Source organism: Alteromonas gracilis (genome assembly GCF_043642145.1).
GTDB classification, from domain to species: Bacteria; Pseudomonadota; Gammaproteobacteria; order Enterobacterales; family Alteromonadaceae; genus Alteromonas; species Alteromonas gracilis_B.
On sequence record NZ_JBHZRZ010000016.1, the window covers coordinates 1 to 57671 of the forward strand.

A 57671-nucleotide genomic window follows, 5' to 3' on the forward strand; every position below is an offset into this window, starting at 1 on the left:
AGTGCTCATCGGATTTTTACATCTATAAAAGATCGGTCAACCGATCGCTAAAATATTTCTTAACTGATCGGCATTAGCCTCTGGCCCCTTTTTTCATTACCTACTACTCGTATCTTTTGCCGATAATTTTCCTAGCAAGCAGCAAGCAGCAAGCATCCGTTGCTAGCTATGTTTTCCCAAAAAAAGTTGAACCCGAAAAGGAAGCCTAATCATCGTTTTGCCTTCTGTATGAACTAGCCTCAATAGCGTTGGCACATTGCAAACTCAAATGAGTAATGCTTAAGAACTCAGCGTCTTTTTTCGCTGCGTATATTAGAAATATCAGCAGTGAAAAAATTCTCCTTCGCAGTGTAGAAAGTTCCTTCTACTACTTTAGTAGTAGTTCTGTTTTTTTGTATCTTATTGTTTTTAATGAAAATCTCTTGGTGGTATGAAATCTGCTGCATGTATACGTAAGACCAAGCAAGCAAATGTTAATAAGGCTATTGCTAGGCAATGCTGCTGTTCTACGAAATCGAAGCATGGCGATCGCGAATTGAGCGCTACCTATGTGAGTTGGATGGTTTTCGTTAGCAGAATTAGCAGCCGTTCAAAATTGTTCAAGGAGTGAGAAATGAACTTTTTAAAGTGGGTGTATTCGGGTTTAGTGTTATCGGCGATTATAGTTATTGTGGGTGTAATCGGGCAGGGGAAGCTGTCTGTCAGCCAAGCTACGGCTGAAGATGCAGAGAGGCCAGTTCACGCCGACATCAGGCAAATTGAAAGCGCGTTTTCGTTAGTAGAGTTCGATTTGACTAAAAAGACGCACTTATTGAGGAAAACGCGTTTAGACTATTATATTACGCAAGCCAAACAAGCAGATTTAAGAGGCTGGGCGTTTAAGCGTGAAGAATATGTGGAACGTGCTGAGAATATTTTAGGCCATCATCTTACGCAGTACGCAAATGACGTTAATCAAGAAGCTAAAACTTACACAGCTCAGGCAATATAATCGTTTGTGGTTTGATAAAACGCCCCTTGTCTTGAAGGGGTTGTAAAGACACCGCTAAGGTCATTGAAACGTAATTGTTGAATATTGTCGCTTATCGCAGCGTTGGCAAGTTACAGATAAAAAAAAGCGAAGCATGTGCTTCGCTTTTTCTATCAATAAAGTTTTATTCGACGTCTACAATTTTCAGCGTATTTGTTGCGCCTACTTTTTCCATTTCATCGCCGTAAGTTAGTATGATGCTATCACCACTTCTCACTAAACCTTTCTCTTTAAGCGATGCAATTACATCGTATTTTAAGCGACCAGGTTCGCTTTTTGATGAGTCGAAATAAACCGGTTTAACACCGCGGCAAAGCGCCATAGTGTTTAGCGTCGATTCGTGACGAGACATCGCAATTATCGGCAGTGAAGTGGTAATGCGCGACATAAGTGTTGGCGTAGAGCCGCTCTCCGTTAAGCCCACAATTGCTTTAACGCTAGGCAAATGGTTGGCGGCGTAAACGGCTGAAAGGGCAATTGACTCGCTTGTTGATGCAAATTGCTCATCCATGCGGTGCTTTGAGATTTTAACGCTAGGATGCGTCTCTGCGCCTTCGCATACTCGTGCCATTGCGGCAACCGTTTCGATAGGGTAGTTACCAGCCGCCGTTTCAGCAGAAAGCATAACAGCGTCAGTGCCATCTAGCACCGCGTTCGCAACGTCCATTACTTCTGCGCGAGTTGGCATAGGGCTGTCTATCATCGATTCCATCATCTGCGTGGCGGTGATAACAACTTTGTTTAACTGGCGAGAGCGGGCAATCAGCTTCTTTTGAACGCCAACAAGTTCAGCATCACCAATTTCAACACCTAAGTCACCACGAGCAACCATTACCGCGTCTGAAGCACTGATGATATCAGTCATTGCTTCGTCGGTCGCAACCGTTTCAGCGCGCTCTACTTTTGCACAGATTTTAGCGTAGCAGCCTGCCGCTTCAGCAAGTTCTCTTGCGTAGTTTAAGTCTGCGCCACTGCGAGGAAACGAAACCGCTAAATAGTCAACGCCAATTTTAGCGGCTGTTTTGATGTCTTCTTTGTCTTTATCGGTAAGCGCGTCAGCAGAAAGACCACCGCCTTGACGGTTGATACCTTTGTTATTAGACAGCTTACCACCAACAGTAACTTCGGTAATAACTTTACGGCCTTCAACGCCAGTCACCTTTAACTGAATTCGACCGTCGTCAAGCAGTAGAATATCACCTGCAGAGACATCATCAGGTAACGCTTTATAGTCGATACCTACTTGATTAACGTCACCTTCGTCACGCCCGAGTTCAGCGTCAAGAATGAACGTTGCACCTATGTCTAAACGAACTGAGCCTTCTGAAAAACGAGCAACACGAATTTTAGGACCCTGAAGATCGCCTAAAATGGCTACATATTTACCTAAGTTCTTCGCTGCCTGACGAACGCGTTTAGCGCGCTCGATATGATCTTCAGCTTGTCCGTGTGAAAAATTCATGCGTACCGTATTGGCGCCAGCGGCAATTAGCGCTTGTATTTTTTCAAGTGAGTCGGTTGAAGGTCCAAGGGTGGCAAGAATTTTCGTTCTTCTGGTCATGTTATTCCGTCGCTGTTTCTAAGTTAGAAAAGACAAAGAGTGGTAGGCAACGCGTTTAAACGGTCTACCTGTAATCGCTTTACGTAATTTTATTACAGAATAATAGTTGAATTTGACAAAAATGTGAATGAAAGAAACAAAAACGCCTAACTGGCTCGACCAGTTAGGTAGTTTCGCTGATTTATTGAGCCATAATTATTACGGCCAGAAGCTCTGCAAGATCAATAGTCAATTAAATTGACTATTCCCCACGCTTTTCATAACGAGAGCCGCGCAAGGTGTCCTTAACGCGCTTTAAATTCTCTCTAAACTTGTTTCCTCGGCGAAGGGTAAAACCCGTTGCAAGCACGTCAATAAGCGTAAGCTGGGCAATTCGAGAGGCCATTGGCATATACATGTCTGTATCTTCTGGCACTTCCAAAGAAAGTACATAGCTACATTCTTGTGCTAACGGGCTGTCTGCTGAGGTAATTCCGACTACCGTTGCGTCATTCATACGAGCTATTTGCGCAATTTCAACAAGGCTTTTTGTGCGTCCAGTGTGGCTGATAAGCACCACAACGTCGCCATCAGAGCAGTTCATACAGCTCATTCGCTGCATGAGGATATCTTCGAAGTAGACCACAGGTACATTAAAACGAAAGAATTTGTTTAGTGCGTCGTGTGCAACAGATGCTGAAGCGCCAAGACCAAAGAAAGAAATTTTCTGTGCTTGTGTAAGTAAATCAACAACGCGATTAACAACGTTAACATCTACTGACTGGCGTGCCACTTCTAATGACGCCATGGTTGACTCAAATATTTTGTTAGTATATTCGTCGGGGCTATCGTTCTCATCAACATGGCGATTAACGTAAGGGGTGCCATTAGCTAAGCTTTGCGCAAGGTGAAGTTTAAAGTCTGGGAACCCCTTCGTGTCGAGTCGTCGACAAAAACGATTCACAGTAGGCTCACTCACATCCGACATCTTAGCGAGGGTTGCTATACTCGAATGAATGGCTGTTTGTGGGTTAGCTAAAATTACTTCAGCTACCTTCTTCTCAGATTTACTGAATGCCGCTTGGTTTTGTGTGATTTTTTCTAAAATGTTCATACAGATATAGCAATTGGTTAGCACAAATTATTGTAAGGTACGCGTGTAATAGTACTCAATGTGACGACTGTGACAAGAAAAATGTAATTTTTTGACAATTTTTGTTGTTTCAAACAGGTTAAAAGTGAGTAAACTGAAAGAAACTGCAAAGATTCAGAACCTAGAGTTGGTTCAAGTTGTAATTTTACTACATTTAGTGTTAACTATACGGTAAAAATAGTCGTTGGTGTTGTAAACAATTGTATAACACACCGCGAACACATACATTTAAAAGGTCGACGAATATGGTATTGGATAATTCCTACGAACCCTGTGATTTTGTACTTTTTGGTACACTGGGAGATCTTTCACGACGCAAGTTGTTGCCTTCCTTATACCAGCTTGAAAAAGCAAACTTGATGCATCCAGACACCACCATCGTAGGTGTTGCGCGTCAAGAAATGGAATTAGAGGCTTACATTGAAGAAGTTCACGCTAATCTCATCAAGTTTGGTGAAAAGAACTTGTGTGAAGCAACTTGGGAAAGAATGAAAGCGCGATTGCATTATGCATGCGTAGACATGAAAGACGTTGAAAGTTATTGCGTATTAGACGACCACGTTGACCCAACCAGAACAATGGTGTGCTATTTAGCTACACCGCCAGCTATTTACGGCGATATCTGTCGTGGGCTGCACAGCTGTAAAATCATCGATTCAAGCGTACGCGTTGTACTTGAAAAGCCAATTGGTCATGACCTAGCTTCTTCTAAAGTTATCAACGAACAAGTTGCTGAATACTTCGACGAAAAGCAAATTTACCGCATTGACCACTACTTAGGTAAAGAAACCGTACTTAACCTAGTGTCGCTGCGTTTTGCCAACTCTATTTTCGCCACAAACTGGGATCACAATTGTATCGACCACGTTCAGATCTCTGTGGCTGAATCTGTAGGTATTGAAGGTCGTTGGGGTTACTTTGACGACGCAGGCCAAATGCGTGACATGGTACAAAACCATTTGCTTCAAATTTTAAGCTTGGTTGCGATGGAGCCTCCGACAACCCTTGACGCTGACAGTATTCGTGACGAGAAACTTAAGGTGCTTAAGGCGCTTCGTCCTATTAATTCGTTTAACATCAACGAAAGCACAGTTCGTGGTCAGTATACCTCAGGTTTTGTAAAAGGTGAGGAAGTACCAGGCTACCTTGAAGAAGAAGGGGCCAATACTCAGAGTAAAACTGAAACCTTTGTTGCAATTAAAGCGGAAATTGACAACTGGCGTTGGGCGGGTGTGCCATTTTATCTACGCACGGGCAAGCGCATGCCTACCAAGGTGAGCGAAGTTGTTATTTACTTTAAACGTCAGCCGCACAACTTATTCGGCGACAGCTTTAAAAACCTTCCGCCAAATAAATTGGTTATTCGATTACAGCCTGATGAAGGTGTTGAAATCACTGTTATGAACAAAGTGCCTGGATTAACCAGCTCTGGTTCAATGGACCTGCAAAAGTCTAAGCTTAATTTGAGTTTCTCTGAAGCATTTGCTGACGAGCGTATTCCTGATGCCTACGAAAAGCTGCTTCTTGAAGTGATGCTAGGTAATCAGGCGCTATTCGTACGCCGTGATGAAATTGAACAAGCCTGGACATGGGTTGATTCGATTCTAGAAGCGTGGAAGCAATCAAGCGAGCCACCAGAGCCATATCAGGCTGGTACTTGGGGCCCAGTTGATTCAATTGGCCTTCTAGCGCGTGAAAGCCGTAGCTGGTACGAAAGCAAAACAGGGAAGAAGAAATAATATGGCGTTAACAACACTATCATTTGAAACACCTGATGCACTGACCGATGCGTTCGCGAAAGACTTGGTAAGCATTTTAAAAACAGGTATTAAAACTCGTGGACGTGCGTCGCTTGTTGTGAGTGGCGGTCGTACGCCTCTTGCGCTTTTCAAACAACTGAGCGAGACCGACCTTGAGTGGGATAAGGTTGACATCACTCTGGCTGACGAGCGTTGGGTTAACGAAGATCATGAAGCAAGCAATACCAGCCTAGTAAAAAATAATTTAATTCAAAATAAAGCCGCTGCAGCGCGTTTCATCGAACTGAAAAACGATGCTGATGATGCAAGCGAAGGCGTAAGTGCCGCTGAATCCAATTTAGCAAGTATGTCTCAGCCTTTCGATGCATTAATTCTTGGAATGGGGGAAGACGGTCACACTGCGTCGCTATTCCCTTGTTCTGAGCAAGTACATGACGGCTTAGATATGAGCAGCGGCAGGACCTGCATTGCTGTTCAACCTACAACAGCACCTCATCAACGTATTTCATTAACGTTACCTGCGTTACTTAATAGCCGTCATGTTTTCTTACACTTAACTGGTGAAAAGAAAAAGCAAGTGCTGTTAGACGCTATTGAAAATGCCACCGAAGCGCAAAAGCCCATCACCGCCGTAGTTAACCGTGCGTCAGTTACCTTGATGTGGGCGCCATAGGAGACAAACATGAATCCAATAATTGCTGAAGTTACGCAACGAATTATCGAGCGTAGTAAAGAAACGCGTAAAGCGTATTTAGAAAAAATTGAAAACGCTAGACGTCAAGGGCCTCACCGAGGCGCGTTATCATGCGGCAACCTTGCCCATGGTTTTGCAGCGTGTGGCACCAGCGAAAAATCTGACTTACGCTCTATGACGAAAGCCAATGTGGCGATTGTTTCTGCGTATAACGATATGCTTTCGGCTCACCAACCTTACGAGACTTACCCTGCAATCATCAAAGAAGCAGTTAAAGAAGTAGGTAGTGTTGCACAATTCGCAGGCGGTGTGCCTGCCATGTGTGATGGTGTTACGCAAGGCCAGTCAGGAATGGACTTGAGCCTAATGAGCCGTGACAACATTGCTCAAGGTGCTGCCATTGCGCTTTCACACAACATGTTTGATAGTGCATTGATGCTAGGTATTTGTGACAAAATTGTGCCTGGGCTGCTTTTAGGCTCACTGACTTTTGGTCACTTACCAACGGTATTTGTTCCAGCTGGTCCAATGCCTTCGGGTCTTCCAAACAAAGAAAAAGCACGCGTTCGTCAAGAATTTGCTGAGGGCAAAGTAGGGCGTGACGCACTGCTTGAAGCCGAATCACAGTCTTACCACTCTGCGGGTACCTGTACTTTCTACGGCACGGCAAACTCTAATCAGCTAGTGGTTGAAATGATGGGCTTGCACTTGCCGGGCTCTTCATTTGTTAACCCAGGTACGCCACTGCGTGATGCGCTAACCAAAGCCGCTGCTGTTCAAGCTACGCGCTTGACCGACCTTGGTGATAATTACACGCCAATTGGTCACATCGTGGACGCAAAGGCGATTGTTAACGGTCTTGTGGGTCTTCTTGCGACAGGTGGTTCAACTAACCATACCATGCACCTTATCGCAGTAGCACGTGCTGCAGGTTATATCGTGAACTGGGATGACTTCTCAGATCTTTCAAGTGCCACTCCGCTAATGACACGTATTTACCCGAACGGTTCTGCAGACATAAACCACTTTGTTGCTGCTGGCGGTATGTCACTGCTGATCAAGCAGTTGCTTGATGCGGGCCTATTACACAATGACGTTAAAACGATTTGTGGTGAAGGTCTAGACTTCTACACGAAAGAGCCTACGTTAAAAGACGGTGAGTTGGAATGGCGTGACGGCCCAACTGAGTCACTAGATAAAGAAGTACTCGCCTCAATTGACGCACCATTTAAGCCAGACGGTGGCCTGAGTGTACTGCAAGGTAATTTAGGCCGTGGTGTTCTTAAGACGTCAGCGCTTCGTACTCCGCACTGCAGCATTAAAGCGCCAGCGATTGTGTTTGAAGACCAGTTTGAATTGGATGAAGCGTTTAGATCTGGCAAGTTAGATAAAGACTGTATTGTAGTGGTACGCTTCCAAGGACCATCGGCCATAGGCATGCCAGAGTTGCACCGCTTAACGCCTCCGCTAGGCGTGCTTCAAGATCGTGGCTTCAAAGTTGCGCTTGTGACTGATGGCCGTATGTCTGGTGCATCAGGTAAAGTGCCTGCTGCTATCCACGTGACTCCAGAAGCGTATAAGGGCGGTCTACTTGCTAAAGTGCAAGAGGGCGACATTATCGAGCTAAACTCACAAACTGGCGCGCTAACGCTGCATGTTGATGAAGAAACCCTTGCTGCACGTGAAGCGGCCCCAGCCAATCTGGCGAAGCACCATGTAGGTATGGGACGCGAAATGTTTGCAGGTATTCGTGCAATTCTAACGGGCGCAGAAGAAGGTGCATGCTCGCTGTTTTATAAGCAGGAGCAATCATAATGAGCCAGAAGTTTGTGGCTGATGTCGGCGGAACGAACATTCGTGTTGCGAGAGTGACCGAGTCTGGTGTAGCCGACATCAAAAAATATATGTGCAACGACTTTGCCAGTATCGATCTTGCAATTGAACAATATTTCACAGACATGCCGCAGTACGATTTCACACAAGGTTGCATTGCAATTGCGTGTCCAGTACTTGGCGACCAAGTAGAAATGACAAATCACAGCTGGGCGTTTTCGCAAAACGCGTTACGCTCGCAGCTTAAGCTTGATGCCTTATATGTCATAAACGACTTTACCGCGGTTGCGCATTCTTTGCCCGTGTTGGGAGAAGAGCAAGTTGTGCAGATTGGTGAAGGTACTGCAAAACCTAACGGCAACATCGCTGTTTTCGGCCCGGGTACAGGTTTAGGTGTTGAGCACATCACCATGACTTCTGCTGGATGGCAAACACTAGACGGCGAAGGTGGTCATGTTGACTTTGCACCGGTTGATGAAACCGATGTAGTAGTGTGGCGCCATTTGCAAGCAACGCTTGGGCGCGCCTCTGCGGAGGAGGTAATGTCAGGCCGAGGTTTGTACAACATCTATACCGCATTAGCGACTCATGCCGCAGCGCCGATTGTCTTCAAAGAGCCTGCTCAAATTACTGAAGCAGCATTAAACGGCACATGTAAAATTGCAGAAGCAACGCTAACCCAATTCTGTCGTATCATGGGAAGCTTCGCTGGTAACCTAGCACTTAACATGGCGACTACGGGCGGCATCTTCATTGGTGGTGGTATTGCAAACCGTTTCCCTGAGTTCATTCAAAACAGCGACTTTAGAGCGCGTTTTGAAGCAAAAGGGCAAATGAAGCACTACGTGAAAGACATTCCCACCTATCTCATTGCAGAGCCTGATCATGGACTATTGGGTGCAGCTGCATATCTGAATCAAAATACAGCGAGCTAAATTATGACAACAAAATGGAAATATTCACCAGAGGAAATTTTTGCGGCTGGTCCAGTTGTACCTGTACTAGTTATTAACGATGTAGAAAAAGCCGTTCCTCTGGCAAAAGCGCTGATGGAAGGTGGTATCAAAGTTTTAGAAGTGACTTTGCGTACTGAAGCGGCCATTGACGTGATTAAGCGAATTGCACAAGAAGTCCCTGATTCTTTGATTGGCGCTGGAACGGTGACCAATGCTCAGCAGCTTAAAGCGGTAGTGGAAGCCGGCGCTAAGTTTGCAATAAGCCCAGGTATGACAGCTGACTTGCTAAAAGCAGGCATGGAAGCAGACATTCCGCTTATTCCTGGTATTTCTTCTACGTCAGACTTGATGAAGGGTAAAGACGCGGGTTATACCCATATGAAATTCTTCCCTGCTGAAGCATCGGGTGGCGTCAAAGCAATTAAGTCTATCAGCGGACCTTTTCCTGACGTAACTTTCTGCCCAACAGGCGGTATTGGCCCTAACAACTACAATGATTATCTAGCGCTTAAAAATGTTAAGTGCGTAGGTGGTTCTTGGTTAGCACCTGACGATGCTATTGAATCTGGTGATTGGGCGCGTATTACTCAGCTTGCGAAAGAAGCGGTTGCAGGCGCTAAGCAATAATTCGTGCATAGTGCTATTAAATAAAAAACCTGCCAATTGGCAGGTTTTTTTTCATTACATTAAATACCAATGTCGGCGGATATAAAATATTTACTTATCTATATTTCGCTTTTTGGAAACTGCACCATTAACAAAGTACACATGGCCAGCAGACGAATTTCGATAAGCTTATCTCGGTAATATGGTTTGTTTAAGCGTGTGGCTCTCGCCAGGCGCTAGCGTTTTGCCCTGAGTCAGTGATGTTTCTACGCAAAGCATATGCTTGTATCCGAATGCGTCCATATCTGAAATAGATGCCGCGCCTTGCCACGGATTCCATACGACTAACGAGTCATTGCCTTCTGACAGCACTTCTGTAAATGGATCGCCATCAACCTCAATTTCAGTCGCTTTGATAGGTGCAAGATGAATGCGGTCAGTTTCACCTGTAATGGTGTATGGGTTAGGCGTTGCTTTTAAAGCCCAATGATCCAGCTTGTCTTTATAATCGCCTTCAATGCCGTTTAGCAGTGTTTTTTGAATATGGTTCACGTGGAAATAACTGTGTAGCGCACAGTTAAAATCGAATGAGGTAACGCCGCTATTTTCTGTAATGAGTGACACTTCCATTGTTTCACCCACGTTAATTTGCATGGTTACCTTACAGTCGTTTTCAAACCCTTCTGCGCGCGTAAAACTTGGTGAGAGCTCGATGGTTGTACCTTTGTCAGTGTCTTTTGAGTGCACAAGCTTCCAAACCTGTGTCCGTAAAAAACCATGTGCAGGTAGGGCGCCTTTATCACGGCCGTGATCATCGCTAAACCAAGGCCAGCACACCGGGATCCCTCCGCGAATTGGGCGTTCGCCATTTAGATACGCATGCGGGCTCACCCAAAGTCGCTCTTTATCATCGCTTTTGGGAATGTAAGATAAGACATGACCGCCGAACAGGCTGATACGTGCAGACGCAAGTGAATTGCTGACGTCTAAAAACGTGAGTCCATTCGACTCGCTAACGGTAACTGAACTAACAGGTGGCATGAACCCTCCTTGGACTGAAAAGAAAAAGCAAGCGACAGGAAAATCATTGTCGCAGAGACATCGATTTACTAAAAGATAAGACCACACATAACAAAAAAGGTGCAAACATAGTGTTCGCACCTTTAGATTAACTCAACTTTAACGCAATTAGTTTAACTATTTGCGTAAATCTTTGTTAATTACTTTGTAATGTGAGCAACAAGGTCAAGAACCTTGTTTGAATAACCCCACTCGTTATCGTACCAAGATACAAGCTTAACGAATGTGTCAGTTAGTGCGATACCCGCAGTTGCGTCAAATACTGATGTACGCGCATCACCAACAAAGTCGTTAGATACTACGGCATCTTCTGTATAACCCATAATACCTTTAAGTTCGCCTTCTGATGCTTCTTTCATTGCGGCACAGATTTCATCGTAGCTCGCAGGATTCGCAAGGTTAACAGTAAGGTCAACCACTGAAACGTTTGGCGTAGGTACGCGGAATGCCATACCTGTTAACTTACCGTTAAGCTCAGGAATTACTTTACCTACCGCCTTCGCTGCGCCTGTAGATGATGGAATGATGTTTTGACCTGCGCCACGACCACCGCGCCAGTCTTTCATCGAAGGACCGTCGACTGTTTTCTGTGTAGCAGTAGTTGCGTGAACGGTTGTCATAAGACCATCCACAATGCCAAATTTATCATTTAGCACTTTTGCAAGCGGAGCAAGACAGTTAGTTGTACAAGACGCATTTGAAACAATAGCCTCGCCAGCGTAGCTGTCGTGGTTAACGCCCATTACGAACATTGGCGTGTCGTCTTTAGATGGCGCAGACATAACAACCTTCTTCGCGCCCGCTTCAATGTGCTTAGCCGCTGTCTCTTTAGTTAGGAATAGACCTGTTGATTCCACAACTACGTCTACTTCTACTTCATCCCACTTAAGTGCTGCTGGGTCTCTTTCTGATGTAATACGGATAGTTTTGCCGTTTACAACTAGGCTATTGTTATCTACTGTAACTTCACCGTCGAATAAACCGTGAGTCGAGTCGTATTTCAATAGATAAGCAATGTAGTCCGTGTCTAGTAAGTCGTTTATTGCAACAACTTCGATGTCGTTGCGTTCTGCAGCTGCGCGCATTACTAGGCGTCCAATACGGCCAAAACCATTGATACCGATGCGAATTGTCATAACGTACCCCGATTATTTAAATAAAATGAAAATAAATTACGTAAAGTATGGATCAAAATGCCATAATTAGCAAAATAAAAAGGTAAAGTGTTGCAAAATTACGAACAAGTGCTATTGCAATCGTATTCAGATTTCACCAAGCCTTCGTTTCTAGAATAATGTTAAAAAATTGTTTGTAGACGCTCTTAGCACTTTACAGCCTCTGCGTCTTTCACCGAATAACAGGAATGACACACAATGACACAACAACTTCTGCAACAACTGGTTGAAATGCGAGGTATTGAGACCCGATACGTCGACGCATGGGGAAAGCCAGCAACCATCGCAGAATCAAGTAAAGCAAAATTGCTTAATACACTTGGCTATGACACTAGTACTGATGAAAAAATTCAGTCTCAGATAACACAAGATATCAAGTCGGTGTGGTTGTCGCCGTTAAATCCGGTACAAGTTGTTCGCAATACGCAAGAAATAAATCTAGCGGTACGTTTACCCATCGAGCTTGTAAACGATGACCACACGCTAACGGTTACCTGTGAAAATGGTGACATCCTAACGCATGAATTCACGCCAGTTGACCAAGAAATGACAACTATGGCGCACATTGATGACGTTGAGTTTCATGAATACGTTGTGACGTTACCTTTAGATTTACCGCTTGGTTATCATAATGTCGCGTTAAGTGCAGACAATGATGAATTTGCACGCTCTCGTTTAATTGTGGCGCCGCAGGCGTGCTACACACCAACTGAGATTAAAGAAGGTAAAAAGATTTGGGGCCTAAGTGTTCAGCTTTATTGTGTGCGCAGCGAAAAGAACTGGGGTATTGGGGATTTTTCTGACCTAGCGCTACTTATTGAAAAAGCTGCAGGTGTAGGTGCCGACTTCATCGGACTAAACCCTATTCATGCACTTTATCCTGCAAACCCTAATGCGTGTTCGCCATACGGACCAAGTTCACGTCGTTGGTTAAATTATTTGTACATTGATGTAACTGCTATTGACGGTTACGACGACGAGTCAGTGCAATCAGTGGTTCAAAGTGACGAATTTAAAGCAGCACTTGAACATGCGCGCAACGTTGAGCATGTTGACTACGAAGCGGTAGCTCACGTGAAACTTGCTGCACTTAAAGCGGTGTTCGACGTATATGACGCTAAGCACCTTCGCAAGAACACTAAGCAAAACAAAGCATTCAAGGCGTTTGTTGAAGCGGGTGGTGAAAGCTTAGATATGCTGGCAGTGTACGATGCGTTGCAATCACATCTTAAAGCTGAAGGCAAAGACAGCTGGGGCTGGCCTGTATTCCCTAAAGAGTACAAGGACTACCACAACCCTGCAGTTGCTAAATTCAAAAAAGCAAACGAGCAAGAAGTTAAGTTTTACTTATTCCTACAGTGGATTGCGGCACAACAGCTTGAGCGTGCTAGCAACAAAGCAACAGATGCAGGTATGACAATTGGCCTTTATCGCGATTTAGCGGTAGGTGTCAGTGAAGGTAGTGCTGAGATTTGGGGCAACAAAGATCTGTATTGTACTGGTGCAAGCGTGGGCGCGCCGCCTGATATTTTAGGCCCGCTTGGTCAGAATTGGGGGCTACCTCCTATGGACCCTCGTAAGCTTTACGAGCAAGGCTATCAGCCAATCATCGATTTGTTCGCTTCAAACATGGCATCTTCTGGCTCACTGCGCATTGACCATGTGATGGCGCTATTGCGTTTGTGGTGGGTAGTGAAAGGTGATAATGCGAAAGATGGCGGCTACGTTTATTATCCGGTTGATGATTTGCTAGGCATTTTGGCACTGGAAAGTCACCGTAACCAAAGCCTAGTTATTGGAGAGGACCTTGGTACTGTTCCAGAAGAAATTCGTAGTAAGCTAGCTGAAAACGGGGTGTACTCATATCGCGTATTTTTCTTTGAGCAAGCAGAAGACGGTGGTTTCTTCTCACCAAGCCATTACCCGGTTCAGTCAATGTCTACATTGACCACGCACGACATGCCAACGCTAATTGGTTACTGGCATTGCCTAGACCTTGAGTTAGGTAAAGAAATAGGTCTTTATCCAACGGAAGAAATTCTTCAGACTCTTTATGCTGACCGTCACGAAAACAAACAGGCCATTCTTGATACGCTGCATGGTCATGGCTCAGTAAGTGACAACGTAGGTCACGATGTTAATTACACTGGAATGAATCGCGAACTGAACAACGGTATGCAAGTGCACATGGCTGGCGGTTCGAGTGCGTTGCTAAGCCTTCAGTTAGAAGATTGGTTAGAAATGGATAAGCCAGTGAATATTCCAGGCACTTTTGACGAGTATCCAAACTGGCGTAGAAAACTGACTGAGAATATCGAGTCGATGTTTGAAAGAAATGATATAAATGAGTTAGCGTCTAAACTTACTCAAGCACGAAAGCAAGCAAGCCAAGGCTAATTCGTCGTAATCATAGATTGGTAATGCACAGTTGCTTAGGCAACTTTAAAGAGTAAGATAAAGTGCCACGATGGTACTTATGATAGAGCTTGATTCAGGTGAACACCGTCAAGCTCTCAATTCAACCCGCTATCATGCGGGTTTTTACTAGGAGTAGCGAATGCAATTAGCGCAGCAGTTTGAACAGGTAGTTTGTTCTCAACCGTTTTCCCATCTAGGTGTCATCAACAGTGAACGAGGAGCGATACTTCGAGTATGGCGACCGAACGCCAGCGAGATAACGATTAAATGGGAAAATTCTGCGCTAACTGATTTAGTTATCACGTCCAAAGACAATGGCGGGCTGTTTGAAGCGCCACTTCCCAAAAATTACAAAGGCGATGTATACCGTGTTGTTGTGAACGGTTCGTCAGACAGCAAAGGCACTATTGACCCTTACCAATTCCACGAGCAGGCTTACTATGCCGTGCATTATATCGATAGCGCGCCAGAGAATTTGTACAAGCAAGCGGGCGCACAACTAGTTGATGTGACGACTGCGCAAGGTAATGCGCTAAGTGGAGTTAGGTTTTGTGTATTTGCTCCCAATGCGAGCACCGTCTCGTTAATTGGCGATTTTAATCAGTGGGACGGTCGCGCTCATCCAATGGAAAAAACTTCAATGGGGTATTGGGTACTGTTTGTACCTGAGTTAAGCGAAGGCGAGCGCTATAAATATCACGTAAAAGACGCACACGGCCACGATTTACCACACAAAGCTGACCCGCTGGGTTTTAGTGCGGAGCAATATCCTTCGCATGCCTCAAAAATTTATAACCACAATAGTTATCAGTGGAATGACAGCGAATGGATGGAAAAGCGTAAAGGGGATAAGTACCATAACCCCATGAGCATATATGAAGTACATCTAGGCTCTTGGAAGCGCCCAGGACTTGAGACAGAAGCGCGTTACCTTACTTATCAAGAACTGGCCGACGACCTAATTAGCTATGTGAGCGAAATGGGATATACCCATGTTGAATTATTGCCTATTTCTGAGTTTCCTTTTGACGGTTCATGGGGATACCAGCCAGTTGGCATGTTTGCGCCTACTAGCAGATTCGGCAATCCCGATGACTTCAAGTACTTCGTAGACAAATGTCACCAAGCGGGTGTAGGCGTTATAATCGATTGGGTGCCAGCGCATTTCCCAGAAGACGGACACGGCTTAGCTAGATTTGATGGCTCTTGCGTGTATGAATACGACGACCCAAGGAAAGGGTGGCACCCTGATTGGAATTCTTGTATCTATGATTTTGGTAAAGACACGGTTCGCCAATTCTTAGTTGCCAATGCATTATTTTGGCTAGACAAATTTCACGTTGACGGCTTACGCGTAGACGCTGTCGCATCCATGCTGTATTTAGACTACTCGCGAAATGACGGCGAGTGGATCCCGAACGTAGATGGTGGTAACGAAAACTACGAAGCAATAAGCTTGCTTAAATGGATGAATGAAGAAGTATATAAGCACTTCCCTGATGCGATGACCATTGCAGAGGAATCTACGTCATTTCCCAAAGTGTCGCGACCAGTATTTGAGGGCGGGTTAGGCTTTGGCTTCAAGTGGAACATGGGTTGGATGCACGACTCGTTGCACTACATCGCCAAAGACCCGGCTTATCGACACTACCATCATGGTGATATCACCTTCAGTATGGTCTATGCCTTTGACGAGAATTTCGTTTTGCCTATTTCACATGACGAAGTGGTGCATGGCAAAGGCAGTATGCTTCACAAAATGCCAGGAGATGAATGGCAACAAGCAGCGAATCTTCGCTGTTATGCTGGGTTTATGTACGGGCACCCCGGTAAAAAGCTAAACTTCATGGGCAACGAACTAGCGCAAGCCCGTGAGTGGAACCATGACAGCAGCTTAGATTGGCATCTTCTTGACTATGAAAAACATAAAGGCGTGCAAGCTCTCTACAAAGCACTTAATCACCTTTATACGTCCACACCTGCACTCTACGAACAAGATCACGAACCTACTGGTTTCGCTTGGATAGATCACAACAATGCTGACCAAAGTGTTGTGTCATTTGTACGAACGTCAAAAGACGCCAAACAGAAAGTCTATGTAGTGTCTAATTTCACGCCTGTTCCTCGCAAAAACTTTAGAATAGGCGTAGATGATGCATGCACATTGTCGTTGGCGTTAAACACCGACGAAAAGGCGTATTGGGGAAGCGGGTATGATGTGGTTTCAAATGTAGAAACACAAAGTGTTCCCTGGAATGATCGCCCACATTCGGTTGAGATCACCATTCCGCCTCTTGCCACTGTGTTCTATGTGACTAACCTAGATTAGTTAGCTAAGCTATTTAACAAATTGAGAGCCTTGTGAACGAGATTCGAGATACCGCGCTTATTGTAGAAAGTGGAATGGGCAAAGCCTTTCCACTTGGAGCAACAATTACACAAGATGGCTGTAATTTTGCCGTGTTCGCCCCCGATGCGCGGGCGGTCATCGTTTGCTTTTTCAATAGCGACACTGAAGAAGCCATAAGTGAGCATCCGTTACCTGAAAAAACGGGCGACGTTTGGCATGGTCACTTTAGTGGCGTTGTTGCTGGCCAGTACTATGGCTATCGGGTTGAGCGAGGTGAGGGGAACTTGCACTCAGTACCTACTGACAAGTTGCTAATCGACCCTTACGCAAAGAAGCTAAGCCGCGCGATTAAGTGGGATGCAAGGCAGTACATGCATGACTCTCAATTTATGATCCCAAAGTGCATTGTGATTAATGACAAAGATTACGAGACTAGTCATGTCAGTTCGCCAGCTATTTCAAAGCATAAGCGCGTGGTATACGAAGCTCACCTTAAAGGGCTTACTAAACTGCATCCAGATGTTCCCAAGGAACACCGAGGCAAGTTTATAGGTGCGGCGCACCCCAGTGTTATTAAGCACCTGAAAGCATTAGGCATCACAACAGTGCAGTTTATGCCGCTGTGTTCTTTTATGCCGGAACCCTTTATTACAGAGAAGGGCCTCACTAATTATTGGGGCTACAATCCGGTAAATTTCTTTGCACCAGAACCTCGCTACGGTGTATCAGATGCGTTGGCTGAGCTTAAAGACATGGTTGATGCTTATCATAGTGCTGGGCTTGAGGTTATTGTTGATGTGGTTTTCAATCACACCGCCGAGGCTGGCGCTGGCGGGCCCATTTTGTCTTATAAAGGCTTCTGCCCTTATCAGGCGTACTTGTTAGAGCAAACGAAAAACGGCGAATTGGTTTATTCGAATCATTCGGGATGCGGTAATACGATAAACACTGCGCAGCCTTTCATGATGGGCCTTATTTTAGATGCTATGCGGCATTGGGTATCGGTTATAGGTATTGATGGCTTTAGGTTCGATTTGGCTGTGTGCCTTGGTAGAGAGCCTCAAGAGTTCAATAACAAATCGGGTCTGTTAAGAGCGATAAGTAGCGACCCTATTCTACAAGACAAGGTGCTGTTAGCTGAGCCATGGGATATTGGCCCCGGTGGATATCAAGTGGGTAACTTCTTATCCCCATGGCTTGAAGTGAATGACAAATACCGTGACACAGTGCGTGCGTTTTGGCGGGGCGATGACGGTGTCACCGCCGATTTTGCTACTCGTTTAATGGGCTCAAGAGATATATTTCACAAGGGACATCGGCATATAAGTACGTCGGTCAATAATGTTACGTATCACGACGGCTTTACGCTGCACGATATTGTTACTTATGCCGAGCGTCACAATCTCGATAATTTGGAAGAAAACAGAGACGGTCACGGTCACAATCTTTCTGCTAACTACGGCGTTGAAGGTGAAACCAATGATGAGTCTATTCTTGCTATGCGAGAGCGTCAAAAGCGTAACTTATTTGCCACGCTTATTTTCTCTCAAGGCACGCCGCATATTCTCGGTGGCGACGAGCTAAGTCGAACTCAAAACGGCAATAATAATGCGTATTGTCAAGATAATCCTATTAGCTGGATTAAATGGGAGCTTAATAAGCGTAAGCAGGATTTCTTAAGCTTCTGTCAGTACGTGATTCGACTGCGTCAATCGTCCTCTCTGTTAAGTGAATTAAAACTACACGACGATAACTTTACGCTGTCGCGAAATGTAAGAGGAATTAATTGGTACAAGCCCGATGGCTCTGACAAAGCATCTGAAGATTGGAATGCTCATCATAACAAAGCGTTTGGAGTTGAAATTAAAGGCTGTGTAGTTGGCGACCAAAAGCCCGAACATTGGTTTTTATGTGTCAATGCCAGTGAAAACGACGTGCGCTTTCATTTGCCAACAGTCGTACCTAGAGGCGGGTGGACCATACACCTTGATACCCGTTATAGCTCATTAGAAGAGCAACCTTCTATCTGCATTCAAAAGGTTTTTTTACAGGCCAGTAAATCGCTAACACTTTTCAGCTTTTCCCAATTCTCTGGTTAAAGCGTGGCTTTATTAGCCGTGGTTTGTGACATATTGAGAAAATAAGCAAACGAAGTAATAGAGCGTTAAGGAATTCACCACTGATGCCTGTAAACTAAAACTTAAAAAGGCGTTCACGAAAGACCAATTTTCAAGTCTTTACCTTTGTGTGAATTTCATACAGCATAGGAAGTAAGACGCTGAGAAAGCGCCAAAAACTAGTGTTAATTTACCGAGAAGTCATAAATACATTTACCGCTGGTGACAATTACACCAGTGCGCACTAAATTGTGATGTATGACTGTTCTTTATTCTTTCAGGTGGTATCATGCGCAGCCATCTGAAATGTGAGGGTGTTCCTATGCAAAAGAAAGGTGGTAATTCGCACGAAGACAAGTCGTGTGATATTGGTTTTATCGGTTTAGGGGTGATGGGTAGTAACCTAACCATGAACCTAGTGGACCATGGCTATCGTGTAGCGTGTTTTGATTTAGACCAAAATAAAGTTGAGTCTATTTTAGCTAAAGACGCAAGCGAAAGGGCCGAAAATACTGAGCCTCGTGTTGAAGGCTGCAGTTCTTACACCGAGCTTTTGAGCAAATTAAAAGCCCCACATCTAATTATCATTTCTGTACCAGCAGGTGACCCTGTTGACCACGTATGTAATCACCTTATAGACGCGGGTATTCACGCTGACGATATCGTTGTCGATACTGGAAACAGCTTGTGGACCGACTCTGTAGCACGTGAAGAGCAGTACAAAGGTAAATTTATTTTCTTTTCTACTGCGGTTTCAGGCGGAGAAGTTGGCGCGCGTTTTGGGCCATCATTAATGCCTTCAGGCAACCCTTATGCGTGGACTCGTATTGAACCAGTGCTTAAAGCTATTGCCGCTAAAGTTGACCCTGAAACGGGCAAGCCTCTGGAAAGCCACACGCCAGGACAGCCTGTGTTAGAAGGCGAACCATGCGCAACGTACATTGGCCCCGTCGGGGCTGGTCACTATGTGAAGATGGTGCATAACGGTATCGAGTACGCAGATATGCAGCTTATTTGCGAAACTTACCACGTAATGCGCGAAGCACTGCATATGGCACCTGCTGAAATTGCAGAGGTCTTTCGCCGTTGGAATGACGGTAAGCTGAATAGCTACCTAATGGAAATCAGTGCTGAGGTACTTGAACAGCTAGATCCAGAAACTCATCAACCGCTTGTTGATGTTATTCTGGATAGAGCAGGGCAGAAAGGGACAGGCCTTTGGACTGCTGTGAGCGCACTTCAAGTTGGTAGCCCTGCACAAACCATTACATCAGCGGTATTCGCCCGTAGTCTTTCAAGTTTGAAAGACGAGCGTGTTGCAGCAAGTAAAGTACTTGCTGGCCCAGAAGCGCCATCGTTTAGCGATGAAGAAAAAATGTCCATTATTAACAAATTGGAACAGGCGCTATATTGCTCAAAAATTTGTGCTTATGCACAAGGCTTCCAGCTTATGGCAATGGCAGGAAAAGAGCATGGTTGGACTTTAGAGTTTGGCGAAATTGCCAAAATTTGGCGCGCGGGCTGTATCATTCGTGCTGTTTTCCTTCAGTCTATTTCTCAAGCGTATGAGAACAATGAAGATTTAGCGAACTTGCTGCTAGACCCTTTCTTTGCAAAGCAAATTACGCAGTATCAAGCAGACTGGCGTGAGTCTATTGCTCAGGCAACTCTAGCAGGTGTACCTTGCCCAGCAATGATGTCGGCGCTTAGCTATTACGATTCATATCGTACGGCGGTATTGCCCGCAAACTTGCTTCAAGGCCAGCGCGATTACTTTGGTGCCCACACTTATCAGCGTGTTGACAAGCCAGCAGGCAAAAAATACCACATTGAGTGGAGTGATCCGGCAAGACCACAAACAGCTATCAAGAAATAGCAGGATTTAAATAGTACAAACGCATACAATTGAGCGTAAACTATATAAAGGTGTATTTGTTTTCAAATACACCTTTTTTGTTTTAAGAGGTAAGTTATGACGACAGATAAAAATTCACGCGTACCAAATACGGATAAAGACTGGAAACAGGCCCTCAGTGAAGAGGAATACTACGTGTGCCGCGAGGCAGGCACTGAGCGTCCTTTTACTGGCGTGTTACTCGACGAGCAGCGCGATGGTTTGTACGTGTGCAAGTGCTGTAAGGCACCGCTTTTCCCTTCAGACACCAAATTTGATGCTGGCTGTGGATGGCCGTCGTTTTACAAACAGCTAGACGATGGAAATGTAGACTACAGAGAAGATTTGTCATTAGGCATGCGCCGAGTGGAAATATTCTGCAAACAGTGTGGTTCGCATTTAGGTCATGTTTTTCCAGATGGACCTGCACCTACTGGGCAGCGCTATTGCGTTAATTCTTTGTCTATGACGTTTAAAGGTGAAGACGACGTTGAGGTTAAAGGGTGATTGCGCCTGTATGCTGCGAATAACGCGATTAAGGTAAACATCTGGTTAAAAAATAACCTTGCTTGGTTGGCGTGTTAACTTATCAAGAAAAAACCGCCCATAAATGGCGGTTTTTTTAATTATTTACGAATGAAATTGTGTAACTGAATTTCAAAAAATTAGAGCTTATCTAATTTAAGCTTTTTGGCGTTAAATGTACCACTCTCTAAACTACTGACTATTTCGTCAACAATGTTGTCTAAAATTTCATCTGGTAGGTTATATCTATCTCTTAGTTGTATGCGTTGGGCATCATCAAGCTCGTCGTCAAATGCTTCAGCAACGCCATACCAAACATACGCAAACCGATAGTTTTCTAAATCCATACCAATGGAGGCAAGGGAATGGTAAATGCCGCCGTCAATATCATCGCTATCCTTATATAGACTCAGCGCGCGATAGAATGTTTCGATAGTGCGTTCTTGATCAGTTTTAATTAGAACCGAAGCCAGCGAAACTAATAATTCAGGGTCTGAAACACGGTTGCTAGCAGCGTAGCGCTCGAAACGGTGAAAGGCCGCTTTGTCGTTAAAGCGAGACCAGTGATAGTAGGAAAGATAAGGGTCGAGTGAGTTTTTAGTTTCTCGACTTAAACGCTTAATCTCACGCTGAGCGGTCAAAACGCCCTTAAGTCTGGTTGCTTCTTTTCCTTTGTGTTTTATATGTTCGATATGTTGCACCACTTCAACACACGCTAAGTATTCTTCAAAGTTTAAAAGCAACGGATATTTATAGGCGTCATCTTTCGAGTCTTGATTGTTATAACGAAGGCGGATTATTTCAGCTCGTTCAGTACGGCAACGGGCATCTAAGTTTAGGTCTGAGCAAAGTTCGCTATGGGTTTCGCAAATCTCTGTAATTGTGGGTTCAAAGTAGTCGCTGCAGCCGCCTAGTGCTGTAAGCGCGCCAATGTATAGCGCTGATAATTGAATTTTTGTTGGAAACTTACTAAATAAACTCTCTACCGTGTGGCTTTTTATAGAGGTTTTGAAACTTATCAACAATTTGGTCTTCCTAGCTTGTTTATTTAAGATATTGCTCGTCACCGTCAGACGAGAACTCACCTAGTGTACCCTAAAAATAATAAAAAGCTGACGCGTAATTAGGATTTGTTATCAGTCTCTTAGTCAAAATCGGAAGGCTGATGGCAACGACAACACCGTTAAATTAATATCGATGAAGGCAGAAGCATGAATCAACAGTACGAGCAGGAATTACAGAGCAGCTGGCAAGAGCGTCAGGAATACGCAGAAATGATGTTGCCACTTATTGGTAAACTTTACCGCAATAAGGCAGTTGAAATTTCAGTTTATGGACGCTCGCTACTGAACGCCAGTGCGATTGATGTTATCAAAGCGCACCGCAAAGTTCGCCTGCACGAAGGTATCAAGCTTCGCTTACGCGAAAGCTACCCAATTCTAGAGGCGTTAAGTTCCATGAAACTTGCTCCTGCACAAATCGATATTGGTAAACTGGCTTTTGACTTTCACTACGGTTCTGCGGTCGACAACAACGACCTTGCGGCCTACCTTAACGAAAAACTAAACGACGTTGCCGACAAAGAGGACGACCAGAAACCTCAGGACGTTGTACTATATGGGTTTGGCCGTATAGGTCGTTTACTTGCTCGCTTGCTGATTGAGCGTCAAGGTAAAAACAACAAGCTTCGCTTACGTGCGGTAGTGGTTCGAGGCGGACGCGATGGCGACCTAGAAAAGCGTGCAAGTTTACTTCGCCGCGACTCTGTTCATGGGCCGTTTAATGGCAGTATTACGGTTGATCACGAGCGCAATGCGTTAAAAGCAAACGGCTCTTACATCCAAGTGATTTATGCCAACAGCCCAGATGAGGTTGATTATACGCAATATGGTATCGACAACGCGATTATCATTGATAACACAGGTATTTGGCGTGACCGTGATGGTCTAGGTCTTCACCTTAAAGCGAAAGGCGCGTCAAAAGCTATCCTAACTGCACCGGGCAAAGGCGACATCAAGAATATCGTACACGGCGTTAATGATAAAGAAGTAACGCCAGAAGATACGATTGTTTCTGCTGCCAGCTGTACAACCAACGCTATTACACCTGTGCTTAAAGCGCTAGACGAAGAGTACGGTATTGAAAACGGTCACGTTGAAACAGTGCACTCTTACACTAACGACCAAAACCTTATTGATAACTACCACAAAGGCGACCGTCGCGGACGCAGCGCGCCACTTAACATGGTTATTACCGAAACGGGTGCTGCAAAAGCTGTAGCGAAGGCTTATCCAAAATTGGCGGGTAAATTAACTGGCAACGCAATTCGCGTGCCTACGCCTAATGTTTCGCTTGCTATTTTGAACTTGAACTTAAAAGCGTCGGTGGATCGCATCGCAGTAAATGAGTTTTTGCGCGACACGGCACTATTTTCTAAGCTTCAACATCAAATTGATTACACCGCAAGCAAAGAGATTGTATCTACTGACTTAGTTGGCTCTCGCGCTGCATCAGTGGTGGACTCGCAGGCAACCATTGCCGCTGACAATCGCTTAACGCTTTATGTATGGTACGACAATGAATTTGGTTACAGCTGCCAAGTACTTCGCGTAGTGCGCGACATGGCAGGGTTGAGTTTCCCAACGCTTCCTCTGTAAGTTCAGAGTTCGTAGCGTGAAAACGCGATTAAACTGTATAAAAAACCGACCCAAGTGGTCGGTTTTTTGATGATGTAAACATTTTGTATACTTTCCTTTGTATAAAACCCGTTGAGTGCGTGGAATTTGTGTTTACGTCTATGCTAAATTAGCGCTCAAATAATGAGGAAAACGACAGTCTATGCATATTTCCAGTCAATTCGACAGCGGTAACATTGAAGTAGTTAGCGCACAATCACCTGACGATATTCGTCTATCCATCCCTAACGACAACCAATCTGAATTTGCACAGTGGTTCCATTTCCGCCTGGTAGGCGAAACGTTTGTAACGCATTCTATGACCATTGGCAATCTAGCAAAATCAGCGTATCCAGCAGGTTGGAAGGACTACAATGTCCTAGCGTCTTACGACCGTCAAACCTGGTTTAGAATTCCAAGCGAGTTTGATGGCGATAACTTGTCATTCTCACTAACACTTGAGCAACCAAGTGTGTACTTGGCGTATTTCATTCCTTTCAGCTATGAACGTCACCTAGATCTTGTTCACGATGCGCAAATGTCGCTGTTGTGTGAGCACAAGTTTTTAGGGCTAACGCTAGATGGCCGTGATATGTCTATGCTGGTTATCGGTGAAGAAACACCAGAGAAGAAAAAGGTATGGATTACGGCGCGCCAACACCCAGGCGAAACCATGGCCGAGTGGTGTGCTGAAGGTATCATTTACCGCTTGCTTGACGAGCAAGATGGTTTGGCGCGACAGTTGCTTGATAACGCAGTATTTTACGTTGTACCGAACATGAACCCTGACGGCAGTGCACGCGGTCATTTGCGTACCAATGCGGTAGGCACCAACCTTAACCGCGAATGGGCAACACCTTCACAAGAAAAAAGCCCTGAAGTACTTTACGTGCTAAATGCAATGAGCGAGATTGGGGTAGATATGTATCTAGATTTGCACGGTGATGAGGCATTACCGTACAACTTTGTTGCAGGGACCGAAGGTAACCCTAGCTACAATGACGACATTCAGATGTTGGAAAATACATTTAAAGATGCGCTTTTAAATGCAACGCCCGAGTTTCAAGATGAGTTTGGTTACGATAAAGACGAGCCAGGCAAAGCTAACTTAACCGTGGCTTCAAATGCGGTGGGTGAGAAATTTAAGTGTATGGCGTACACAGTAGAGATGCCGTTTAAAGACAATGCCGATGTACCTGATGATATCTACGGCTGGTCGGTACAGCGAAGCCGTCAATTAGGTGAAGATTTGCTTATTGGTGTTAACGCTGTTGTGAAAAAACTTAAAACATCAGAGCAATAAATTAATAAATCAGGGAGCCTTGGCTTCCGCATAAAAGGCCTCGACAAAAAGAGGCCTTTTAGTTATTACAACAAAACAAAAATAATTAAACATAATAAAAAAGGGGAGTTACCTTGGAAGGGTTATATGGTTTTCTAACTATGCTCGATGGTTTCTTAGGGGGGGCGTTCTGGTTTCCTTACGTGCTGTTAGGTGTAGGTCTTTTCTTCACTGTCTATCTTAAGTTTCCGCAAATTCGTTTTTTTAAACATGCTTGGCAAGTAGTAACGGGTAAGTTTGATAAAGAAAGTGACCCAGGTGATACCACACACTTTCGTGCATTAACCACGGCGTTGTCGGGTACAGTTGGTACCGGTAATATTTCAGGGGTGGCATTCGCAATCTTCTTAGGTGGCCCTGCGGCATTATTCTGGATGTGGGTAACGGCCTTTTTAGGTATGACGACAAAGTTTGTAGAAGTTACCTTGTCGCACAAATACCGTGTTAAAACCGAAGATGGCACCATGGCCGGCGGCCCGATGTATTACATGGACCGTCGTTTGAACATGAAGTGGCTAGCCGTTGCATTTGCTGTTGCTACCGTAGTCAGTTCATTTGGTACAGGAAACCTTCCTCAAAGTAATGGTATTGCACAAAGTATCGAAGCTACCTTTGGATTTGAGCCGTGGGTGGTAGGTAGTGTACTGGGTATTCTTCTTGCCCTTGTTATTCTTGGCGGTATTCAAAGAATTGCAGCCTTCACCGCGCGGGTTGTTCCTGCCATGGCTGTGATATACCTAATTGGTGCTTTAGCGGTTATTTTTGCCAATTTAGATAATATTGGCCCTTCATTTTCAGCGGTTATCAGCGATGCATTCACAGGTTCAGCGGCAGCTGGCGGCTTTTTGGGCGCGTCTTTAGCTTATGCATTTAACCGAGGTGTAAACCGTGGGCTGTTTTCAAACGAAGCGGGTCAAGGTTCTGCGCCAATTGCACACGCAGCTGCAAAAACAAAAGAGCCAGCGTCTGAAGGCATGGTGTCGCTGCTAGAGCCATTTATCGACACTATTTTAATTTGTACCATAACAGGCTTGGTTATCTTGTCGTCTGGTGTGTGGAAAGAGAAGCACGAAAACGTATTTGACCGCTCTGACATGTATTTTGTTGCCGGGCAGTATGACGATACGGACCAAGCCGACGTGAACAAGCTTTATGGCTTTTTAAATGAAATTGAAGGCAATGAGGTTGAAGCATACACGGGTTCAATTACGGTAGTTAACGGCACCGCTGTAAGTGATGGCTTTACGCTGCTGAATGCTCGTTCTGTTGCAGAAGATGTGAAGTATGCGGTAGGCAGTGAAGATTTGTTTACCGGCACGCTGAAGATTGTTGACGGTAAACCTGTTAAAGAGAATCTAGAAGTAAGCGGTAAGTCGCTGGTTCACTCTGCGGCCTTAACCACCATTGCCTTTACCCGTGGTTTCTTCGGCGACTTCGGTCAATACATTGTATCTGTTGGTTTAATGTTATTCGCTTTCTCAACCGCCATTGCTTGGTCGTACTACGGTGACCGCGCTATGACGTACTTATTCGGCCCCCGTTCTGTAATGCCATACCGTGTAATTTATGTGGCGGGCTTTGTTTGGGCTGCTTTCTCTGACACCACATTGGTATGGGCACTTTCAGCGGTAGCAATTGTGGTTATGACGTTGCCGAACTTGTTCGGTATTATGCTGCTTTGCAAAGAAATGAAAGAAACCGTAAATGATTACTGGGATCGTCATAAAAAGTAGGGCAACTTAGATTAAATGCGCTGAGTTTCGCTACAAGAAACGGTTAAAGCGTTAGCTCAATAAGCATGTCATTGAAAAATGCGCGTTGGTGTACTTGGAATAAAAGTTTACACCCGCGCATTTTTGTTTTGAGCTGATAAATTTTATCCTCACAATCGACTTCATTGTTGTGATGAACTTAAGTATGATACCCGTCCGCGTAAAAATGCTCGGCACGTAGAAGCGTGAGCGTTTTCATTTCGCACCCAACATATACAGGAGCAACATATGGCATTAGTTGACTGTCCTTCATGTAATAAAAAAACGTCTGATAAAGCGAAGACGTGTCCTCATTGCGGTTTTAAGATTGGTGACGCAACTTCTGAAGATATTGAACGAAAGCAAAGCTTACAAAAGTTTAAAAAGCTACAAAGTATTCAGAACCAGTCACTCCTTGCTATGCTGATATTCGTTGCTAGTTTCGGCTTCATGTATTGGGGCGGCACGCGTCCTGGTGACTTGCAGCATAATCTAGCTATTTTAGGCGCAGTGGTTGGCTTTGTTTGGTACTTAGTAAACCGTGCGCGAATTGTTTATATAAAGCGTTTTCCTAAATGAATATAGAAGCACTTTTAGCCAGCATGACGCCGGAAATTTACGAGCGTCTTCGCCAAGCGGTCGAAACGGGAAAGTGGCCCGACGGCACTCCACTTAACGAAGATCAAAAAGCCAGCAGCATGCAAGCTGTTATGCTTTATCAAGCAAAAATAGAAAAGTCCTCAGAGCACATGACAGTAGGCGAAAGCGGCGAAATTGTACATAAAAGCAAAGCCGACTTTAAACGCTCATTACGCGATGAGCAGGATGATAAAAACACAATAGCGCGGTTTAAACAGGATGATATTTAGTCGTATATTTGCGCCTTCACACCAAAGCCCTAAGCCTGAGAAACGGATGCAGGCGATCGAGAGTCTTTCTCCCGACAAGGCACAAGAAAAAACTATTCTTCACGAACTTGCATTTAATGATGAAGACGCGAATGTAAGTTTAGCGGCACTTGAAAAGCTGAATAGCTTTGTGCTGTGGTTGAAAATGTCGCAAATTGCAAAGCAATCGCGCGTAAAAAGGGCAGCAGAGAAAAAAGTTAATTCAGCGCTTCTAGGCGAGGAAGGTTTTTCGCTTTCACGCCAAGAGAAGTTTTCGTTTTTAACTGAAACTGCTAGCGTCGAACTCGTTGTACAACTATTGCCACGATTACTGGAGAAAGACCCCGATCTTCTCAAGGATGACAGTTTGGCAAACGCCCTTATCGAAAAAGTGAACAAGCCTTCTTTCACACAGTTTGTGTTTTTAGATGGTGCAAGCGAAGGGTTTAAATCACAGCTTATTAGTTCGCAGTCTGATGTATCAGATTTACAGAAACTCGCAAAAAAAGTGTCAGACAGCGAGATTTTAGCGCAAATTACTGGCCGTATTAATGCAATTAAAGATGCTGCCCAACGCCCAGTAGAACTGAAAAAGCAACTTACTTTAGTGCTGTCTAAATATCAGGCTTTGCTCGACAAAACAGATGTTGAAGTGGTTGATACAAAGCAAATAGAGCTAGAAAGTGAGCTAACAGGACTGTTTGCACAACTTGATTTACTTACTCAAGCCGAACGTGCGGAATACGAAGAAAAGCGCACGCGCATAGCTGAGCAAGTAGAGCGATATGTAAGCCGAATTCGCCCTGCTTGGGAAGAAAAGCAACAGGCTGAGCAGCTTTTAAATACTAAAGCGTTGTGTGAGCAACAGTTAACGCACGCCAATAAGCAAGTTTCCTGGTTATATGATAACCGCCTTTGCGAAGCTACACTTGCAGACGTTGCTACGGTGAATGAAAGCGTGCGTGGCGTTGAAGCAACGCTTGAGCAGTTAGCTCGTCTTGGTAGCGATGGTCAAACTGAGAAGCGTATTAACCAAATTAAAGAAGCAGTTAATGCACTTAACGAAAAGCTCGACCGGTTTTCAATGCAACAGCAATATGGTCAGAAATTACTGATAAAGCTACAGCTGCTAGAAGATACAGCCGCTAAAATTGCTGAAGTTAGTGGAAAATCACCTGACAACGCTCAGGTCGAGGAAAGCGAACAAAGTGAAGGCGACGCGACGGAAAAAAATAGTGTAGCCAGTTTAAAAGCTTTGTTTGACGAAACACGCAACGACTTCAAGACGCTTAGCATTGAAATTGATGCTATCCCAAAAGAACTATCAAAGCGTTTTAATGCTGCAACAAACAGTGTTAATGCAAAAGTCAGGGAGCAGAAGTCAAAAGAAAACGAGCAGATTAAATATGTTCGTAAACAAATAAGTGTTATTGATAACTTGATTGCGCAAGGAAAGTTTCGCGTTGCAATTTCAAAGTTTGCCAAGCTTCAAGAAAATTACGTTGCGCTGTCAGACAGCGCGCAAAAGCAAGTAGAAAAACGCTTTGCTAAAACAGCAGAAGATGTTTCGCGTTTAGAAGGGTGGCAAGATTACCTTGCGGCACCGCGCAAACCTGCGCTTGTTGAAGAGGCTCAAGCGCTTGCCGCTACCGAAGCCGACAACATCAAAATGCGAAGCGAAGCGATTAAATACTTACGCAAACAGTGGCTGTCTCTCACACCTACATCAGCAACAAGCACTGATGAGAACGGTCAAGAAGCGGTGTTGCAAAAACAGTTTGACGATGCGCTAGAAAAAGCATTCGAGCCGTGTAGAGAACATTATGCGAAGCTTGACGAACAACGTGCTGCTGCGCGTGACAAGCGCCAATCTATTATTGCAACGGTCCAAGCTATGGATATCGACACACCAGAAGCCGAGCTGGTGAAAATGTTTGATAGAGCGGCTAAACAGTGGCACAGCGCAGGGCAAGTGGAACGTGAGCTCTACGAACAGTTAAAGCAAGAGTGGAAGTCTGTTTCGTCGCCAATTCAAGCTAAGATAAAAACGTGGCAAAGTGCAAATCAGGCGCAAAAGCGCGCTTTGGTTCTTCAAGCTCAAAAGCTTGCCAGCGATGACGACGTAAGCGGCGCAGCGGATGACGCTCAATTACTTCAAAGCCAATGGAAACAAATAGGCCATGCAGGTAAGCGAGAAGAGAGCAAGCTATGGGCCGAGTTCAAGGCAGCTAATGATGCGGTGTTTGAGCGTCTAAAAGCCGAGAGAAAAGTGCAGAACAATGCGTTTAATGCGCTAACTGATACTCTGCTGAACGCTGCTGGCGACATTGATATTGACAGCGACGATGCAGAGTTCAATCAATCGGTGAGTGACATACAAACACAAATGAACGATTTACCTAAAGCGCAGCGCAGCAAAGTGGAGCGAAAGCTTGAAGCACTTGAAGCGAAGCGTACAGCGCGAGTTCAGAACGCTCAATGGCAAACAAAGATCGCAAGAGCGAAAGCTTTGGTGTCATTGCTTCAACTTAGCATGGGCGAGGGAAGTGGTGATGAACAAGATTTAGCTGAATTATTGGGTAAACGTTGGGCGAGTGTGCTTGGACAGTCCGATGGAAAGGCAAATAACCAACACGACAGAGAGTGGCTAACCGTTGCTCTTGAGGTGGCAACGGGCATGCCAAGCCCTGATGCCGACGCGCCCATTCGTTCAAGTGTACAGTTGCAAATGATGACGTCTAAATTAGAGCAAGGCGAAGCGGCAACTGCGCCTGAAATACTTGCAGACTGGCTTTCGCACGATACGGTAAGTAATGCTGAAAACCAGCAAGTACAGCGTGTTATTGCTGTGCTTGACGCACACCCAGAGATAGTAAATTAGACGGAAAGTAAAAAATGGAGAACAGTGTAGAGTTTCAGTTTGAAACAGAAATGTCTGCCTATCGCTTTTTAAATACCGTCAAGCACTTTGATGCTGAAGGCTTAAGCGTGAAGTTCGGACGCTCTGACCACCATGTCAGTGTTAAGTATCGCTACGTAGTGGGTGAGTTTGATTCCACGTTGTCGAATTTAGATGATCTTGCGCGTGAGTTAGGCGGTGAAGAAGTTTAATAGCGTTCTATGCTAGATGAACAAAGAAGGGCCAAACTAAAGTTTGGCCCTTCTTTATAAGACGTGTTATTAACAGTCTTGATCTTCAGCGTCTACGCCTTCTTTAACATCTTCACATGCGTCCTCAACGGCGTTACCAGCATCGGTAACAATCTCGTCTAACTCTTCACCTGCGTCTTCTGCCTCACCATCACCACATGCTGCTAGCGATAATGCGAAAGCTGATGCTACTAGTACCTTCGACAAATTCTTAAATGAAAACATATCCTTACTCCTTTTTCCTGTTAAAACTAATTTCAAACTTTCGGCGACTTACCACGTAATGCGTTAGCGATAAGTGAAATGACTAGCAACGCGATAAACACAAAGAATAGAAACTGTGCGATACCTGTTGCTGCACCTGCGATGCCTCCAAAACCAAAAACTGCTGCAATAATGGCGATGATAAAAAATGTGATTGCCCAACCTAACATAACTTAATCCTCGTATTGCTTCCGTTACTTTCACATAATCTAATGCTAGCTTCGTGCCTGTTTTTTAAAGTGTTGATTTTAAAAGGTAATATTTTTTATTAGGGATCTTGTTTAACGCCAAGTAATTGAATTTAAGGTCACGATTACACAAGCGAATGCACTTTTTACATGGCTTGCCATAGCCTAAGTGCGATAAAAAAGTGGGCTGTTTTCATGATATATTGGTTTTCCTGAATAGAGTCGTCGTCATTTTCAACCGCAACGAGAAAAAGTACGCCACGCGTTACTTTTTTCCGCTCATAGTTCTTTATTTATAATTTGGGAAAAAAAGGCAAAGCAGAAAGGGAACCCGCTTTGCCATTAAAGGGAGAGTTAAAGCGCCTCTACTTTGAAACAAAGACAGAGGCTTTACGTCAATCAGTTACCGCTAGGGTTATAAGGAAGTGATGATTGGTGAGCAACAATTCTTAGGTCACCTTTGCTGTCTTTAACGTAAGCGAAAGTGTATTCAACTTTTGTTTCGCCACCGTTTGTATCAGTAAAGAAATAGTTGCCCATCGCTACCGCCATGCGACAGCTATTGTTGATGATGCCAACATTATCGAACTTAACATTGGTGTAAGGTTTAATCGCAAAGCCTTTATCTTCTTGATATGCATCATTTCCTCCGACGAAATATGACAGCGCTGCATCGAAACTAGAACGGAATTGGTCGTTTGCCGCCAGAGTAGGTTTAAATAAAACGCTACTTAAATCGTAACCATACATTGCCTGAATAAAGTCAGCAGCTTCGCTAGAATAGTCGCCATCATTACTGAACACAGCGCCAATTCTGACAATGCCTTCTCCCCACATTTTCTGAGCGGCCACCACTTCGCGTTCGGTTATACATTCGTCAGAATAAAGTAAGGCGTTATCAAGGGCTTTAGCTTTTAACGTGGTTGCATTTGAATTTGCAGAATTGTCAACCTGTGGCTTGGCCACCGCAGTGCAACCTGCAGCTAACATCACTGCAGCAGCTACCAGGGTAGTTTTGGTCATAAAGGTGCTTAGTTTTTTCATCGCCAGACTCCTTAGTCATGTGCAAAATAAACATGTATTGCTACCAATATCTTCATCGCAGTAGAGGTAAGCAAAACTGCTTTAAAGTTCATACTAGTAAGCATAGTCAACTATGATGACGAAGACTTTCGTACAACATTAATAAAACATTAACGGTGCATTAATAGACTGATTAAAGAGAAAAATTATTATAAATTCTGCACAAAACACTTTTTGCAATGCTGGAAATATTACGCCTTTTCGAAGACAAAGAGAGGAGAGATGAAGCTAGCTATGCTGCAGGGCGGCCAATTGGAGGAAAAACTGTGTTTTGAAATGTTGGCGCGTGTGGAAAGTCAGGTGTTTTACAAAAAAGTGAGCCGAACGAATACATCGAACGGCTTTTGATTCACGCTTTATTAGGTGAATTAGGTGCTAGCAACACTCGCAAAACTGTCGTAATAACCTGTTGCGTTAAATTTGGCTAGCTCCCATTTTTTGGCTCTAGTGGTTTAGTCAACACTTCTTGTACGGTGAATGCGTTTTTGCCCAAGCTTGTCATATCATTGGCCATTTTCACGTTAATAGAAAAATATATGTCATTTATTTGTGTTTTAACGACATCATTTGAGCTGGCTACGGCCATAGGTTGAGCCACTTCGTCACATCCCGACATTGTACATTGTCTGTCGATGTTAAATGCAACAGGCTCTTCGTTGTTTGTCATAATTTCTCGTGCCATGACAGGTTTTTTATCGATATTTGTTTTTATGACGGCAAGGTGGGTAAAGCCTTGTTGTTGAGCGATTTCCGCTGCCCGATGAAGCGCGTATTGCTGTACTCTATCGGCAGGGGTTTTGTCTGTTGCTTTAAACAACACCCTGTACTCGCTGTTCGATACTTTTTCGCTAGAGTAACCATACGACGCTTTTGTACTCGCCGATTTATACGGTGTTGGAGCTGCGACAGGAGTTGATGAACAACCTGCTAATGCAAGGCTTAATGCTGCACTAATTCCGGCAAACATTAAGCGACTTTTTTTGATTATTTTTTTGTTGTCCATCTCACATATTCCTCATGTACTGTGATCACTGAAACAATGACAATAACGCTGTTCTGCCTAACGCCATCAGTGCTTGATTACGTTTTGCCTTAGGCCTGGCATCCACAGCGCCTTTATAGGCCCCAATAGTGGATATGGCTAATAACGTTTCGGGTTTCCCCATCATTAACTTACATTGCCCTTTTGCATGAGTAAGTGCAATGTCTGCATGATGCTTTTGAGAAAAATAGGCATGTTCTTTTTGCGCGATGTTTTCAAAATTTTCTTTCAATAGAAAACTCATACTATTCACCTATATGTTTTGTGCCAGTTGGAATAAGAGGCATTATCGAATATCTAAATCATTCAAACACACGACGCCATGTTTGAATGAGTCTATGCAAATTGACGTACTGGAAAGCATCTCGAGCAATTCTGATTAATCCATAAAGCGCCACAACATTAACTACTAACAATACGAATGGAATAGATACGTAGCTCAATCCGAGAGTATGCAAAATAGCGCCTACAGCTACATTTACTAGTAGCCAACAAACTATACTTAAGGCGAATGCAGCGAAGCAGGCAAATACGGTAATAAATAAGCTCTTTTTAACGAGCATAAGCTCACTGTTGGTTAGCTCTAAAAAGGCTAGCCCTTGTGCTTTGCGTTGGGTAAATACATCTTTTAAAGCAGAGAAAACTTCTGAAAATGAAGGGTCTGGATAGGGGCGATCATCAACACGTTTTGAAGTGGTGGCGTCGGCGCTTGTGTGTTCGTGCACCGTATTTACATCAAAATTCGCCTGAGCCGTTGGCGGCGTCAGGCGAAAAGGATTTTCAGAGCACGTTACGAAATGCGCTTTGCGAAAATCAGGCATTGGCATAATGCTTATTTCTTACGTAACAGAGACGTTACCAACATACCCGCTGCGAATGCGATCCCCGCAGTCGCCACTGGGTTTTCAATAGCATACTTGCGAATCTTTGACGCTTGCCATTTCTGCTCAGCTAAACGCTTTCTGGCTGACATATTTTCTGCAGATGATGTGGCAGTGCGACGAATATTCTCCTCTGCAACACCTGCGCTGTCGGCAAGTTTATCGACAGAGGCGTGAAGCGTTTCCTTCAGTTGGTCCGTTACTGGGTGACTTGGCTCAGCGACGCTATTTGCGCTAGTGCGCTTTGCAGTTTGGGGTTTTGCTGAAGCTTGTGTAGCCATAATACTCTCCTTAATATTTTGGGTTCACAAAGAAAGCTGCAACTGGCATACCAAATAAATAAGCACATGAAATATAAGCATTTTCAATAATTTTGTTGGATGAAAGTAGGAGGGAGTTGCAAGGCTCACACGAAGATTGTGCAAAGCCTTGTAATATTTTCTTAGTTTTAATCTGGGGTTGCCTATACCTGGCCAACTACCGAAGCCAAATCATCTTTAGTGACGGGTTTAAGCAATGCGTTATTAATGCCAATGGAAGACATTGCTTCGGTGTCAGCCTCATGGCCACTAACGATAGTGAGTATTGCATTTGGCTGCTCTTGCCTGAGTTCAGTGGCAAGATCGTATCCATCGTAATCAGGCAGAGTGAGATCCATTAAGATGTGGTCGAAGTTATTGTCCTTGGCCGCTTGCAATGCATCGGCTCCACTATTTTCCACGCTGACCGTGTGGCCTAGGTGCGAAAGAAATAGCAGCAAAAGCTCTGCTGCGTCTTCATCATCTTCAATGACAAGTATTTGTTTTTTTTGCGGTGCTGTAGGTTTACTCGCATTATCTTCTGACGACAATTCACTGTTAGCGCCATTTTCAATGGCTTCACTTTGAGATGATTCTTTCTCAGGTGCATAAGGCTTTTTCATTGGCATGTCTGCCACTTGTGCTTCTACATTTGTAAAGGTGACATGATTACCTGGTGGAAGAAATTGGGAAAGAAGGTTTGCCAGTGCAAAGCGATCTATAGGCTTACCAATTACATCATTAAAGCCCTCGCGAATGAGCGACTCTCTCAACCCCTTGCGGCTTGCAGCGGTAACGGCTATTATCGGTGTATTTTGGCCATGACGACGTATGGCATGTAACGCTTCAATGCCGTTCATTACAGGCATATGAATATCCATTAGAACTAAATCGAATGGTTGATTATATTCATCGGCTTGTAAAACCGCTTCCAGTGCTTTTACGCCATTTTCTGCATAGCTAATATCGGCGTTAGACTGACTGACAATATGCCCTGTTAGCCTGCGAATTTCTCGCAAGTCATCAACAATCAAAACTCTGCCAGTGACGTTAAGATTAATGCTTTCTGACTCAACAGGTTGAATTTGTCCAAGTTCAAGTTCAACGAATGGCTGCGATGAAATATCTCCTGGATTGATATCGAAAGTAAACGTGCTGCCTTCACCCATGCGAGATTTAACGTCAATTTTGCCACCTAACTTAGCTACTAGTTCTTTGGAAATGGCTAACCCAAGGCCAGCGCCACCGTGATTAGCTCGCATTAAGTCTTCGATTTGCTCAAACGGCTGAAAAATACTAACAAGTTTATCAGGCGCCATCCCAATTCCTGTATCTTCAACAGAGAATTTAAGCGATGCCAATTGGTTATTTTCTGCAACTGGTTCATCTAATGAAATAGTTAAGGTTATGCTGCCTTTATCAGTAAATTTTACCGAATTAGATATCAAGTTAAGCAATACTTGGCGCAAGCGAGTAGGGTCAGTTTGGATAAACTCAGGAATTTTTGTGCTAGAAATGACGTGTAAACTTAGCCCTTTATCTTTGGCGTTCAGTCGCATCAGCGAGTGAATATCTGTCAAGAACGCTGAAAGATTTACGTCTTTGATATTTAGCTCAAGCTTATCGGCCATTATGCGCGACATGTCTAGAAGGTCGTTCAATAGGCTCAGTAAATGCTTACCGTTAGAATGGATAATAGACAATTCTTGCTGAAACGGGCTATTTCTAGAATCATCTATTAGTAGTTCAGTGTAACCGAGAATAGAAGTGAGGGGCGTACGTAGCTCGTGCCCTAAATGAGCTAAAAACTTGTCTTTGGCCTTGTTCTTTTGCTCGACCTTACTGCGTTCAAGACGTTCGTTTTCAATGTCACGTCGCACCATGGCGTAGCGAATAGTTCGCATGAACCGCGGGGTTTCAATTTCAGATTTTTGTAAATAGTCTGCCGCACCCGCGCGCATGACCATCTCGTCAACGGTGGCATCAGACTGACCAGTCAGAATGACCACAGGCAAGTTAATCTGATTCGCTTTTAAAACAGTGAGGACGTCAATCGCATTCTCAGCGCCGAGTAAATAATCAAGCAAACAAAGGTCAAAGTTCTTTGTTTTAAGGGCCTCAACGGCATCATTACTGTTCGTAACCCACGTTAACTCGAACGTGGGCGATTCGCACTGCGCTAGATAATCAGAGGTTAAGAAGTAATCGTCTTCATCATCCTCTACTAATAGAATTTTAATAACCTCTGTCATCCAGTAATCCTTTTACTCGTGTGGTAGTTCAACGAACTCAATCCAATAACGACCAAGCGCACGCATGAGTTCAACCAACCCTTCGAAATTGACTGGCTTAGTAATGTAAGATGCGCACCCTAAATCATACCCGCGAAGCATGTCTTCTTCCTCTTTAGACGTGGTAAGGATGACAACAGGAATACTGCGCAATTTCGGGTCGTTTTTAAGCTCTTGGAGTGCTTCTCTGCCGTCTTTTCTAGGCATGTTTAAATCAAGCAAAATTAAGCTAGGACGCGGTGACGTTGAAGGATCTGAGTATTTACCTTCGTGTCGAAGAAACTCAAGTAACTCAACGCCATCTTCAACGCAAAACAGATTATTCAATACGCGGCTCTCGTTTAAAGCGTCGACCGTCAGCAATCTATCATCTTCATCGTCGTCGGCCATAAGAATATTGATTGGTTGTGTCTGTTTACGCGTCATTTTGCTTTTCTCCATTATTATTAGAACCAAAAGGTTCACTGTCTTTTGGTATAACTATCGTGAACGTTGCACCCTCTCCAGGCACACTGGTTGCGGTTATTAGGCCGTTGTGCCTTTCTACTATTCGCCGGCATACAGCAAGGCCAATTCCGGTTCCCTTATACTCACTTCTACCGTGTAAACGTTGAAAAGGGGCAAATATTTTTTCTGCAAAAGATTGTTCAAACCCTATTCCATTGTCTGACACCGTTACTTTTGTCCATTCATATTCCTCTCGGATCAGAATATCTTTGGTATCTTCATCTGTTGCGTCTTTCGCATGAATGTTTACAACAGGAGTCACCCCTTCGCTTTGAAATTTAAGTGCGTTAGAAATTAGATTTAAAAACAATTGTTCAAGTTGTGTTTTATCACCATGTATACAGGGCATATCAGTAACGTGAATCTGTGCTGACTTTTCCTCAATGGCAACTTCTAGATCGTCAAGAACGCTGTCTACAACGGTTGTAAGGTTAACGTTCTGAAAATCTTTACCACGCGTCGAAACACGAGAAAACGCTAGAAGGTCAGAAATCAGCATAGACATACGTTCTGCAGCGTTTAACATGCGAGCAAGAAAGTCTTTGCCGCGATCATCTATCACATCACCATAGCCTGACTCAAGGCGATTGCCGAATGCACGAATTTTTCTTAAGGGCTCTTGCAAGTCATGAGAGGCTACAAATGCAAAGTCTTCTAACTCTCTATTACTTCTTGCCAATTCGTCTGAGTAAACGCTGAGTTCTTGGGTACGCTCAGCTATTCGAGATTCAAGTTCTTCGTTTATTGTTTCTAATTCGGCTCGATACTTCTCATGCTCACGAGAATTTATTTTGAGCAGAATAAAAACTGAGATGATCAGAAGTAGGGTAGTAGCCGATGAAATAATTAAGGTATTAACCGAATCACGCCTTAAACTCATTAAATTGGCGAGGTGGGTACCTTGCATATCTCGTTCTGAATCGTCAATTTCGCGAAAAACATCTTCAAACCGTGTATACAGCGCTATACCCTTATCAGACTTAACGAGCGCGATAGCGTCTTCAACTTGGCCTGCCTTATAGAGTTCGACAACTTCAATAACCTCGTTAATTTTGTTCTTCGTTAAGGCCAATAAACGTTTTATGCGCTCGGGTTGCTCTCCGATATCAGATGAAAATGAACTTACTTCGACCTCTTCCATTAGCTCACCAACGGTACCTAGCGTTTCCATATAATCGCTGAGATAAGCGTCATCTTGGGTGATCATGTAGCCACGCTGGCCCGACTCAATGCGCAGTACAGCGACGTGCAACCTATTTACCGCGTTAATCACGCGGTTTGTTGTAAACAACCTTGCTTCCAGTGCTGAAAGATCGTTAAGCGTGCTTACAACATAAAAAGAGTTAGCAGTAATAACAACAATGACCAGTACAATTAAAATTATCCAACTGTACAGGGACGATAAAACTTTGGTGATCATGCATTCAATCCGAAATGTTGCCGCCCAACTCTGATGTCATATCAGTTAGGGTATGGCTGCAATCTTTTGCGCTGCTAATAATCTTATCCAGCGCAGCTAGTGCCTTTTCAGGCGGAACATCACCATTTAGTGCCATCTTTACAAGTTCAGCTTGCATCGAAATTCTGTTCAGCGGCTTACGTGCATCATGCACAAAAACGCTTAGTCGAGAAAACTCTTGGCTAGTCATGCCGAATACCTCATTTTTAATCGTCTTTGCTTAAATCACCGTAGGCGTGAAGGCGGTTATAAAGTGTCTTAGTACTTATTCCAAGCATTTCTGCAGCCGTAGTTTTGTTACCGCTTACTTTTTCCAGTGTTGCGTAAATCAGCTCTTTTTCTACATCCTCTATCGTTCTGCCTGCTTGCAGTGCGGGGGCTGTACTTTGCTTTTGGGCAAAAGGAGACTCAATAGTTTTGGGTAACTCAATTTCGCTCTTTTCGGGGTCGCTCATTATTGCAGCGCGGTGTACAAAGTGCCTTAGTTCACGAACATTTCCCGGCCAGTCATAGGCCTGCAGAGTATCCAACTGGCTTTCTTCCCATTTAAATTGCGAATCATTGTCTTTATTAAATTCAGCGATAAAGGTTTTGGCTAGCAAGGGAATATCTTCCTTTCTCTCGCGAAGTGTCGGTATAGTGATAGGGAAAACAGCTAACCGGAAATAAATATCTTCACGCAGCACTTTGCTCTGTGCAATTTCTTCCATAGTTCGGTTTGTCGCTGAAACCACTCGGCAATTAACGGGGATGGTTTTGGTGCCCCCTACGCGAATAACCACTTTATTTTCTAGCACACGCAGTAAATTAGGCTGCATATCAATGGGCATTTCTGTTATTTCATCTAAGAAGAGTGTGCCACCTTCCGCCTGTTCAAACACGCCTTCTTTACGTCCAACAGCACCCGTGAACGCCCCTTTTTCGTGACCAAAAAGCTCGCTGCCAATTAGTTCTTTCGAAAAGGCACCGCAGTTAGTTGCTATGTACGGACCTTCACTTTCAGATGCACGATGAATAGCCGCGGCAACGACTTCCTTACCCACGCCGCTTTCGCCTAAAAGCATGACATTTGCGCTTGTTTTACTTACTCTCGAAATAAGTTTATAAAGCTCTTTCATGACTGGCGACTCACCGATAAGTAAGTCAAAGTGCTTTTCAATCTCTTCTTCTTTAGGCACTTTTTCTTTCGGTTTTTTACTTAAAACGGCCTCAATTTCTTCGCGTTGAATGGGCTTTACTAGATAATCGACGGTAGGGCCACAGAGGCCTTTAATGACGCTTTTTACAGAAGGGTGGCCTGTGATTAATGTCACTCTAGGACGTTTAGGTAAAGCATCAAGTTCATTAAACAGATGTGCGCCGCTTCCGTCTGGTAGCATGAAATCGAGCAGTACGTGGTCAAACGTTTCTTTTTCTAACCAGTCTCTTGCTTCTTTAAGTGTTCCTGCGGTGAGCACTTCATGCCCTAAAAATTCGATGATAGTACAGGCAACTTCTGTGAATTCAATATCATCATCAACTAAAAGTACAGTTAGCACGTGGATGTCCCTCTCTTTTTTCCTATCCCAAAAAATGGAATAAGATCAATGTTATAGTTTTATCATACGCTAACAACGTCCCGTTTACGAAGCGTAACTTCGAATAATACGGAATTGCTGCGTTTTAATGTTCATTAAGAGCAAGCTTAAAAAAGCGTGTGAAGAAGCAGGTACTTTAGATAACCTATCTTAAGTGGTCAGCATTTTACTTGCGGATATGTTTTAAAACTTGCCTTGCAATTACGTGTTCATGACGTTTCCAAAACTCTCGTGTCTGCTAACGATTATCTTTTCAGTGTCAACACGCGTTGTTACAAACATTTCAGCTGTTTTTGCAAGAAGTATTCCTAACTTCTGGGTAACCGATGAAAGGTCTGTGGCATATTTTTCGCACAAATCCTCACTATCAATTCTCGTTTTACACGGTGGTTTATAAATCTCATCTCGTGAATTGGCACAGGCTTCTAGTGGCAAACGCACCTGAACACTTACGTATTCACGAATTTTTGTGACATCAAAGGAATTGAAAATGTGGGAAAAAACAGCAGAAAGATCAATGACATTGTACGAGTTGCTAGGGAAAATGCAGCCTCGCGCAAGACAAGACATATTTGAATTTGCTGACTTTTGGGAAGTAATGGAAAAACGTGGGTTTGGCCCAATGCTTGCCCTTCCTTCGTTTATTGCCTGTACACCGATTGGTGCCATTCCTGGAATACCTTCTTTGGCGGGTGGGACTATTTTACTTATCGCTCTGCAAATTTTACTTGGTCGAAGACATCCATGGTTACCGAAAAAAGTCTTGGAGTTACAATGCGATGCAGACCAACTTCGTTATATCGTAGGCAAAGTTAAGCCAATTGCCGTTAGGGTAGACCGATTTCTTGTCCCTCGATGTTTTTTCATGCGTCAGACTATTTTTAGATCTTTTATTGCTCTGTGTTGTGTCGGCTGTGGGATAGTTATGATCCCGCTTGAACTCATTCCGTTCATGGGGTTGGTACCTGCCTTCGCGGTGTTCATTATGGCTATAGGTATGGCCACAGACGATGGCGCTGTAGCCTTGGTGGGTGTCTCTCTTTCTTTGTTTGGCTTTGTTCTCGGTTTTGAGCAATTGGCCACTGCGGTGGGGTAGCGACGGGTCCTATTCGTTACAGGCATCTAACATAAAGTCAGATGAGGGCAGATGCATTGTTTGATAGCGAAGTTCACCCATAAATGCTCGTGACGCTGGTCCCAGAGCATCACCGTCTTCAAATGAAAGGTAAAGCAACGCTTTTCTTAACGCTGCGTTGTTACTTAAAGGAAGTGGTACTAGTGTGCCGTCTTCTAACTGATCTTTGATTATCGCTATGGGCAGCCAAGCAAACCCTAAACCTTGCGCAATAATATCTAAAGAAGTTCTAACATGGCTAACGGTCCATCTCTGCTCTGCACCAAGCCAACCCACATCCGCTTTCCTTTCTGTGGAAGAGTCGCGCACCACAATTTGGCGATGTGATTTCAAATCTTCTAGTGTAAGTGTTCTTTTTAGCTGGTGTAGCGGGTGGTCTGCGTGTGCAACCGCGGCGAACTCAATTTCACATAAATCTTCGCTAAATCCACTTGGAAAAACGAAAGGAGAAATAGCCAAATCTACTTTGCCGCTACTAAGTAGCGAATTTGCGCCGTTCAAAACGGTCTCTTCAATTTCAATTCGCAGAAGGGGAAACTCAGCGGAAACTTTAGCAAGTACGTTATACAGTAATTCAGACGGAAAAATGATATCAACCGCAATACGCAGCGTTGTTTCTGTCCCAGATTGTAAATTACTGGCCACTGTTTCTAGCTTGTGCGCTTCATCAAGCAAAAATGCAGCGCGGCGATACATTAGCTCGCCCTGAGGCGATAACTTCACTTTGCGGCCAACATTTTCAAACAGCGTTACGCCTATTGCATTTTCTAATTTTTGAACGGCATGGTGCACACTTGATTGGCTTTTGTGCACTTCCACCGCGGCTTGATTGAAGCCACCAGCATCGACGACGGCTTTGAACATCCGCCACTGTTCTAACGTGGATTTCAGCATATAGCGCCTTAAACTTGGCCTTGAAACTTTGCTTTATCGGTTTTTATAACACACACTTGTTTGCGAAGTCATCGCTGGTTCACTTGATTTATTGTGTCAATCGCGCATGTCACAACCGAAATATTACTGTAACCCATTTTTGAAAGCTGCTCGGCTGCGAGTTTTGCGCGAATGCCAGAAGCGCAGTGGATGTAAAGCGGTGTTGCTTCGTCTTTGAAGAGCTCAAGTGCTTTCATCTCTAGTATACCCCTTGGAATGTGCAGCGATGCCGGCACAGGCTGGCTAGTGACTTCTGCAGCTTCCCTCACGTCGATAAGTGTCCCTTTATTTTGGCTTAATTCAGTTGCAGCTTGTTCAGCAGTGACGGTTCTTACATTGGCGTCTATGTTGTTAATACGTGTTTTTAGGTCTATGAGCATAACTAATCCTTTATTTAACTAAACATTAAAATTAGATAAATCTAATGTATAATTTAGAAAGTATTAAAACAATATAAAATAAAGGGATTCGTCGCATATTATGGCAAGTCGGCAAATTGTCTTATACTTTAGTATAATAAATGGCTAGATTGATGTTGAAATACTTTACAGATAGAGAGTGCTTATGTCCGAGGATATGGTAATAGGTTCAGATGATATAATGGAACACGCTGCGGAAGCTGAAATCTTCCTTAAGCAATTTGCGAACAAAACCCGTCTAATGGTGCTTTGTTCGTTACTAAAGGAGGAAAAATCGGTAACCGAGCTCCTAGAAGTAATTAACGTTTCACAACCTGTAATTTCGCAACATCTTGCTTTGCTAAGAGAGTCCAAAATGGTTGCGACAAGAAGGGAAGGGCAAACTATTTATTACCGCTTGGCAGATGAGCGTGTTACGCGTCTGATTGCTTTAATGTATGAATTTTTCTGCGAGTAATTGATTTACTCTTTAAAACAACAATGTCCGTGAGTTAACGGACATTGTTAAAGGCTAGACATGTGACGCTTTTAAACGTTTAGAGGCAAGGTTTCTCACCATGGCATCACATTTGGCTACTTGGCCTCATCGCTTAACTGCTTACAAATCATTGGGATATATCCTTCCTCACCAATCCTATCACTATCAATTTCTGGCCGGTTAACAAGTTCATCGTGGCTTAAGTTTACAACAACGTTGTGTGCAGCCCAGTCGATGTTGTCAATATCGCTTGGCAAAAGCGCTAAATGCTTGCCACCAGGCAACCAGTTGTTGGTATCCACAACAAGCATATTTATCTTCCAATCACGGGTATCGATGATGAAGTTACTAATATGACCCACGTTATCAGTAGTTGTCGCAACTTCGTAGCCACCCACTTCTCCTACCGCTCTTAAATGATTAGTTGTCTTTTTGGGGCGAACTGCTTCTGATTCTTCAGCCCGTTGAAGCTCAACTAACTCGTTAGGATGAGCAAATTCGCCCCATGCGCCTGGTCCAATCCAATAATAGCCATAGCCAAAATACTTAAAAAGGTTCTCTTCATATTCACGAGAGACGGGTTTATGTTCATCAATTGTAGGGCTATTTTTTAATTTCTCGACTGACATATTGATATGAACAGTCTCACTGTCACCATCCAATTCTGTGACGGCAATTGGGGAAATCACCACTTTGCGGCTGAGTGGTAGCCAAGTATTCGTGTCTGCGACTAAATAGCGTACGGTGAAAGTCTCATCATCAAAAAGGATATCGCGTATGCCGCCCACTTTGTCATCAAGTGCATGAATCGAATAGTGAGTTAGCTGTTTTGAACTGATGATCATTATTGCGCCTCCTTTGCATGGGCTCGTTGTTCAGAGTCACTTAAGCTTTTAGCTACGATGCTCTGTATTACTCTAAGTGTAGACAGTCCTTAACGTTTCTCCATTTTGTTCTTTTATGATGTTGATTGAGATCATTTGATTTTAAAAACAAAAAAGCTCGCTAGAGCGAGCTTTTTATATGTTTATGTAACGTTATGCTACATCGAATTCTTCGTCAGAATAGTCTTCGTCGTAATCTGACTGGTTACTTGCACTACTATGAAGCGTATAGAAGTGCTTTTTACCTCTTGCTAATCTGACGTATTTTGCCCAGGCTTTTTCTAAATTATTGCTGGCTTCTACCTTGCCGCTGATGAATTCAACAAAATGTGCCTCGTCATCACTTTCTGGTGTCAGCTCGCCACTTTCAAGTCCTAATAAGGTCTTGCCATAGTTGGTAAGAATATCGGCTTCAGTAATACTGAAGTCACCTGACTTACGAAAACCATATGGAAACTTTTGACGGTCGATATAAGGTTTTGCAGATAGTCGAATAGCTAAACTTTTCATGTTGTACCCAACGTTATGTTTTGTTCAGCGCACTTTTAAAATAATTAAAAACGAAGATAAAACAAAAGATTTTGCTCTTATCAATAAAAAATTTTTAACGGCTTAAAAGATAACATGATTTTCTAAATGTAGTATTTTTTTTGAACAGTCTTGAGCGCAGACTAGCACCTAAATAAAACAATGTAATGCTTTGAATTATATGGGAAATGCATGAGGTTTAATGGCGCGTGTGCTGTCATGGGTATCATACTGCGAGTGTATGAAAGGTGATGGCACAAAGTCCACGAAATTTATCATTGAGAATAATCAAAAATTCTTATCGCTACGATGATTAAAATTCGTTTTCTATTTTTCCGCTTACGATAATAATTGAAGTGTGTTAACAACCAAGAGAAGTCAATGAGTAAAGACTATCGTTACCAGCGTGATGAATGGGACTCGGTAGAAGAGGAAGATTTTCACGCTAAAAAGCCAAATGCTAAACGTCAAAGTACTGTTAAGGCAAAGCAGAAGCGTGACTTGCAACGTCGTGATAAACAACGTCGCCTGCACCAAGAAGAGTATTAATTCAGCGAGTTGGTGAAATTTTAATAAAGCGTACCGTTTATCGCGGTGCGCTTCTGTGCTTTTGTGTTTACTTACCGTATTATCTGTGTCAGTTTAGTTTCACTTTAATTCGGTTGTACAACAAGCATGGATATTCGCTTTCTTACCACTTTTATAGAGGTGGCAAAAACTCGTCATTTTGGTAAAGCAGCAGAAAATCTTTACCTAACACAATCTGCAGTGAGTGCTCGAATAAAGCTTCTTGAAGAGTACTTCCACACCACGCTATTTATAAGACAAAGAAACAGTATTCAGCTTACGCAATCGGGCGAGAAACTTCTGCCTTACGCAAAGCAGCTTTGCGCAACTTTAAACGAAGCAAAACAAGAGTTGCAGATTCAGTCTTCCGAATACGTAGTTTGCGGCGCTACGCAGCTAGCGAGCGAGTTGTTGCTGCCGCAAATGCTAAGCCATTTACACAACACATTTCCCGATTGGTCCGTAAAAGCTGAGGTATTGACGCTTGATACCTTGTCTAGACAACTTCATGAACGCGTTACCGATCTTTCTTTTTCTACAGAGCCGCTAAAATCAGAAGAAGTAAACAGTGATGTATTGCTTGAGCAGGATTTAGCGCTTTATCGAATTGGTACAGAGTCTGACGTTATTGACGCGGCCGACTTTGTCGCCATAGATTGGGGCACCAAGGCGCGGGACTGGCTACTAACGGCTTATCCGCAACTACGCGATGCTAAACTACGAACTAACTCATTGAATCTTGCGTTGAATAATTTACAAAGTGAAGGCGGTATTGCTGTATTGCCAACTAACGTAGAGAGCCAATTGCCAAATAATGTAAATGTGACCAAGATTGAAACATTAGAAAACGTATCGTCCAAAGTATATGTACACAGCATGAAACAAGTAAGAAGAGTTGGTCTGGCTGAGATTATAGAAAGCGTATCGACAGCGTGTTAATTGCTATTGATAGGTTTACCCATTATGCCCATAACAAGTGGCATGCTAATGACAGATTTTAAGAGAGAACCCTATGTCACAATTACATCCTCTATTGGAAAAAAACGCATTTCAACGCTTAGAGGCGAGCCTTGCGACAATTAAAGCTGAAGAAAAACTTTTCATTCTTAAAGATGAGCATGGCTGTGTCATGCTGACTACAGATGAAGAAGATGGTGTACCTGTTTGGCCAGATGCAGAACTTGCACTGCTGTGGGCTACAGAAGATTGGTCACACTGTGAAGCAATGGAATTATCAACAAAAGAGTTTCTAACCAAATGGGTGCCTGGCATGACGCAAGACGAACTTATGGTGATTGTATGCCCTGTGCCAGCTGAAGAGGGTGAGGTCATCACGCCTGAAGAGTTCGCGGAGTATTTATAGCGTGTGATCTCAAGGGCTGAAGAATAGGTAAATATTCAGTAAGCAGAGGGGCTGAGCGATTAGGTTTTTAACGTGCGTAAACCAAAGTTAGTCGCTTTTCCCACTCTATCGGTAACCCAAGGAGGCCATATGTTTACTGAACAGCCCACAATGAACACGTTATTTAGCCAACTCGGATTAGGAAGTTCTGACGAGGAAATCGCCGAATTTTTTGAAACCCATCGAGGACTCAATAAAAGCCAACATCTTCACGAGGCACCTTACTGGAATGAAGCCCAGTCGGCGTTTTTGAAAGACGCTATTGTTGAAGATGCAGATTGGGCCGAAGTTATTGATCAGCTAAACGCTGAATTGCACGAATAGTCTGGCTTTCTACTTCGGTCATGTGTTCTATCTAATTTCCCCATTTTGAGAAGGGTAGTATCAGTTTTGTTGCAACCAACTGTTGATGATTTGTGGTTTGTTCCGTTAGGTGGAACGGGTGAAATTGGGATGAACCTCAATTTGTACGGTCACAACGGGCAGTGGTTGATGGTAGATTGCGGCGTGTCGTTTGATGAGCCCCTTATTCCGGCCTATAAAAGGCCAGCCTACAAAACAGAAGGGCCAAGGGAAAGTGACCTCACCTCTACAGGTACGACTCATCGCGTCGTTGCACCAGACCCTTCGTTTATTGCAAAACAGAAAGATGCATTAGCTGGCATAGTTATTACCCATGCTCATGAAGACCATGTAGGAGCGATACCCTATCTTTGGGAGCGTTTCCAAAAACCGATTTACACCACGTCTTTTACGGCTGAAGTGCTAAGGCGTAAGCTTGCCAGGAGCAAGCTGGCAAATCGCATACCCATCATAGAAGTCGACGCAGGTGAAACCCACCAAATAGGGCAATTTAGTGTAAATTGGTTAGCCATCACCCATTCCTTGCCTGAGCCTTTTGCACTTAAAATAGACACGCCCGCTGGTAGCGTACTTCATACAGCTGACTGGAAAATTGACGCTAACCCTATTACTGGATTGCCGTTCGACGTCAGCCTTTACAAGCGGCTAGGTAGCCAAAATATACTCGCTTTAGTAGGCGACTCGACCAATGCACCTAAACCAGGTTTTTCAATTTCAGAACGCAACTGCTATGACGGCTTGTTAAGTACCATAGCGCCTTTGAAAGGCAGGGTCGTGGTTAGTTGTTTTGGAAGCAATATTGCGCGGCTTATTTCGTTAGCTAAAGTAGCACAAAAAACTAAGCGGTACATGGCTTTATACGGGCGCTCTCTAATGAATATGTACAGTATTGCCAAGCAGCAGGGAATTTGGCCTGATGATTTGCCCATTACCGACCCCCAGCATTTAGGTTATTTGCCGCCTCACGAAGTTTTAGCAGTTGCCACTGGCAGTCAAGGAGAAAAAAATACGGCTTTAGCTCGTTTCGCAAAAGATAACCACCCACACTTAAGCCTTGATAAAGGCGACACGGTTTTGTTTTCCTCAATTGTGATTCCGGGCAATGAAGAAAGCGTTGGCCGATTAAGCAAGTCGCTGACAGCTAAGGGCGTTACCGTTATTCACAGTGAAGATAGTACACTGCCTATTCACGCAAGCGGGCATCCATGTGAAGAAGAACTAAAGCTGATGTACCATTGGGTAAAACCCACTATTGCTATTCCCGTTCATGGGGAGCACTTACATCTTAAAGCTCACGCAGCTATTGCTAAGGCATGCGGCGTGAAAAAGCATTATGTGGGGCAAAATGGTGACTTATACCGGCTTGCTCCTCAGCCTAGTATTAGGCGACAAGTGGTACCTGTAGGTCGTATACCTGTCCAACAGGAGTAGCAATTACAAGCAAAAGTAATAAGCTAAAAAAGGGCAAAGCGCTGTTATCTCTATTAGATATTTCTCTCTTCCTTTATAAAATGTGCTAACTATTCAATGCTTTATTTAAATGTTTAGTGCATTTAAAAACCTTGTTTATCAATCTGCCCATGTATCAAACATTCTGTTACACTTGGGCAATAATAAAAATTTTAAATGTGCGACCCTTTCTTGATGAGACGTTTCAGTTACCTTTTATTGTTATCGCTTATTATAAGCTTTCCGACTGTGGCATCCCCGCGATTATCAAACCCTGTGTTTCAGTCACTATCAACAAAGAATGGCTTACCACAGGATATCGTTAATGACATTGCAATTAATAAAGATGGCTTCGTGTGGATTGCAACAGAAGGTGGTTTGGCTCGTTGGGATGGTGTTAGCACTAAGCGAATAACCGGGCAAGACAATGCTCTTATTGACGCCTCAGTTTATCGACTGGCTTTGCAGGATACCGATGCACTGTGGTTTAGTGTTTACGGTAGAGGGGTTTATTATCTTGATCTAGCTACACAAGATATCGTGCAAATTAAACCTACACATTACCGCAATATTGAGGGCTTTGTTCAACACGCGGAGACCTTTCATTGGCACACGCCATCACAACTTATTATCGCGCTAAGTGAAGAAATTCAGCAATTTGATACGAATACTAAACAGTTGAGCAGTATTGCAACGCTTCCCACCTCCTTGCTTGAAAGTAATCAAAGTATTCGCGCCGCCATTACCATTGAGGATACACTTCTTGTAGCGACCACTTCGGGGGTATTTACCAAAAGTGTTAATGACAAAAATCAGCCTCTCACTCCCCTAGATTACCTTGGTGAAGTTGAGGAAAATCTCGACAATGCCAATGCGAAGTTCTTGTTATTAGACGATAAAAACAGAGTTTGGATATCTACGGTTCTCGGCGTTTTTGTTGCGTCTAAACAGGACTTTCTCGCTCAAGTGAGAGGTGAAAAAGACAATGTGTTCAAGCAAGTGGTTTCAGACAGAAACGTGTGGACACTGGTGCAATACAAAGACAATGCATTTTGGATGGGTACCAATAAAGGTTTGTTTCAGCTAACGAAAACGGCTGACAGATGGCAATACGAGCATATCTTAGAACCCCATAACGGTTTCACCGAAATATCAGATAAAAAGATTACTGCAATAGCAAAGGACGAGTCAGACAACCTCTGGCTTAGTTCGGTCTACGCTGGCGCACTCTATTTCGGAGTTAAAAGCGCGGATATTTTCACCATACAAAATGATCGTGCTGATGGAAGTAGTTCGCTAACCAGTCATGTTGTGTGGGCGTTTGCAGAAACAGAGCCAAATAAACTTTGGGTTGGTACAGAAAACGGGTTAAATCACTACGATTTTACCACTATGGAGTCGGTGAAGTACCTGTACGAAGAAAGTGAGAAAGCAACAGTTGGTGAAGGTGCCGTAGATAAGATTTTACCAACGTCGAGCGGAAAACTGTTTTTAGACACGTACGACGGTATTCGTATTTTTGACCCAGAAACAGGGGAGGCGAATTACCCGAAAGTAACTGAAGGTGGTGAAGAGTCTATATTTGACGCTTTCGGCGCCGGGATGATGCTTACAAATGCTGGCGACTTGTACTTTATCGGCAATGAAGGCTTTGTGAAATATAATGTTGATACGAAAGTGGTCTCTTATCTTGAGTTAGACCCGCGCGTTTTCGACATAAACTTCTCAATTGGCTTTCTAGGAGAGTCAAAATATCACGGTAATAGACTGTTTTTAGCTACAGAAGGTGGAGTGTGGCTAATTGACCCTGTTACTTTTCAGCACGAACTGGTCTATCGATTCTCTGAGCAGCAGCGCGGAAGGGATCGTTCTATATCGTCTTGGATTATAGACGACACAGGCGTTCTATGGCTTGCCTACAGCGGGGTGGGATTAATTGGCATTGATGCAGATACCTTCGAGCCTCTGTACAATTTAAATGACACCAACATTTTGTTATCAAATATCGTTTATGGCCTGCAAAAAGATGAGTCCGGTAATATTTGGTTTAGTTCTCACAAGGGGCTTCACAAATACGACCCGGCTACAGGGCAAATCAAAAACTTTATTTATGGGCGAGAGCTTAGCGTTTCTGAATTTAATCAGGGTGCTTCATTAAAACTGGATGACGGACGTTTTGCTTATGGTTCGACAAGTGGTGCCGTAGTGTTTTCAGCCTCACAGTTGGAAAGTTTAGACGCTGGAAAGAGCTTGCTGAGTAAACAAACCGCCATTACAGAAGTTTCAGTAGATAATAGGAGCCTTAACCAGCCTCTAAAGAATTTAAGCGGGCATCACTTCGATTTAGATTATGAAGACTATGGTCTAACTATTCACTTTTCATCGCTGGCCATGTCTGGCGTAGGAAAAGTAAAGTATTACTACAAGTTATTAAATGGCGACCGAATTGTTACTGAGGGAATAACTGACGACGCTAAAATAACGTTTGCTAATATTGAGCCAGGTGACTATGTCTTTTCAGTAGCGCCAACGCCGGGGAGTTTCGACTATAATGTACTGCCTGCCGAAATTACGCTTTCAATGCCCTATGCACCATTGCGCTCACCCTTGGCCTACACCATTTACTCAACCCTAATTGTAGGCTTATTTGTAGCGTATTTGCTGTCTCGTCAACGCCAGGTGTTTAGGTTGGAAAAAGCACAGCAACAAGTCACTCTGTTTAGCGATGCATTCAGGCAAACCAGAGACTGGGTATTAATTTTTGACAAAGAGAAGCGATTAGTTGCAGCCAACCCGGCCTTTGAGCACGTTTTCGGACTTAATAACAAAGAGCCGTTACCTAAACAGTTAGCTAGGCTATATTTGCGCTATCCCAATTTAAACAGGCATCTTTCTGGCAAATTGCCAGATATGCAAGGCGGTGATTTTTGGAAAGACGAGGCAGTAATTGATGGCGCTGACGGCAAGCGCTACGACGTGCTTATTGATATAACCGCCGTAAGCGGTGAAAGTAATGCTGCCGATCATTACCTTATCGTTATTTCAGATATTACTGAGCAAAAAAATGCCGAGCGAAAATTACTAAAAATTGCCACGTATGACAGTTTAACTGGACTAGTAAATAGAACGTTGTTGCTCGATAGATTAGAGCATGCCATTGGCCTTGCCCGTCATAATGAACATCGCGTTGCCGTAATGTTTGTTGACCTTGACCGCTTTAAAGGGATAAACGATTCTCTAGGGCATGACTATGGCGACAAATTGTTGCGCATTGTGGCAAACAGAATGCGTAATTTAGTTGCCGAGTCGGGCACAGTAGCACGGTTAGGCGGCGACGAATTTGTTATTGTGATAGAAGAGGTAACGGGCGAAGACGACTTAAGTTCGTTTGTTGCACAAATTATTGAATCGGTAGAGACCCCCATTTCTTTGGCCGAGGAAGTGCTAAGAGTTTCATGCAGTATTGGTGTTGCTTTCTATCCTGAGGATGCGTCTGAACCTGCTGAGTTAATTAAGCAGGCCGACGTGGCCATGTACAGTGCGAAAAAAGATGCACTTTGCGGTTTCACCTATTTTACTAGCGATATGAATGAGCGAGCGAAAACGCGCCTTCAGCTTGAAAACAAAGTGAAGCGCGCTTACTCAGACGGGGGCTTCTTCAATCACTATCAGCCCATCATTGATGCTAGAACTCATTCAACCATAGGCGTAGAGCTTCTGTTGCGTGGAAAGCTAGACGACGAACCTCTTTATCCCGACCAGTTTATTCCGGTACTAGAAGAGCTTAAATATATAATTGAAGTTACCCGACAAGCCATGCGAAGAGCTGCACAAGACCTAGCTTCATGGTACAAGCAGGGCTTTACTGGGTATGTTTCAATAAACTTGTCGGCGCTACATTTTAAAACAGAATTTGACCTAGGCAGCGTACTAACGCTGCTTGAAGAATTCGATTTACCCAAAGAAGCCTTCCGGTTTGAAATAACCGAAGGCGTGTTGATGGATGATAGCGACAACGCACTGCGGCAAATTAAGCGCTTCGTAGGAGAAGGCTTTGTGTTGGCCCTTGATGACTTCGGTACGGGGTATTCATCGCTTAGTTACCTTAAACGCTACCCACTTTCAGTGCTTAAAATAGATAAGAGTTTTGTTAATGAAATGGCACCGGGGAATGCAAATGAAGCGCTTGTTGCTACAACAATAGCGTTAGCAGACAACTTAAATATGAGTTGTGTGGCAGAGGGCGTGGAAACTCAATCGCAGGTGGAAGAACTTATAGAAAAGTCTTGTTATTACCACCAAGGGTACTTTTATGCTAAACCCTGTGATGCTGACGAGGTCACTCCTTTACTGTTTAAATCTTGGAACTAGACTGGGTTATTGGCATTTGTTCTTAACTGATAAGACCATAAAAAATTAAAAGCCAAGTCTATAAGAAAACTAAATTAAACGTCTAACGCCTTGTTATTCGTCGCATAGAATGTAAACGCTTGTTTAAAAAGCTTGTTTTTCAATTAAAAATAGGGCTTATTAGAAGTCTGTGAAATCATTGTAAAAATGAGCTACATTATAACAACATATGAGTGACTTATGCCGCTAGACATGACAGCAAACGCAAATACCACGGAAGTAATAACATCGCCATTAAGTATGTTGTACCACTGGGAACAAAGCCGTGGAAACGACGTATTTCTTACGCAGCCTATAAACGGTGAATATCACGACTTCACCTGGAAGCAGGTAGCCGAACAAGCAAGAAAAGTGGCAGCCCGTTTACGTGAATTCGATTTTCCTAAAGGTAGCCGAATTGGCATTTTTTCAAAAAACTGCGCTGAATGGTTTATCGCAGACCTAGGCATAATGATGGCAGGCCACGTATCGGTACCAATTTTCTCAACGGCAGGGCCAGATACCGTTCAGTACGTTTTAAAACACGCTGACGTACAGCTATTGTTTGTGGGCAAACTGGATAATACCGCTGAGCAAGTCGCTTCAATTCCATCAGAGTATCTAACCGTTGCATTTCCATACCCGAACATTGCGACTAGGCAGCAATGGAAAGAGTTTATGGATATTGCGCCAATCGATGATTCGCCAGTTCCTGATATGGACGATATGATGACGATCATCTACACATCGGGAAGCACAGGTCAGCCAAAAGGGGTGGTTCATAGCTACAATACGGCATGCTGGGCTGCGCGTCGCTCGCTTGACCAGCTTGGTATTAATCAAAACGACCGTACCATGAGCTATCTGCCACTTGCGCATATAACAGAGCGTGTATTGGTAGAGCTTTCAAGTTTCTATAGCGGTGGAAAAATTCACTTTGTTGAAGATTTAACGACATTCCAGCGCGATGTGGGTCACTGTCAGCCAACGTTGTTTATTTCTGTGCCTCGACTGTGGACTAAGTTTCAAATGGGCGTTCTGGCAAAAATGCCGCAAAAGAAACTCGATACATTGCTTAAAATTCCTTTCCTCAACAAAATTGTCGCTAAGAAAATACGCAATGGACTGGGTATCAATAATGCCCGTTTATGGGCCAGCGGCTCAGCGCCTCTAGCGCCAGCAGTCATTGAATGGTTTGCAAAAATTGGTATTTATATCTCAGAAGGTTGGGGTATGACCGAAAACAGTGCGTACGGTACCGGTAGTGTGCCGTTCCGTCATGATAAAATTGGCTGTATTGGCAGACCTTACGACGGCGTAGACATTCGTACCTCTGAAGAGGGCGAAATTCAGGTTAAGTCGCCATGTAATATGCTGGAGTATTACCTTGAGCCAGAAAAGACCGCTGAGGTATTTGCCGAAGATGGTTATTTGCGTACGGGTGATAAAGGCGTTATTGATGCTGATGGCTACGTTAAAATTACAGGTCGTTTGAAAGACATCTTTAAAACGGCCAAAGGTAAGTACGTTACGCCAGCGCCAATCGAAGCTAAATTTATGGAAAACCCAATTGTTGAGCAAGTGTGTGTAACAGGTACTAATTTACCGCAACCTGTCGCGTTACTTGTACTTAGCGAAGAGGCCCAGAAGAAAGACAAAGCGGGCATTGAAGCAAGCCTTAAGAAGACATTCGAAGCCATTAACGCAAAATTGGAAAGTCACCAAGTGATGGACCGCGTAGTAGTGATGAAAAATGAATGGAGTATTGAAAACGACTTGCTCACGCCAACGCTAAAAGTGAAGCGCCACATACTAGAAGAGCGATTCGTTGACATTATTCAAGGCAGTTACAACGATAAGCTTGTTTGGGTTGATGCTTAATTGTTGCAAGGCCATTGAGTAATCGGAAGTTATTACAAGAAAAGCTCTGTCTATGACAGAGCTTTTTTTTTGCTCTCAAGCACCTGTTTGCTAAAACAACATGCTATTTAGCGCTGCTTTTATGTATTTTTAAGCAGGGTAACGCGTGCGTAAACCTTCGTAAACCAAGTCGCTAAACTCTGGCTTGGTTAAGTCTAGTGCGTCCATTACTTCTACTAAGTGTTCGTTATCTTCACGGCCTTCCCATACTTTTACGTAAGTACCTTCTTTATAGCCGTTATCTTGGCGGAAGAAGTTAAGTACGTTTTTTCCAACGTACTGGCGATACAGCTCGTCTGCCGACATTTCACATTGACGTACGATAAACATAAACAGTGGAACGCTGAATCGTTTCGCAGCACATAGGCCTGTCATCAGCTCTAGGTTATCTAATAGTGATTGCTGCGATGCATCGTATTCTTTCCCATCAAACAACACTAACGCATTGCCGCTAGCTAGTTCAGCGGCAATGCTCTTTGCCGATTCAGTAATGTCACCCTTGTATTCAATAATGCAGGCGCTAAGCGCAAAGTGCCAAATATCAACTAACTCCATTTGAAGCTGAGGCAAGTCTTTTTGCTGTGCTTTCCACCATTTCCAACCATGATGTTCAATGGCTTCAACCGACTCAACCATAGCTGCACGTAGGTATCCATAGCCTGCATTTAGCCAGTCTGGGTTAACTTTGGTGTTCATTTTGTCTTGAAGAGAAAGCATGGTGGCGAGTTGTTGCGCGGTTAACATCGTGGCTCCTGACCGTGAAAATACATTGAATTTTTAAAGGGCAAATTGTACTTGAATGACGCTTTATGAGGAACCGCTAATTCGCTTTTCACGCTGTTGTACATGGGGCATTGCAAGCCGCCGACAGGTGCTTGCTTGTGGTGCACTTGCACCAAGGTAAAACTATGACTTATTGGTCATGTTTTTGGGTTTTTTGTAAGGTGTTGAAATTATTGAAATAAAAAGTTGGCACCCAACATGCAAACTACAAATTGTTAACCGTACTACGCAGTAGCGCTAACGTGAATGAGTGCCAGGCAACGCTTATTCACGTTGTTACTGAGTAGACCGTAAACCTTACCCATGCAGATTTTTCGTGTCCTGAGGTCTGTGTGGGTTTTTTTTGCTCAAAATTCAATAAACAACGTCCGTCATTAACATTCAAGAATCGCTCATCGGCAAAGCTGTAGCAAAAGCATCAACGGTAAATCACATCATTAAATACTTGCTTATTTTTATTGTTAAGATCTCACTGTATTGCTATTAAAAAATAGCTGCACGAGTGTCACGGTTGCTGCATGAACGAACAGAAGCTGCCTTTATGGTAGTCAACTATTTCTCCTTTTTGTTCATTTACACTTAGAAAATACACATTTCCTTAACGTAAACCCCAAGAAATCACTTAACTACTGAGCGGATTACGATACACTAAATCATAATGTCGACAGGTGTTTGTACAGTCTTTGTACTTTACCTAAAAGCACGTTCTACAAAGGATTTTTCGATTGCTTGCGCTATATCCCTCTAACAAATTAGAACACTTAAGTTTTTTGCTTACTACGCTTTTGCGTCAGCAACCTTTGGGTGTTTTCACGCCAGAAACGATATTGGTTGAAAGCCCAGGCATGCAGCATTGGGTAAGCATGCAGCTAGCAAATGAACAAGGTGTGGCAATGAATATCGATTATCCATTGCCCGTACGCTTTATGTGGAATACCGCACGTACAGTATTAGGGCACGACAAAGTGCCAAAACAATCGCCTTATCGCCGAGAAGTGCTTACGTGGCGCATTGACAATATTCTTCAAGACGGCTCTCTGATGCAAAGTGAAGCATTTGAGCAAGTGAATAGATATTGGCAAAGTGCGGGCAGCGAACAAGAGCAAGGGCTTCAACGCCTACAGCTTGCTACAGCGCTGGCCGATGTTTACGAGCAATACCTGCTTTACCGACCCGACTGGTTGTTTAAATGGGAAAATAACGAGCGCGCTGTGTTTGATAACATGGAAGTGTGGCAAAGTGAGATTTGGCGAGTGTTAGCGAAACAGCAGCCACTTCATCCTGCGCGCTTGCATCAAATGACACTGGAAGCATTAGAAGCCGGACACGTGCCCAATAACTTGCCAAAGCGTGTAATTGTATTTGCAATAAACACCATGGCACCTCAGCTTATTTCGTTTTTTGATGCCCTTGCTGAGCATATCGATATTCATATTTTTCACCTAAACCCTAGCGTTAATTATTGGGGCGAGGCTAAAAGCAGCAGCGAGCAAGCAAGACTGCTGCGTTTAGAGGGGCTGCATAAGTGGATGGAAAACGATCAGTCTAATCCGTTGTTGGGTAATTTGGGTAAACAGGGAAGAGAGCTTTTCAACCTGTTAACCGAGCTTGATACCTTTGAAATAAGCGCTTTCGATTCACCGGTCTTTGACGATGAAAGTGAAGGTGAGAGCAGTGATGAAGGTGGAAATGATGGCGCTACGGAGCCCAAGCGCGGGCTACTGGACTTCATTCACTACGACATTTTACAAGCCGCTCACCCTCAGCCAATTGCTACACATTTAAAAAGCGCTGATGATAGCGTTACGGTTATGTGCACCCATTCAGCCCTTCGCGAAGTGCAAGTGTTACACGATCACTTGCTACATTGGCTGTCGCAAGATAAAACGCGTAC

The 57671-nt window shown here is 43.8% G+C and carries 50 protein-coding genes (1 of these 50 running past the window's edge); 28 read left to right on the plus strand and 22 right to left on the minus strand.

Going from position 1 to position 57671, the window contains the following annotated elements; genetic code table 11:
- The first annotated feature begins 613 nt into the window (after positions 1-613).
- A complete protein-coding gene (locus tag ACHUFN_RS19025) occupies positions 614-991 on the plus strand; it encodes a hypothetical protein (protein WP_394224315.1) in 378 nt (125 codons plus the stop codon).
- Positions 992-1154: 163 nt separating this feature from the next.
- Here the strand turns inward: ACHUFN_RS19025 and pyk are convergent, their stop codons facing one another.
- Both pyk and ACHUFN_RS19035 read right to left on the minus strand, forming a co-directional pair.
- Positions 1155-2591 carry a pyruvate kinase gene (gene pyk / locus ACHUFN_RS19030; RefSeq protein ID WP_394224316.1) on the minus strand — a complete coding sequence of 479 codons (1437 nt, stop codon included), beginning with the start codon at positions 2589-2591 and terminating at the stop codon, positions 1155-1157.
- 241 nt (positions 2592-2832) lie between these two features.
- Positions 2833-3684 carry a MurR/RpiR family transcriptional regulator gene (locus ACHUFN_RS19035; RefSeq protein WP_014949854.1) on the minus strand — a complete coding sequence of 284 codons (852 nt, stop codon included), beginning with the start codon at positions 3682-3684 and terminating at the stop codon, positions 2833-2835.
- Between the two features lie 284 nt (positions 3685-3968).
- Here ACHUFN_RS19035 and zwf point away from each other — a divergent pair, with 284 nt between their 5' ends.
- Genes zwf through ACHUFN_RS19060 form a run of 5 tightly spaced genes read left to right on the plus strand, consistent with a single transcriptional unit; the run spans position 3969 to position 9593 of the window.
- Positions 3969-5462, plus strand: a complete 1494-nt coding sequence (zwf, locus tag ACHUFN_RS19040) for a glucose-6-phosphate dehydrogenase (protein ID WP_394224317.1) — start codon at positions 3969-3971, stop codon at positions 5460-5462.
- A 1-nt stretch (position 5463) separates the two neighbouring features.
- Positions 5464-6156 carry a 6-phosphogluconolactonase gene (pgl, locus tag ACHUFN_RS19045; protein ID WP_394224318.1) on the plus strand — a complete coding sequence of 231 codons (693 nt, stop codon included), beginning with the start codon at positions 5464-5466 and terminating at the stop codon, positions 6154-6156.
- Between the two features lie 9 nt (positions 6157-6165).
- Complete coding sequence (gene edd / locus ACHUFN_RS19050; protein ID WP_394224319.1) at positions 6166-7992, plus strand: phosphogluconate dehydratase; 1827 nt, start codon at positions 6166-6168, stop codon at positions 7990-7992.
- Complete coding sequence (gene glk, locus ACHUFN_RS19055) at positions 7992-8945, plus strand: glucokinase (RefSeq protein WP_394224320.1); 954 nt, start codon at positions 7992-7994, stop codon at positions 8943-8945. The genes edd and glk overlap by 1 nt, the downstream gene beginning before the upstream one ends.
- A 3-nt stretch (positions 8946-8948) precedes the next feature.
- Positions 8949-9593, plus strand: coding sequence for a bifunctional 4-hydroxy-2-oxoglutarate aldolase/2-dehydro-3-deoxy-phosphogluconate aldolase (locus ACHUFN_RS19060; RefSeq protein ID WP_394224321.1), 645 nt, complete (start codon positions 8949-8951; stop codon positions 9591-9593).
- Between the two features lie 168 nt (positions 9594-9761).
- Here ACHUFN_RS19060 and ACHUFN_RS19065 read toward each other — a convergent pair whose 3' ends face one another.
- Both ACHUFN_RS19065 and gap read right to left on the minus strand, forming a co-directional pair.
- Positions 9762-10613: a D-hexose-6-phosphate mutarotase gene (locus tag ACHUFN_RS19065; RefSeq protein ID WP_394224322.1), complete on the minus strand. Its 852-nt coding sequence runs from the start codon at positions 10611-10613 to the stop codon at positions 9762-9764.
- A 179-nt stretch (positions 10614-10792) separates the two neighbouring features.
- Positions 10793-11788: a type I glyceraldehyde-3-phosphate dehydrogenase gene (gap, locus tag ACHUFN_RS19070; RefSeq protein ID WP_394224323.1), complete on the minus strand. Its 996-nt coding sequence runs from the start codon at positions 11786-11788 to the stop codon at positions 10793-10795.
- Positions 11789-12025: 237 nt separating this feature from the next.
- Between gap and malQ the strand changes: the two genes are divergently transcribed.
- From malQ to msrB, 5 genes are all read left to right on the plus strand, one after another.
- The gene (gene malQ / locus ACHUFN_RS19075; protein WP_394224324.1) at positions 12026-14224 is read left to right on the plus strand and encodes a 4-alpha-glucanotransferase; all 2199 of its coding nucleotides are present in this window, start codon (positions 12026-12028) and stop codon (positions 14222-14224) included.
- A gap of 160 nt (positions 14225-14384) precedes the next feature.
- Complete coding sequence (gene glgB, locus ACHUFN_RS19080) at positions 14385-16574, plus strand: 1,4-alpha-glucan branching protein GlgB (protein WP_394224325.1); 2190 nt, start codon at positions 14385-14387, stop codon at positions 16572-16574.
- 32 nt (positions 16575-16606) lie between these two features.
- A complete protein-coding gene (gene glgX, locus ACHUFN_RS19085; protein ID WP_394224326.1) occupies positions 16607-18694 on the plus strand; it encodes a glycogen debranching protein GlgX in 2088 nt (695 codons plus the stop codon).
- A 340-nt stretch (positions 18695-19034) separates the two neighbouring features.
- Positions 19035-20588, plus strand: a complete 1554-nt coding sequence (gene gndA, locus ACHUFN_RS19090) for an NADP-dependent phosphogluconate dehydrogenase (protein WP_394224327.1) — start codon at positions 19035-19037, stop codon at positions 20586-20588.
- A gap of 96 nt (positions 20589-20684) precedes the next feature.
- Positions 20685-21113: a peptide-methionine (R)-S-oxide reductase MsrB gene (msrB, locus tag ACHUFN_RS19095; RefSeq protein ID WP_394224328.1), complete on the plus strand. Its 429-nt coding sequence runs from the start codon at positions 20685-20687 to the stop codon at positions 21111-21113.
- A gap of 158 nt (positions 21114-21271) precedes the next feature.
- On the opposite strand, the gene ACHUFN_RS19100 is transcribed toward msrB, so the two are convergent.
- Positions 21272-22216 carry a DUF2989 domain-containing protein gene (locus ACHUFN_RS19100; protein WP_394224329.1) on the minus strand — a complete coding sequence of 315 codons (945 nt, stop codon included), beginning with the start codon at positions 22214-22216 and terminating at the stop codon, positions 21272-21274.
- A 126-nt stretch (positions 22217-22342) separates the two neighbouring features.
- On the opposite strand from ACHUFN_RS19100, the gene ACHUFN_RS19105 reads away from it, so the two are divergent.
- From ACHUFN_RS19105 to ACHUFN_RS19135, 7 genes are all read left to right on the plus strand, one after another.
- Positions 22343-23788: a glyceraldehyde-3-phosphate dehydrogenase gene (locus ACHUFN_RS19105; RefSeq protein ID WP_394224330.1), complete on the plus strand. Its 1446-nt coding sequence runs from the start codon at positions 22343-22345 to the stop codon at positions 23786-23788.
- A 181-nt stretch (positions 23789-23969) separates the two neighbouring features.
- On the plus strand, positions 23970-25109 hold the full coding sequence (locus ACHUFN_RS19110) for a M14 family metallopeptidase (protein WP_394224331.1): 1140 nt from the start codon (positions 23970-23972) through the stop codon (positions 25107-25109).
- 113 nt (positions 25110-25222) lie between these two features.
- Positions 25223-26881, plus strand: coding sequence for an alanine/glycine:cation symporter family protein (locus tag ACHUFN_RS19115; protein WP_394224332.1), 1659 nt, complete (start codon positions 25223-25225; stop codon positions 26879-26881).
- A gap of 267 nt (positions 26882-27148) precedes the next feature.
- On the plus strand, positions 27149-27478 hold the full coding sequence (locus ACHUFN_RS19120) for a zinc-ribbon domain-containing protein (RefSeq protein ID WP_394224333.1): 330 nt from the start codon (positions 27149-27151) through the stop codon (positions 27476-27478).
- Positions 27475-27768 (plus strand): YeaC family protein, encoded by a 294-nt coding sequence (locus ACHUFN_RS19125; protein ID WP_136782844.1) that lies wholly within the window; start codon positions 27475-27477, stop codon positions 27766-27768. Before ACHUFN_RS19120 ends, ACHUFN_RS19125 begins: the two co-directional genes overlap by 4 nt.
- Positions 27758-30667: a DUF349 domain-containing protein gene (locus ACHUFN_RS19130; RefSeq protein ID WP_394224334.1), complete on the plus strand. Its 2910-nt coding sequence runs from the start codon at positions 27758-27760 to the stop codon at positions 30665-30667. The genes ACHUFN_RS19125 and ACHUFN_RS19130 overlap by 11 nt, the downstream gene beginning before the upstream one ends.
- Positions 30668-30681: 14 nt before the next feature.
- The gene (locus ACHUFN_RS19135; protein ID WP_394224335.1) at positions 30682-30897 is read left to right on the plus strand and encodes a hypothetical protein; all 216 of its coding nucleotides are present in this window, start codon (positions 30682-30684) and stop codon (positions 30895-30897) included.
- A 69-nt stretch (positions 30898-30966) separates the two neighbouring features.
- Here ACHUFN_RS19135 and ACHUFN_RS19140 read toward each other — a convergent pair whose 3' ends face one another.
- From ACHUFN_RS19140 to ACHUFN_RS19195, 12 genes are all read right to left on the minus strand, one after another.
- Positions 30967-31161, minus strand: a complete 195-nt coding sequence (locus tag ACHUFN_RS19140; protein ID WP_394224336.1) for a hypothetical protein — start codon at positions 31159-31161, stop codon at positions 30967-30969.
- Between the two features lie 32 nt (positions 31162-31193).
- Complete coding sequence (locus ACHUFN_RS19145) at positions 31194-31370, minus strand: DUF1328 domain-containing protein (RefSeq protein WP_394224337.1); 177 nt, start codon at positions 31368-31370, stop codon at positions 31194-31196.
- 417 nt (positions 31371-31787) lie between these two features.
- Positions 31788-32432: a phosphoribosyl-AMP cyclohydrolase gene (locus tag ACHUFN_RS19150; protein ID WP_394224338.1), complete on the minus strand. Its 645-nt coding sequence runs from the start codon at positions 32430-32432 to the stop codon at positions 31788-31790.
- 463 nt (positions 32433-32895) lie between these two features.
- Positions 32896-33474, minus strand: a complete 579-nt coding sequence (locus ACHUFN_RS19155) for a CC0125/CC1285 family lipoprotein (RefSeq protein ID WP_394224339.1) — start codon at positions 33472-33474, stop codon at positions 32896-32898.
- A 25-nt stretch (positions 33475-33499) separates the two neighbouring features.
- Complete coding sequence (locus ACHUFN_RS19160) at positions 33500-33757, minus strand: hypothetical protein (RefSeq protein WP_394224340.1); 258 nt, start codon at positions 33755-33757, stop codon at positions 33500-33502.
- Between the two features lie 58 nt (positions 33758-33815).
- Positions 33816-34334 carry a hypothetical protein gene (locus tag ACHUFN_RS19165; protein WP_394224341.1) on the minus strand — a complete coding sequence of 173 codons (519 nt, stop codon included), beginning with the start codon at positions 34332-34334 and terminating at the stop codon, positions 33816-33818.
- An 11-nt stretch (positions 34335-34345) separates the two neighbouring features.
- Complete coding sequence (locus ACHUFN_RS19170; protein WP_394224342.1) at positions 34346-34675, minus strand: DUF883 domain-containing protein; 330 nt, start codon at positions 34673-34675, stop codon at positions 34346-34348.
- 182 nt (positions 34676-34857) lie between these two features.
- Positions 34858-36945 (minus strand): response regulator, encoded by a 2088-nt coding sequence (locus ACHUFN_RS19175; RefSeq protein ID WP_394224343.1) that lies wholly within the window; start codon positions 36943-36945, stop codon positions 34858-34860.
- A gap of 12 nt (positions 36946-36957) precedes the next feature.
- Complete coding sequence (locus ACHUFN_RS19180) at positions 36958-37410, minus strand: response regulator (RefSeq protein ID WP_394224344.1); 453 nt, start codon at positions 37408-37410, stop codon at positions 36958-36960.
- Complete coding sequence (locus ACHUFN_RS19185) at positions 37400-38911, minus strand: sensor histidine kinase (protein ID WP_394224345.1); 1512 nt, start codon at positions 38909-38911, stop codon at positions 37400-37402. Before ACHUFN_RS19185 ends, ACHUFN_RS19180 begins: the two co-directional genes overlap by 11 nt.
- A 4-nt stretch (positions 38912-38915) precedes the next feature.
- The gene (locus ACHUFN_RS19190; protein WP_394224346.1) at positions 38916-39140 is read right to left on the minus strand and encodes a hypothetical protein; all 225 of its coding nucleotides are present in this window, start codon (positions 39138-39140) and stop codon (positions 38916-38918) included.
- Positions 39141-39156: 16 nt separating this feature from the next.
- Positions 39157-40488, minus strand: a complete 1332-nt coding sequence (locus tag ACHUFN_RS19195) for a sigma-54-dependent transcriptional regulator (protein ID WP_394224347.1) — start codon at positions 40486-40488, stop codon at positions 39157-39159.
- A gap of 529 nt (positions 40489-41017) precedes the next feature.
- On the opposite strand from ACHUFN_RS19195, the gene ACHUFN_RS19200 reads away from it, so the two are divergent.
- The gene (locus ACHUFN_RS19200; RefSeq protein ID WP_394224348.1) at positions 41018-41623 is read left to right on the plus strand and encodes an exopolysaccharide biosynthesis protein; all 606 of its coding nucleotides are present in this window, start codon (positions 41018-41020) and stop codon (positions 41621-41623) included.
- A 9-nt stretch (positions 41624-41632) separates the two neighbouring features.
- Here the strand turns inward: ACHUFN_RS19200 and ACHUFN_RS19205 are convergent, their stop codons facing one another.
- Positions 41633-42556 carry a LysR family transcriptional regulator gene (locus tag ACHUFN_RS19205; RefSeq protein ID WP_394224349.1) on the minus strand — a complete coding sequence of 308 codons (924 nt, stop codon included), beginning with the start codon at positions 42554-42556 and terminating at the stop codon, positions 41633-41635.
- A 68-nt stretch (positions 42557-42624) separates the two neighbouring features.
- Positions 42625-42975 carry a rhodanese-like domain-containing protein gene (locus ACHUFN_RS19210; protein WP_394224350.1) on the minus strand — a complete coding sequence of 117 codons (351 nt, stop codon included), beginning with the start codon at positions 42973-42975 and terminating at the stop codon, positions 42625-42627.
- 184 nt (positions 42976-43159) lie between these two features.
- Between ACHUFN_RS19210 and ACHUFN_RS19215 the strand changes: the two genes are divergently transcribed.
- Positions 43160-43471, plus strand: a complete 312-nt coding sequence (locus tag ACHUFN_RS19215; RefSeq protein WP_394224351.1) for an ArsR/SmtB family transcription factor — start codon at positions 43160-43162, stop codon at positions 43469-43471.
- 116 nt (positions 43472-43587) lie between these two features.
- On the opposite strand, the gene ACHUFN_RS19220 is transcribed toward ACHUFN_RS19215, so the two are convergent.
- Both ACHUFN_RS19220 and ACHUFN_RS19225 read right to left on the minus strand, forming a co-directional pair.
- Positions 43588-44337 (minus strand): PRC-barrel domain-containing protein, encoded by a 750-nt coding sequence (locus ACHUFN_RS19220; RefSeq protein WP_394224352.1) that lies wholly within the window; start codon positions 44335-44337, stop codon positions 43588-43590.
- A 192-nt stretch (positions 44338-44529) separates the two neighbouring features.
- A complete protein-coding gene (locus ACHUFN_RS19225) occupies positions 44530-44886 on the minus strand; it encodes a MaoP family protein (RefSeq protein ID WP_394224353.1) in 357 nt (118 codons plus the stop codon).
- 399 nt (positions 44887-45285) lie between these two features.
- Between ACHUFN_RS19225 and ACHUFN_RS19230 the strand changes: the two genes are divergently transcribed.
- The 7 genes from ACHUFN_RS19230 (at position 45286) to ACHUFN_RS19260 (ending at position 54955) form a co-directional block, all read left to right on the plus strand.
- Entirely contained in the window at positions 45286-45453 is a 168-nt protein-coding gene (locus ACHUFN_RS19230) for a hypothetical protein (protein WP_394224354.1), read from the plus strand.
- 126 nt (positions 45454-45579) lie between these two features.
- Entirely contained in the window at positions 45580-46410 is an 831-nt protein-coding gene (locus ACHUFN_RS19235; protein WP_394224355.1) for a LysR family transcriptional regulator, read from the plus strand.
- 73 nt (positions 46411-46483) lie between these two features.
- The gene (locus ACHUFN_RS19240) at positions 46484-46834 is read left to right on the plus strand and encodes a DUF2750 domain-containing protein (RefSeq protein WP_394224356.1); all 351 of its coding nucleotides are present in this window, start codon (positions 46484-46486) and stop codon (positions 46832-46834) included.
- Between the two features lie 129 nt (positions 46835-46963).
- Entirely contained in the window at positions 46964-47197 is a 234-nt protein-coding gene (locus tag ACHUFN_RS19245; RefSeq protein ID WP_394224357.1) for a DUF2789 domain-containing protein, read from the plus strand.
- A 66-nt stretch (positions 47198-47263) separates the two neighbouring features.
- Positions 47264-48667: a ribonuclease J gene (locus ACHUFN_RS19250; protein WP_394224358.1), complete on the plus strand. Its 1404-nt coding sequence runs from the start codon at positions 47264-47266 to the stop codon at positions 48665-48667.
- Positions 48668-48880: 213 nt separating this feature from the next.
- Entirely contained in the window at positions 48881-53056 is a 4176-nt protein-coding gene (locus ACHUFN_RS19255; protein ID WP_394224359.1) for an EAL domain-containing protein, read from the plus strand.
- 219 nt (positions 53057-53275) lie between these two features.
- Positions 53276-54955 carry an AMP-binding protein gene (locus ACHUFN_RS19260; RefSeq protein ID WP_394224360.1) on the plus strand — a complete coding sequence of 560 codons (1680 nt, stop codon included), beginning with the start codon at positions 53276-53278 and terminating at the stop codon, positions 54953-54955.
- 129 nt (positions 54956-55084) lie between these two features.
- On the opposite strand, the gene ACHUFN_RS19265 is transcribed toward ACHUFN_RS19260, so the two are convergent.
- Positions 55085-55738, minus strand: a complete 654-nt coding sequence (locus ACHUFN_RS19265; RefSeq protein ID WP_394224361.1) for a dUTP diphosphatase — start codon at positions 55736-55738, stop codon at positions 55085-55087.
- 764 nt (positions 55739-56502) lie between these two features.
- Here ACHUFN_RS19265 and recC point away from each other — a divergent pair.
- Positions 56503-57671 carry the 5' portion of an exodeoxyribonuclease V subunit gamma gene (gene recC / locus ACHUFN_RS19270; RefSeq protein ID WP_394224362.1) on the plus strand. 2608 nt of this gene lie beyond the right edge of the window, so 1169 of the gene's 3777 nt are visible here — the first part of the coding sequence; the start codon lies at positions 56503-56505; its stop codon lies beyond the right edge, outside the window.

Coding starts and splice junctions, on each gene's coding strand:
- ACHUFN_RS19025 (WP_394224315.1), top strand. CDS start 614: ATGAACTTTTTAAAGTGGGTGTATTCGGGTTTAGTGTTATCGGCGATT.
- pyk (WP_394224316.1), bottom strand. CDS start 2,591: ATGACCAGAAGAACGAAAATTCTTGCCACCCTTGGACCTTCAACCGAC.
- ACHUFN_RS19035 (WP_014949854.1), bottom strand. CDS start 3,684: ATGAACATTTTAGAAAAAATCACACAAAACCAAGCGGCATTCAGTAAA.
- zwf (WP_394224317.1), top strand. CDS start 3,969: ATGGTATTGGATAATTCCTACGAACCCTGTGATTTTGTACTTTTTGGT.
- pgl (WP_394224318.1), top strand. CDS start 5,464: ATGGCGTTAACAACACTATCATTTGAAACACCTGATGCACTGACCGAT.
- edd (WP_394224319.1), top strand. CDS start 6,166: ATGAATCCAATAATTGCTGAAGTTACGCAACGAATTATCGAGCGTAGT.
- glk (WP_394224320.1), top strand. CDS start 7,992: ATGAGCCAGAAGTTTGTGGCTGATGTCGGCGGAACGAACATTCGTGTT.
- ACHUFN_RS19060 (WP_394224321.1), top strand. CDS start 8,949: ATGACAACAAAATGGAAATATTCACCAGAGGAAATTTTTGCGGCTGGT.
- ACHUFN_RS19065 (WP_394224322.1), bottom strand. CDS start 10,613: ATGCCACCTGTTAGTTCAGTTACCGTTAGCGAGTCGAATGGACTCACG.
- gap (WP_394224323.1), bottom strand. CDS start 11,788: ATGACAATTCGCATCGGTATCAATGGTTTTGGCCGTATTGGACGCCTA.
- malQ (WP_394224324.1), top strand. CDS start 12,026: ATGACACAACAACTTCTGCAACAACTGGTTGAAATGCGAGGTATTGAG.
- glgB (WP_394224325.1), top strand. CDS start 14,385: ATGCAATTAGCGCAGCAGTTTGAACAGGTAGTTTGTTCTCAACCGTTT.
- gndA (WP_394224327.1), top strand. CDS start 19,035: ATGCAAAAGAAAGGTGGTAATTCGCACGAAGACAAGTCGTGTGATATT.
- msrB (WP_394224328.1), top strand. CDS start 20,685: ATGACGACAGATAAAAATTCACGCGTACCAAATACGGATAAAGACTGG.
- ACHUFN_RS19105 (WP_394224330.1), top strand. CDS start 22,343: ATGAATCAACAGTACGAGCAGGAATTACAGAGCAGCTGGCAAGAGCGT.
- ACHUFN_RS19110 (WP_394224331.1), top strand. CDS start 23,970: ATGCATATTTCCAGTCAATTCGACAGCGGTAACATTGAAGTAGTTAGC.
- ACHUFN_RS19120 (WP_394224333.1), top strand. CDS start 27,149: ATGGCATTAGTTGACTGTCCTTCATGTAATAAAAAAACGTCTGATAAA.
- ACHUFN_RS19125 (WP_136782844.1), top strand. CDS start 27,475: ATGAATATAGAAGCACTTTTAGCCAGCATGACGCCGGAAATTTACGAG.
- ACHUFN_RS19130 (WP_394224334.1), top strand. CDS start 27,758: ATGATATTTAGTCGTATATTTGCGCCTTCACACCAAAGCCCTAAGCCT.
- ACHUFN_RS19135 (WP_394224335.1), top strand. CDS start 30,682: ATGGAGAACAGTGTAGAGTTTCAGTTTGAAACAGAAATGTCTGCCTAT.
- ACHUFN_RS19140 (WP_394224336.1), bottom strand. CDS start 31,161: ATGTTTTCATTTAAGAATTTGTCGAAGGTACTAGTAGCATCAGCTTTC.
- ACHUFN_RS19145 (WP_394224337.1), bottom strand. CDS start 31,370: ATGTTAGGTTGGGCAATCACATTTTTTATCATCGCCATTATTGCAGCA.
- ACHUFN_RS19150 (WP_394224338.1), bottom strand. CDS start 32,432: ATGAAAAAACTAAGCACCTTTATGACCAAAACTACCCTGGTAGCTGCT.
- ACHUFN_RS19155 (WP_394224339.1), bottom strand. CDS start 33,474: ATGGACAACAAAAAAATAATCAAAAAAAGTCGCTTAATGTTTGCCGGA.
- ACHUFN_RS19160 (WP_394224340.1), bottom strand. CDS start 33,757: ATGAGTTTTCTATTGAAAGAAAATTTTGAAAACATCGCGCAAAAAGAA.
- ACHUFN_RS19165 (WP_394224341.1), bottom strand. CDS start 34,334: ATGCCTGATTTTCGCAAAGCGCATTTCGTAACGTGCTCTGAAAATCCT.
- ACHUFN_RS19170 (WP_394224342.1), bottom strand. CDS start 34,675: ATGGCTACACAAGCTTCAGCAAAACCCCAAACTGCAAAGCGCACTAGC.
- ACHUFN_RS19175 (WP_394224343.1), bottom strand. CDS start 36,945: ATGACAGAGGTTATTAAAATTCTATTAGTAGAGGATGATGAAGACGAT.
- ACHUFN_RS19180 (WP_394224344.1), bottom strand. CDS start 37,410: ATGACGCGTAAACAGACACAACCAATCAATATTCTTATGGCCGACGAC.
- ACHUFN_RS19185 (WP_394224345.1), bottom strand. CDS start 38,911: ATGATCACCAAAGTTTTATCGTCCCTGTACAGTTGGATAATTTTAATT.
- ACHUFN_RS19190 (WP_394224346.1), bottom strand. CDS start 39,140: ATGACTAGCCAAGAGTTTTCTCGACTAAGCGTTTTTGTGCATGATGCA.
- ACHUFN_RS19200 (WP_394224348.1), top strand. CDS start 41,018: ATGTGGGAAAAAACAGCAGAAAGATCAATGACATTGTACGAGTTGCTA.
- ACHUFN_RS19205 (WP_394224349.1), bottom strand. CDS start 42,556: ATGCTGAAATCCACGTTAGAACAGTGGCGGATGTTCAAAGCCGTCGTC.
- ACHUFN_RS19210 (WP_394224350.1), bottom strand. CDS start 42,975: ATGCTCATAGACCTAAAAACACGTATTAACAACATAGACGCCAATGTA.
- ACHUFN_RS19215 (WP_394224351.1), top strand. CDS start 43,160: ATGTCCGAGGATATGGTAATAGGTTCAGATGATATAATGGAACACGCT.
- ACHUFN_RS19220 (WP_394224352.1), bottom strand. CDS start 44,337: ATGATCATCAGTTCAAAACAGCTAACTCACTATTCGATTCATGCACTT.
- ACHUFN_RS19225 (WP_394224353.1), bottom strand. CDS start 44,886: ATGAAAAGTTTAGCTATTCGACTATCTGCAAAACCTTATATCGACCGT.
- ACHUFN_RS19230 (WP_394224354.1), top strand. CDS start 45,286: ATGAGTAAAGACTATCGTTACCAGCGTGATGAATGGGACTCGGTAGAA.
- ACHUFN_RS19235 (WP_394224355.1), top strand. CDS start 45,580: ATGGATATTCGCTTTCTTACCACTTTTATAGAGGTGGCAAAAACTCGT.
- ACHUFN_RS19240 (WP_394224356.1), top strand. CDS start 46,484: ATGTCACAATTACATCCTCTATTGGAAAAAAACGCATTTCAACGCTTA.
- ACHUFN_RS19245 (WP_394224357.1), top strand. CDS start 46,964: ATGTTTACTGAACAGCCCACAATGAACACGTTATTTAGCCAACTCGGA.
- ACHUFN_RS19255 (WP_394224359.1), top strand. CDS start 48,881: ATGAGACGTTTCAGTTACCTTTTATTGTTATCGCTTATTATAAGCTTT.
- ACHUFN_RS19260 (WP_394224360.1), top strand. CDS start 53,276: ATGCCGCTAGACATGACAGCAAACGCAAATACCACGGAAGTAATAACA.
- ACHUFN_RS19265 (WP_394224361.1), bottom strand. CDS start 55,738: ATGTTAACCGCGCAACAACTCGCCACCATGCTTTCTCTTCAAGACAAA.